The 57,671-nt window shown below is 34.9% G+C and carries 56 protein-coding genes (2 of these 56 running past the window's edge); 46 read left to right on the top strand and 10 right to left on the bottom strand.

The window, feature by feature from the left end; all coding sequences use genetic code 11:
- Positions 1-40, bottom strand: partial view of a chitinase gene (locus MHH42_RS18510; protein WP_340893781.1) — the beginning only. The gene continues 1,043 nt to the left of window position 1, outside the view; 40 of the gene's 1,083 nt are visible here — the first part of the coding sequence; its start codon is at positions 38-40; its stop codon lies beyond the left edge, outside the window.
- Between the two features lie 268 nt (positions 41-308).
- Here MHH42_RS18510 and gabP point away from each other — a divergent pair, with 268 nt between their 5' ends.
- The 8 genes from gabP (at position 309) to entD (ending at position 9,284) form a co-directional block, all read left to right on the top strand.
- Positions 309-1,703 (top strand): GABA permease, encoded by a 1,395-nt coding sequence (gene gabP, locus MHH42_RS18505; protein WP_000360092.1) that lies wholly within the window; start codon positions 309-311, stop codon positions 1,701-1,703.
- Positions 1,704-1,836: 133 nt separating this feature from the next.
- On the top strand, positions 1,837-2,175 hold the full coding sequence (locus MHH42_RS18500; protein WP_002039366.1) for a hypothetical protein: 339 nt from the start codon (positions 1,837-1,839) through the stop codon (positions 2,173-2,175).
- A 318-nt stretch (positions 2,176-2,493) separates the two neighbouring features.
- Positions 2,494-3,036 carry a DUF420 domain-containing protein gene (locus MHH42_RS18495; RefSeq protein ID WP_000228316.1) on the top strand — a complete coding sequence of 181 codons (543 nt, stop codon included), beginning with the start codon at positions 2,494-2,496 and terminating at the stop codon, positions 3,034-3,036.
- Between the two features lie 117 nt (positions 3,037-3,153).
- Positions 3,154-4,317: an iron-containing alcohol dehydrogenase gene (locus MHH42_RS18490; RefSeq protein WP_340893777.1), complete on the top strand. Its 1,164-nt coding sequence runs from the start codon at positions 3,154-3,156 to the stop codon at positions 4,315-4,317.
- 158 nt (positions 4,318-4,475) lie between these two features.
- The gene (locus tag MHH42_RS18485) at positions 4,476-5,228 is read left to right on the top strand and encodes a DeoR/GlpR family DNA-binding transcription regulator (RefSeq protein WP_000957289.1); all 753 of its coding nucleotides are present in this window, start codon (positions 4,476-4,478) and stop codon (positions 5,226-5,228) included.
- The gene (gene pfkB / locus MHH42_RS18480) at positions 5,225-6,136 is read left to right on the top strand and encodes a 1-phosphofructokinase (protein ID WP_000640843.1); all 912 of its coding nucleotides are present in this window, start codon (positions 5,225-5,227) and stop codon (positions 6,134-6,136) included. Before MHH42_RS18485 ends, pfkB begins: the two co-directional genes overlap by 4 nt.
- A gap of 13 nt (positions 6,137-6,149) precedes the next feature.
- Entirely contained in the window at positions 6,150-8,006 is a 1,857-nt protein-coding gene (locus MHH42_RS18475; RefSeq protein ID WP_016108945.1) for a PTS fructose transporter subunit IIABC, read from the top strand.
- Between the two features lie 348 nt (positions 8,007-8,354).
- Positions 8,355-9,284, top strand: coding sequence for a cell wall-binding protein EntD (gene entD / locus MHH42_RS18470; RefSeq protein WP_000734606.1), 930 nt, complete (start codon positions 8,355-8,357; stop codon positions 9,282-9,284).
- Positions 9,285-9,346: 62 nt separating this feature from the next.
- Here entD and MHH42_RS18465 read toward each other — a convergent pair whose 3' ends face one another.
- Positions 9,347-9,592: a hypothetical protein gene (locus MHH42_RS18465; protein WP_016108943.1), complete on the bottom strand. Its 246-nt coding sequence runs from the start codon at positions 9,590-9,592 to the stop codon at positions 9,347-9,349.
- Between the two features lie 182 nt (positions 9,593-9,774).
- On the opposite strand from MHH42_RS18465, the gene miaA reads away from it, so the two are divergent.
- Both miaA and hfq read left to right on the top strand, forming a co-directional pair.
- A complete protein-coding gene (gene miaA, locus MHH42_RS18460; RefSeq protein ID WP_000504364.1) occupies positions 9,775-10,728 on the top strand; it encodes a tRNA (adenosine(37)-N6)-dimethylallyltransferase MiaA in 954 nt (317 codons plus the stop codon).
- A 21-nt stretch (positions 10,729-10,749) separates the two neighbouring features.
- Positions 10,750-10,974 (top strand): RNA chaperone Hfq, encoded by a 225-nt coding sequence (gene hfq / locus MHH42_RS18455; RefSeq protein WP_000813896.1) that lies wholly within the window; start codon positions 10,750-10,752, stop codon positions 10,972-10,974.
- 73 nt (positions 10,975-11,047) lie between these two features.
- Here hfq and MHH42_RS18450 read toward each other — a convergent pair.
- A protein-coding gene (locus MHH42_RS18450; protein WP_340893773.1) for an IS3 family transposase occupies positions 11,048-12,402 on the bottom strand; the annotation gives its coding sequence in 2 pieces (ribosomal slippage) (positions 11,048-11,949 and positions 11,949-12,402; 1,356 coding nt in all).
- Positions 12,403-12,503: 101 nt separating this feature from the next.
- Complete coding sequence (locus MHH42_RS18445; protein WP_310796257.1) at positions 12,504-12,848, bottom strand: Gly-Xaa-Xaa repeat protein; 345 nt, start codon at positions 12,846-12,848, stop codon at positions 12,504-12,506.
- A 13-nt stretch (positions 12,849-12,861) separates the two neighbouring features.
- Between MHH42_RS18445 and MHH42_RS18440 the strand changes: the two genes are divergently transcribed.
- Positions 12,862-13,017 (top strand): hypothetical protein, encoded by a 156-nt coding sequence (locus tag MHH42_RS18440; protein ID WP_340893771.1) that lies wholly within the window; start codon positions 12,862-12,864, stop codon positions 13,015-13,017.
- On the opposite strand, the gene MHH42_RS18435 is transcribed toward MHH42_RS18440, so the two are convergent.
- The 3 genes from MHH42_RS18435 to MHH42_RS18425 form a co-directional block, all read right to left on the bottom strand.
- The gene (locus MHH42_RS18435; protein WP_340893769.1) at positions 12,971-13,447 is read right to left on the bottom strand and encodes a hypothetical protein; all 477 of its coding nucleotides are present in this window, start codon (positions 13,445-13,447) and stop codon (positions 12,971-12,973) included. The two genes, MHH42_RS18440 and MHH42_RS18435, sit on opposite strands and share 47 nt — an antisense overlap.
- Before the next feature lie 27 nt (positions 13,448-13,474).
- Complete coding sequence (locus MHH42_RS18430) at positions 13,475-15,841, bottom strand: collagen-like repeat preface domain-containing protein (protein ID WP_340893768.1); 2,367 nt, start codon at positions 15,839-15,841, stop codon at positions 13,475-13,477.
- 113 nt (positions 15,842-15,954) lie between these two features.
- On the bottom strand, positions 15,955-16,920 hold the full coding sequence (locus tag MHH42_RS18425; RefSeq protein WP_000450335.1) for a tyrosine-type recombinase/integrase: 966 nt from the start codon (positions 16,918-16,920) through the stop codon (positions 15,955-15,957).
- A 265-nt stretch (positions 16,921-17,185) separates the two neighbouring features.
- Between MHH42_RS18425 and spoVK the strand changes: the two genes are divergently transcribed.
- A complete protein-coding gene (gene spoVK, locus MHH42_RS18420; RefSeq protein ID WP_000438193.1) occupies positions 17,186-18,142 on the top strand; it encodes a stage V sporulation protein K in 957 nt (318 codons plus the stop codon).
- 32 nt (positions 18,143-18,174) lie between these two features.
- On the opposite strand, the gene MHH42_RS18415 is transcribed toward spoVK, so the two are convergent.
- Together MHH42_RS18415 and MHH42_RS18410 are read right to left on the bottom strand one after the other, a co-directional pair.
- The gene (locus MHH42_RS18415; protein WP_000181509.1) at positions 18,175-18,312 is read right to left on the bottom strand and encodes a hypothetical protein; all 138 of its coding nucleotides are present in this window, start codon (positions 18,310-18,312) and stop codon (positions 18,175-18,177) included.
- 100 nt (positions 18,313-18,412) lie between these two features.
- Positions 18,413-19,036, bottom strand: a complete 624-nt coding sequence (locus MHH42_RS18410; RefSeq protein ID WP_000312263.1) for a trimeric intracellular cation channel family protein — start codon at positions 19,034-19,036, stop codon at positions 18,413-18,415.
- Between the two features lie 92 nt (positions 19,037-19,128).
- Between MHH42_RS18410 and hflX the strand changes: the two genes are divergently transcribed.
- From hflX to glnA, 4 genes are all read left to right on the top strand, one after another.
- Positions 19,129-20,403, top strand: coding sequence for a GTPase HflX (gene hflX, locus MHH42_RS18405; protein ID WP_000391423.1), 1,275 nt, complete (start codon positions 19,129-19,131; stop codon positions 20,401-20,403).
- Complete coding sequence (locus MHH42_RS18400; protein ID WP_000460315.1) at positions 20,396-21,667, top strand: methionine gamma-lyase family protein; 1,272 nt, start codon at positions 20,396-20,398, stop codon at positions 21,665-21,667. The genes hflX and MHH42_RS18400 overlap by 8 nt, the downstream gene beginning before the upstream one ends.
- Before the next feature lie 175 nt (positions 21,668-21,842).
- Positions 21,843-22,232: a transcriptional repressor GlnR gene (glnR, locus tag MHH42_RS18395; protein WP_000656782.1), complete on the top strand. Its 390-nt coding sequence runs from the start codon at positions 21,843-21,845 to the stop codon at positions 22,230-22,232.
- Positions 22,233-22,280: 48 nt separating this feature from the next.
- The gene (glnA, locus tag MHH42_RS18390) at positions 22,281-23,615 is read left to right on the top strand and encodes a type I glutamate--ammonia ligase (RefSeq protein WP_000135333.1); all 1,335 of its coding nucleotides are present in this window, start codon (positions 22,281-22,283) and stop codon (positions 23,613-23,615) included.
- Between the two features lie 202 nt (positions 23,616-23,817).
- Here glnA and MHH42_RS18385 read toward each other — a convergent pair whose 3' ends face one another.
- Complete coding sequence (locus tag MHH42_RS18385; RefSeq protein WP_016108937.1) at positions 23,818-24,477, bottom strand: LexA family protein; 660 nt, start codon at positions 24,475-24,477, stop codon at positions 23,818-23,820.
- Between the two features lie 203 nt (positions 24,478-24,680).
- Here MHH42_RS18385 and MHH42_RS18380 point away from each other — a divergent pair, with 203 nt between their 5' ends.
- From MHH42_RS18380 to MHH42_RS18235, 30 genes are all read left to right on the top strand, one after another.
- Positions 24,681-24,944 (top strand): phage protein, encoded by a 264-nt coding sequence (locus tag MHH42_RS18380; RefSeq protein WP_016108936.1) that lies wholly within the window; start codon positions 24,681-24,683, stop codon positions 24,942-24,944.
- Between the two features lie 186 nt (positions 24,945-25,130).
- On the top strand, positions 25,131-25,889 hold the full coding sequence (locus tag MHH42_RS18375; RefSeq protein ID WP_340893765.1) for an ORF6C domain-containing protein: 759 nt from the start codon (positions 25,131-25,133) through the stop codon (positions 25,887-25,889).
- 11 nt (positions 25,890-25,900) lie between these two features.
- The gene (locus MHH42_RS18370) at positions 25,901-26,095 is read left to right on the top strand and encodes a hypothetical protein (RefSeq protein WP_001189063.1); all 195 of its coding nucleotides are present in this window, start codon (positions 25,901-25,903) and stop codon (positions 26,093-26,095) included.
- Between the two features lie 148 nt (positions 26,096-26,243).
- Positions 26,244-27,113, top strand: coding sequence for a DnaD domain protein (locus tag MHH42_RS18365; protein WP_016108934.1), 870 nt, complete (start codon positions 26,244-26,246; stop codon positions 27,111-27,113).
- 397 nt (positions 27,114-27,510) lie between these two features.
- Positions 27,511-27,897, top strand: coding sequence for a phage protein (locus MHH42_RS18360; protein ID WP_016108933.1), 387 nt, complete (start codon positions 27,511-27,513; stop codon positions 27,895-27,897).
- A 238-nt stretch (positions 27,898-28,135) separates the two neighbouring features.
- Positions 28,136-29,104 (top strand): lysozyme family protein, encoded by a 969-nt coding sequence (locus MHH42_RS18355; protein WP_340893764.1) that lies wholly within the window; start codon positions 28,136-28,138, stop codon positions 29,102-29,104.
- Positions 29,105-29,359: 255 nt separating this feature from the next.
- Positions 29,360-30,181, top strand: a complete 822-nt coding sequence (locus MHH42_RS18350) for a M23 family metallopeptidase (protein WP_340893762.1) — start codon at positions 29,360-29,362, stop codon at positions 30,179-30,181.
- A 128-nt stretch (positions 30,182-30,309) separates the two neighbouring features.
- A protein-coding gene (locus tag MHH42_RS18345; RefSeq protein WP_375166148.1) for an IS1182 family transposase occupies positions 30,310-31,772 on the top strand; the annotation gives its coding sequence in 2 pieces (ribosomal slippage) (positions 30,310-30,871 and positions 30,871-31,772; 1,464 coding nt in all).
- Between the two features lie 69 nt (positions 31,773-31,841).
- Positions 31,842-32,837, top strand: coding sequence for a GH25 family lysozyme (locus MHH42_RS18340; RefSeq protein WP_000716771.1), 996 nt, complete (start codon positions 31,842-31,844; stop codon positions 32,835-32,837).
- Positions 32,838-33,008: 171 nt separating this feature from the next.
- Positions 33,009-33,239, top strand: a complete 231-nt coding sequence (locus tag MHH42_RS18335) for a BhlA/UviB family holin-like peptide (protein ID WP_340894764.1) — start codon at positions 33,009-33,011, stop codon at positions 33,237-33,239.
- 341 nt (positions 33,240-33,580) lie between these two features.
- Positions 33,581-34,321 carry a YveK family protein gene (locus MHH42_RS18330; protein WP_001031073.1) on the top strand — a complete coding sequence of 247 codons (741 nt, stop codon included), beginning with the start codon at positions 33,581-33,583 and terminating at the stop codon, positions 34,319-34,321.
- Positions 34,270-34,932, top strand: coding sequence for a CpsD/CapB family tyrosine-protein kinase (locus MHH42_RS18325; protein ID WP_000323603.1), 663 nt, complete (start codon positions 34,270-34,272; stop codon positions 34,930-34,932). Before MHH42_RS18330 ends, MHH42_RS18325 begins: the two co-directional genes overlap by 52 nt.
- Before the next feature lie 295 nt (positions 34,933-35,227).
- On the top strand, positions 35,228-37,054 hold the full coding sequence (locus tag MHH42_RS18320; protein WP_000222377.1) for a polysaccharide biosynthesis protein: 1,827 nt from the start codon (positions 35,228-35,230) through the stop codon (positions 37,052-37,054).
- 33 nt (positions 37,055-37,087) lie between these two features.
- A complete protein-coding gene (locus MHH42_RS18315; protein ID WP_070173649.1) occupies positions 37,088-38,245 on the top strand; it encodes a glycosyltransferase family 4 protein in 1,158 nt (385 codons plus the stop codon).
- Positions 38,230-39,339 carry a glycosyltransferase family 1 protein gene (locus MHH42_RS18310; RefSeq protein ID WP_000537132.1) on the top strand — a complete coding sequence of 370 codons (1,110 nt, stop codon included), beginning with the start codon at positions 38,230-38,232 and terminating at the stop codon, positions 39,337-39,339. The genes MHH42_RS18315 and MHH42_RS18310 overlap by 16 nt, the downstream gene beginning before the upstream one ends.
- A gap of 5 nt (positions 39,340-39,344) precedes the next feature.
- On the top strand, positions 39,345-40,238 hold the full coding sequence (locus MHH42_RS18305; RefSeq protein WP_070173648.1) for a glycosyltransferase family 2 protein: 894 nt from the start codon (positions 39,345-39,347) through the stop codon (positions 40,236-40,238).
- Positions 40,239-40,273: 35 nt separating this feature from the next.
- Entirely contained in the window at positions 40,274-41,335 is a 1,062-nt protein-coding gene (locus MHH42_RS18300; protein WP_000154273.1) for an EpsG family protein, read from the top strand.
- Between the two features lie 35 nt (positions 41,336-41,370).
- Positions 41,371-42,543, top strand: a complete 1,173-nt coding sequence (locus MHH42_RS18295; RefSeq protein WP_000510527.1) for a glycosyltransferase family 1 protein — start codon at positions 41,371-41,373, stop codon at positions 42,541-42,543.
- A gap of 119 nt (positions 42,544-42,662) precedes the next feature.
- Complete coding sequence (locus MHH42_RS18290) at positions 42,663-43,871, top strand: glycosyltransferase (protein WP_000730211.1); 1,209 nt, start codon at positions 42,663-42,665, stop codon at positions 43,869-43,871.
- Between the two features lie 63 nt (positions 43,872-43,934).
- Positions 43,935-44,903 (top strand): polysaccharide pyruvyl transferase family protein, encoded by a 969-nt coding sequence (locus MHH42_RS18285; protein ID WP_340893758.1) that lies wholly within the window; start codon positions 43,935-43,937, stop codon positions 44,901-44,903.
- A 43-nt stretch (positions 44,904-44,946) separates the two neighbouring features.
- Positions 44,947-46,215 (top strand): peptidase, encoded by a 1,269-nt coding sequence (locus MHH42_RS18280; protein ID WP_070173647.1) that lies wholly within the window; start codon positions 44,947-44,949, stop codon positions 46,213-46,215.
- 18 nt (positions 46,216-46,233) lie between these two features.
- Complete coding sequence (locus tag MHH42_RS18275; protein WP_001222557.1) at positions 46,234-47,793, top strand: lipopolysaccharide biosynthesis protein; 1,560 nt, start codon at positions 46,234-46,236, stop codon at positions 47,791-47,793.
- Between the two features lie 338 nt (positions 47,794-48,131).
- A complete protein-coding gene (locus MHH42_RS18270; protein ID WP_097837403.1) occupies positions 48,132-50,366 on the top strand; it encodes a right-handed parallel beta-helix repeat-containing protein in 2,235 nt (744 codons plus the stop codon).
- Positions 50,367-50,977: 611 nt separating this feature from the next.
- Positions 50,978-51,583: a sugar transferase gene (locus MHH42_RS18265; protein WP_000825901.1), complete on the top strand. Its 606-nt coding sequence runs from the start codon at positions 50,978-50,980 to the stop codon at positions 51,581-51,583.
- Positions 51,570-52,547 (top strand): ATP-grasp domain-containing protein, encoded by a 978-nt coding sequence (locus MHH42_RS18260; RefSeq protein WP_340893754.1) that lies wholly within the window; start codon positions 51,570-51,572, stop codon positions 52,545-52,547. The genes MHH42_RS18265 and MHH42_RS18260 overlap by 14 nt, the downstream gene beginning before the upstream one ends.
- 1 nt (position 52,548) lies before the next feature.
- On the top strand, positions 52,549-53,244 hold the full coding sequence (locus MHH42_RS18255; protein WP_000236579.1) for an HAD family hydrolase: 696 nt from the start codon (positions 52,549-52,551) through the stop codon (positions 53,242-53,244).
- Positions 53,245-53,274: 30 nt separating this feature from the next.
- Positions 53,275-54,438: an aminotransferase class I/II-fold pyridoxal phosphate-dependent enzyme gene (locus tag MHH42_RS18250; RefSeq protein ID WP_070173645.1), complete on the top strand. Its 1,164-nt coding sequence runs from the start codon at positions 53,275-53,277 to the stop codon at positions 54,436-54,438.
- Between the two features lie 291 nt (positions 54,439-54,729).
- Positions 54,730-56,667, top strand: a complete 1,938-nt coding sequence (locus tag MHH42_RS18245; RefSeq protein ID WP_340893753.1) for a lasso peptide isopeptide bond-forming cyclase — start codon at positions 54,730-54,732, stop codon at positions 56,665-56,667.
- A gap of 15 nt (positions 56,668-56,682) precedes the next feature.
- Positions 56,683-56,808 (top strand): paeninodin family lasso peptide, encoded by a 126-nt coding sequence (locus MHH42_RS18240; protein WP_000712621.1) that lies wholly within the window; start codon positions 56,683-56,685, stop codon positions 56,806-56,808.
- 76 nt (positions 56,809-56,884) lie between these two features.
- Positions 56,885-57,671: the 5' portion of an aldolase gene (locus MHH42_RS18235; protein ID WP_070173643.1), read on the top strand. 185 nt of this gene lie beyond the right edge of the window; only the first 787 of its 972 coding nucleotides appear in the window; its start codon is at positions 56,885-56,887; the stop codon falls past the right edge of the window.

The following is a 57,671-nucleotide window of genomic DNA, read 5'->3' as shown; positions in this document are numbered from 1 at the left end:
TTACTAACATACAACAAATGAATTTGAACTTGTTTAACATATCAACACTCCTATACACAAAGTTGTCTAGATGTATAATCTTGTTTCTTTAATGATATCTGAAAATTTTATCTTTTGTTAGGTTTAATAATTTTCTCAACAATTGTGTATGGAAAATTATTAAACCTAATGTAATAATTTATGAAGGAGGTGGATTTATAATTTTAAATTCAGAATATTTTGATATATTAAGAAGTGTAAGACAAGGTTTTTTGCATAATACTCTTACATAAATTTCAAAATAAAGTTTGGAAGGGGATGTACAAGATTTGGATAAAAATCTTAAGAAAGACCTAAAAATACGCCACATTACGATGATCTCAATTGGTGGTGTAATAGGGGCTGGTTTGTTTGTTGGAAGTGGTGCAGTTGTACATTCGGCCGGGCCAGGTTCTATCGTTTCATATGCATTAGCGGGACTTCTAGTCATTTTCGTCATGAGAATGTTGGGGGAAATGGCAGCTATTAACCCGACAAGTGGTTCATTTGCAACATATGCACGAGAAGCTATTGGTCCATGGGCGGGGTATACAATTGGGTGGCTATATTGGTTTTTCTGGGTAATTGTTATTGCAATAGAAGCCACAGCAGGTGCTGGTATTATTCAATACTGGATTCCAGACATCCCACTCTGGTTATTAAGCCTAATATTAACGATTTTATTAACGTTGACGAATGTTTTTTCAGTGAAATCATTTGGAGAGTTTGAATATTGGTTTTCTTTTATTAAAGTAATAAGTATCGTCTTATTCCTTTGTCTTGGACTTGCTGTTATTTTAGGATTTGTACCAGGAACGGAAGCACCTGGCACTTCAAATTTAGTAGGACAAGGGGGATTTATGCCAAATGGGATAAGTTCGGTGCTGCTTGGAATTACCGTCGTTATATTTTCATTTATGGGGTCAGAGATTGTAGCAGTAGCGGCTGGTGAGTCTGCTGAGCCTGTAAAAGCAGTAAAAACAGCAACAAATAGTGTAATTTGGCGTATTCTCGTATTTTTCATTGGATCTATTGCTATAGTCGTTACACTCCTTCCGTGGAATTCAGCAAACATACTAAAAAGTCCATTTGTAGCGGTACTTGAACATATAGGAATACCAGCGGCAGCACAAATTATGAATTTTATCGTTTTAACAGCTGTACTCTCTTGTTTAAATTCGGGCTTATATACAAACTCAAGAATGCTTTTTTCGATGGCAGAAAGAGGAGATGCTCCAAAGGTGTTTTTAAAATTGAACAGTAGTGGTGTTCCAGTTCGAGCAGTTTTATTTGGAACTTTCTTCGCTTATATTGGAGTTGTTTTTAGTTACATATCTCCAGATAAAGTATTTTTATTTTTAGTGAATGCTTCTGGTGGGATCGCGTTACTCGTTTATCTCGTTATTGCAGTTTCGCATTTAAAGATGCGTAAAAAAATGGGAAAAGTAGAACAAAGAAATTTGAAAGTGAAAATGTGGCTTTTCCCATATGTAACGTATGTTACAATTGCTGCTATTATAGCAGTTTTAGTTGCAATGCTTGCAATTGAATCTTTGCGTCCACAAGCACTTTTAACGATGCTTGTTACTGTTCTTATAATACTTTCTTATTTTATTTTTAATAGAAATAAAAATAGCACAGTTTTGAAACCTAAAAGTAGAAATGAAGAATCCGTTCGATTCTAATTTATTGTTTTGGAATAGAGTTACACCCAATCATTGCTATAAAAGAATCATATATAAACATAGAAACGAGTAATTACTATTGTCATAGTGAATATAAACTTTTTTCTTGACTTTTTATACGAAGGCGAGCAAAATGGTAAAAAAGGAAGGGGGGATGATGATGGAAGAGTACGTATTAGAGCTGTATAACCTGTTATATACGACAGAATGGCAAGATATTGTTTCGTTTCTAGGAATAGTATTTTGCATGAAAATTGTAATTGTATATATGGAAGAGCAAGGTATGTTCTATTCCTTCTCATCCCCGTTCGATGTGCAGCGCGAGCCGTTGCTGAACTATGCCAAGGTGAATTACGAACAAATTCCTTTTGTTCTATTCTTTATGATTCGATTTATAACAGCAATTGTAAAGAAGAAAGAAAGTGATGATGAAGAGTGCCACGTAACTTGTAATATAGCTAACGTTTTTTAAGCTAAATACAAGGAGGAGATTTATATGTGGTTTCGATTTCTTATGATTGGTTTCTTTTCATTAACAGCAATTTCATTAATGGGATATCAAGTATCTGAAATTTTTCAAGCATATAGCAATACGTTTTTTAACAAAAACTAATTGCATTGCTATTTGAATAATAAAGCGATAAAATCCTTCTTAAGAAGTTTTATTAAGAAGGATTTTTTTCTTTGTCTTGTCTTACTGTGTCAAACTATTGTCACATTTACACTGTGAATAATATGTTAAAATAGTGAGGTTACGTATACATATTTGAAGGAAGAGGGAGTGACCATTTTGGTGGATCAATCAACAAATCAGAAAAGCTATGCTCCTATTGTGATAACGCTTTCTGTAATTGTAAATGCGATTATTTTATTTTTGTTCTTTGGACCTGTTGGCTATGAAGGAGAAGTACATTTTGATGTAACGATTTTACCAATGTTAAATGCAATTTTTAATAGCTTTACGTTCGTATTCTTATTAGCAGCTTTATACTCTATTATTAAAAAGAATGTGAAAATGCACCGTGGTTTCATTCTTGCGGCATTCACGACGACTTTGCTATTCTGTGTTTCGTATTTATCGTATCATTACTTGGCGCCAGCAACACATTTTGGCGGGGAAGGATTTATTAAATATGTGTACTTCATCATTTTAATTACACATATTATCCTTGCGGCAATTATTGTACCACTTGCATTGTTCGCACTTGTATTTGGTTTTACGAATCAATTAACACGTCACCGTAAAATTGTACGATGGACGATGCCAATTTGGCTATATGTAAGTCTATCTGGTGTTATTGTTTACTTAATGATCTCACCTTATTATCAATAAAAAATCTCAGCCCTAAAGGCTGGGATTTTTTTGTTAAGCAAATATTTTTGTGAAATGAAAAAAATATGGTATACAAAAGTATAGTTGCTTTTTAAATAGAAGGGATGGTAAAAAGATATGCAAAATTTTGTATTTCGTAATCCGACAAAACTTATTTTCGGTAAAGGACAATTAGAGCAGTTAAAAACTGAAATTCCACAGTTCGGTAAAAAAGTTCTTCTCGTATATGGAGGAGGCAGCATTAAAAGAAACGGTATATATGATAATGTAATTTCTATTTTAAAAGATATAAATGCGGAAGTATTTGAATTGACTGGTGTTGAACCGAATCCTCGTGTATCAACAGTAAAAAAAGGGATTCAAATTTGTAAAGAAAATGGTGTCGAATTTATTTTAGCAATTGGTGGAGGAAGTGTAATCGACTGTACGAAAGCGATTGCCGCTGGTAGTAAGTACGATGGAGATGTATGGGATATTGTAACGAAAAAAGCATTTGCTAGCGAGGCATTACCATTTGGTACTGTACTTACTCTTGCAGCAACAGGATCTGAAATGAATGCAGGCTCGGTAATTACAAACTGGGAAACGAATGAAAAATACGGCTGGGGTAGCCCGGTTACTTTCCCGCAGTTTTCAATCTTAGATCCAGTTCATACTGCGTCTGTACCGAAAGATCAAACAATTTACGGTATGGTAGATATTATGTCACACGTATTAGAGCAATATTTCCATCATGGAACAAATACAGAACTACAAGATCGTTATTGTGAATCTGTTTTAAGAACAGTAATTGAAACAGCTCCTAAGCTTTTAAGTGATCTAGAAAATTATGAGCATAGGGAAACAATTTTATATTGCGGTACTATGGCGTTAAACGGCATTTTAGCAATGGGAGTAAAAGGAGACTGGGCAACTCATAATATTGAGCATGCAGTTTCTGCTGTTCATGACATACCACACGGCGGCGGCCTTGCAATTCTATTCCCGAATTGGATGAAGCATGTTATAGATGAAAATGTAAGTCGTTTTAAACAGTTCGCTATTCGTGTATTTGATATAGAAACAGATGGCAAAACAGATAAAGAAGTGGCGTTAGAAGGAATTGAGGCACTGCGTCAATTTTGGACTTCAATTGAGGCGCCAGTAGCATTATCTGATTATACTATTGGAGAAAATGAAATTGATTTAATGGCGGATAAAGCGATGGCTTATGGTGAATTTGGTAACTTTAAAAAATTAAATAAAGATGATGTTTTAAACATATATAAAGCTTCTTTATAAGTGAATCGAGAAAAGAAACCCATTTGATATAACAATCAAATGGGTTTCTTTTTTGTTGTCTATAACTGTTTTTGATTGTTTTTGATTATTTATGAATGTATGTGGTTGATTTTTGTGATCGTTTTCATTATACTGTAATCAAAGAAGAGGTGAGTAAAATGTTAACTCCTGAACGTCATCAAATGATATTGCAACTTGTAAAAGAACAGAAAGTAGTTAAATTACAGCAATTAGTTGAAAGAACAGAAAGCTCTGAATCAACAATTCGTCGTGATTTAGCACAATTAGAAAAACAAAGGTTATTAAAAAGAGTTCATGGTGGTGCCTCTGTTTTAACAGCAAAGGGACAGGAGCCAACGATGATTGAAAAATCATCCAAAAACATTCAAATAAAACATCAAATTGCTAAGTATGCAGCTACTATTGTGGAACAAGGGGATTGTATTTATTTAGATGCAGGAAGTACAACATTTGAAATGATTCCATTTCTAATAAATAAAGATGTTACTGTCGTGACGAATGGACTTATGCATATTGAAGCTTTAGTTGAAAATAATATTCGTGCGTATTTACTAGGCGGAATGATGAAGAGTAGGACGAAGGCTTTAATTGGTGCGATGGCACAGGAAAGTATGCAGAAGTATCGCTTTGATAAATGTTTTTTAGGAGCGAATGGCGTACATGAACAGTTTGGTTTTACAACACCAGATCCAGAAGAAGCGCTTTTAAAACAAATGGCATTAACATTAGCGAACGAAGGGTATTTCTTAATTGATGAAAGTAAGTTTTCAGAAGTTGCGTTTGCGAAAATTGCCAATGTTGAAGATGCAAATATTATTACAAACCATTTAGAAATTGATTTAGAAAAATATAAAAGACAAACCAATGTAATTGAGGCTGATAAACAATGATCTATACAGTTACTTTAAACCCATCTATTGATTATGTAGTACAAGTTAATTCTTTTGATTTAGGCACAGTAAATCGAGCAGAGAAAGACATGAAGTTTCCTGGAGGAAAAGGGATTAATGTTTCTCGCGTTCTTCATCGTTTAGGTGTTGGAAATGTTGCACTTGGATTTACTGGTGGATTTACTGGTCAGTTTATGCAAGATGTATTACATGATGAAGGTGTAACAACAAATTTCGTCCAAGTAGATGAAGATACTAGAATTAATGTAAAGATAAAAGGGGAAGAAGAAACAGAATTAAATGGACAAGGTCCTATTGTGACAAAAGAGCAGTTCGGACAGTTAATGAACAAAATTGAAAGTATGCAACGTGGAGATTGTGTTGTACTTGCTGGAAGTGTACCGACTTCTATTCCAAATACTTTTTATGAATCAATTGCTGCGTTTGGAGCTGAAAAAGGTATTCGTGTAGTAGTGGATGCAAGTGGAAGTGCACTGCAACATGTAATTAAAAATAAGCCATTTTTAATAAAGCCAAATCATCATGAACTTGGTGAGTTATTTGGAGTGGAGCTTTTAACAGTAGAAGAGATTTTACCGTATGGAAGAAAATTAGTCGAACAAGGTGTAGAGAACGTTATTGTATCAATGGCCGGAGATGGAGCTTTATTATTTACGGCAGAAGGTATATATGAAGCAACTGTTCCAAAAGGTGTTGTTATTAATTCAGTTGGGGCAGGAGATTCTCTCGTTGCTGGATTTGTAGGTAAATACGAACAGACAAAAGATATTGAAAAGGCATTCCAATATGGTGTTGCAACAGGGAGTGCAACAGCATTTTCGGCAGATTTATGTAAAAAGGAAAAAGTAGAAGAATTATTGTCGCAAGTAATTGTAGTTAAGCGATAGGGGGAAGTAACATATGAAAATTACAGAACTATTAAAAAGGGATACAGTCATTATGAATTTGACAGCTTCAAATAAAGAAGCTGTCATAGATGAATTAGTTGAGAAATTAAGTGGGGCAAATCGTTTAAATAGTAAAACGGAATTTAAAGAAGCTATTTTAAAGCGGGAGTCCCAAAGTACGACTGGAATTGGGGAAGGCATTGCCATACCTCATGCGAAGACGAAGGCTGTTAAGCAACCGGCGATTTGTTTCGGTAGAAGTGTAAGCGGTATCAATTATGAATCGCTTGACGGACAGCCTGCACATTTATTCTTTATGATTGCTGCAAGTGAAGGAGCAAATAATACACATTTAGAAACGTTGTCCCGTCTTTCTACATTATTAATGGATGAAGGCTTTCGCAAGCAATTATTAGAAGCAAAGGATGAAGAGGAACTTCTTCGCTTATTTGATGAAAAAGAGAATGAAAAAGAAGAAGAAGTTGAAGTAGCGAAACCGGAAGGGGATGAACCATACGTATTAGCTGTTACAGCTTGTCCGACTGGAATCGCTCACACATATATGGCTGCTGATAGTTTGAAAGCGAAAGCGGCAGAGTTAGGGATTGCGATTAAAGTTGAAACGAACGGATCAACAGGTATAAAAAACGGTTTAACGAAAGAGGACATTGAACGTGCAACGGCCATTATCGTTGCGGCAGATAAACAAGTAGAAATAAATCGTTTTGCTGGAAAACATGTCATTCAAGTGCCGGTAGCTGATGGGATTAGAAAAACGGAAAAGCTTCTTAATCGAGCTGTCAAACAAGATGCACCAATCTTTAAAGGTGTAAAAGAGAATGGGAAGTCAGAGAGTATAGAGAATGAAAAAGGATTAGGAATTTATAAGCATTTAATGAGTGGTGTAAGTAATATGCTTCCGTTCGTTGTTGGCGGTGGAATTTTAATAGCGCTAGCGTTTTCGTTTGGTGGTATAAAGGCGGAAGGTCCATTAGCTGAATTGTTCATGTCTATTGGTGGAGGAAAAACAGGGGCGTTTTTATTCCTTGTACCAATTTTAGCTGGATTTATTGCGAGTTCTATTGCTGATCGTCCTGGTTTTATGCCTGGTGTTGTTGGAGGGTTTTTAGCGGCACATGCGAATGCTGGGTTTTTAGGAGGATTAATTGCTGGTTTCTTAGCTGGATATGTTGTTTTAGGATTGAAAAGATTATTTTCAGGATTACCAGCGCAGTTAGAAGGAATTAAACCTGTTTTGTTATATCCAGTCTTTGGATTGTTAATTACAGGAGTTGTAATGCAAAAAGTAGTAAATCCACCTGTAGTAGCATTGAATGAAATGTTAACAGGATGGTTAAATGGTTTGAACGGTACAAATGCTATATTACTAGGTCTTATTTTAGGTGGTATGATGGCAATCGATATGGGTGGTCCAATTAATAAAGCCGCATTTACATTTGGTATTGCTGCAATAGAAGCGCAGAACTTTGGAGTTCACTCTGCTGTTATGGCTGGTGGTATGGTACCGCCACTTGCAATTGCATTTGCAACTACATTCTTTAAAACGAAGTTTACAGAAGCGGAACGTAAATCTGGTTTAACAAATTATATTATGGGAGCATCGTTTATTACAGAAGGTGCAATTCCATTTGCAGCTGCAGATCCGATTCGAGTAATTGTAAGTTGTGTTGTTGGTTCAAGTATTGCAGGCGCGTTATCTATGTTATTCCAAATTACATTACCGGCACCACATGGTGGGTTATTTGTTATAGCATTAGTAAATAAACCGTTGCTATATATTTTCTCTATATTAGTAGGGACAGTTATTTCTGCTCTTATGATGGGAATTTGGAAAAAGAAGGTTAAATAATAAATGAAAAAGGAGTAGCTGCTATAAGCTACTCCTTTTTATTACAAAAAAAGAGATTAATAATTGGAGAATGATGTTTTATGGTAAAAGATGTAATGGAATATGATTTTTTTGTAACAAAACAGTAATACTGTAATTTTTTTTGGGAAAAAATTTTCATGCTTGTATGTGGAAAATATATGAAAAATATTGGGGTTTCTATTGAAAATGCATTTCATTAATATGGAAATTTATGTTACAACTCGTTAATCGTATATTACGAATGCTTTGTAATTGTGTGATTTCTAAAAAACTAAAAAATCTGTTGCTATAATGAAAATACGAAAACAAAGCAAATGGAGGCTATTCATGAAAAAATTATTAGGTATAGCAACAGCGGCAGTTTTTGGTCTTGGGATTTTTGCAGGTTCTGCGAAAGCAGAAACGATTGTAACAACAGACGTATTAAATGTGAGAGAAAACCCAAATGTAGAGTCAAAGCTTGTAGGTAAAATGTTAAGTGGAAATAAATTAGATGTTATAAATACAGAAAACGGATGGTCGAAAATTAAATTAGACGGTAAAGAAGCATTTGTAAGTGCTGAATTTACTAAAAGTACGTATTATGTAACTGCGAACGTATTAAATATTCGTGCTGGAGCGAATACTGACTCTGAAATTCTTGGTAAATTTAATAAAAATGATTTGATTGAAACGACAAATCAAGTTCAAAATGAATGGTTACAATTCGACTACAATGGAAAAGTTGCATATGTTCACGTACCATTTTTAACAGGAGAAGCACCTGTGATTGAAAAGAAAGAAGTTGTAACTCAAGAAGAACCGGCTAGAGTAAATCCGTCGGTTAAAAATAATACGGCAGTTAAGAGCAAAGAGTCTGTTAAAAATGTAGAATCAAGTAAGCCTGTAGCAAAGGAAAAGCCAGCTGCGAAACCAGTTAAGAAATCTGCTGAAACAAATGCACCTGCTGGCGGTCGTGAAATAACAGTAGAAGCGACGGCGTATACAGCAAATCCAAGTGAGAATGGTACGTATGGTGGTCGTGTGTTAACTGCAATGGGGCATGATTTAACAGCGAATCCAAATATGAAAGTAATTGCTGTTGATCCAAAGGTAATTCCACTTGGATCGAAAGTATGGGTAGAAGGATATGGAGAAGCGATTGCTGGAGATACTGGTGGTGCGATTAAAGGAAATCGCATTGATGTATTAGTGGGCTCAGATGGTAGTGCTAATAGCTGGGGCCGTAAGTCTGTAAAAGTGAAAGTTATACAATAGTGTATATGTATTAATTTAAAAAGCGATTGCTTACATATTTTCAAGCAACCGCTTTTTATGGATTATTGAAAGGGATAAATAGTTGTACCTGTAAGAATTTTATATGCACTGCAAAATTGAGTCTGCATATACTCTGTATTTTTATTTTCTAGATGTAATGTTGTTTCTTGGAGCGTAGAATGAAAAGAACGTAGCAAACAATTTAGAGCGAAGTATAATTCTTCTTGTGAACAGTTTTGTTCTTTTGTAGCAGTGGCTAAAATGAGGTCTTTTGTTAAAGATGAAAAATTGATGGTAGATTGTTTCATAGTCAACTCATCCTCTCAAAGCTATTTTTTATCATGTGTATGCAGAATTGGACAAACTATGTTCTTTTTTTATATGAAATTTCATGTACCAGAATGAAAGAACTTGCAATCGTACCGTTAAAATTGTTAAGATTGGATATAATCAATAGATGGAGTATATTACATAAAGAGAGTTGAATGATATGGGAGAAATGCAACGCGAAAAGGTTGCTGTCATCATTGGACCAACTGCTGTTGGAAAGACGAAGTTAAGTATTGACCTTGCCAAAGCGTTGAATGGTGAAATTATAAGTGGAGATTCCATGCAGATTTATCGCACGATGGACATTGGAACCGCAAAGGTGACAAAAGAAGAGATGGACGGAATTCCACATTATATGGTCGATATAAAAGATCCGGAAGATTCATTTTCTGTCGCAGAATTTCAAGAACGTGTTCGTAAACATATTCGAGAAATTACAGAGCGGGGTAAATTACCGATTATTGTTGGTGGAACCGGTCTTTATATACAATCTGTTTTATTCGATTATCAGTTTACAGATGATGCTGGTGATGCTATATACCGAGAGAAAATGGAAAAGCTAGCTCAAGAACGTGGTGTGGAATATGTACATGAAAAATTGCAAGAAGTAGATCCAGAAAGCGCGGAGCGTATTCATGCTAATAATGTGCGTCGTGTCATTCGGGCGTTAGAAATTTTCCACACGACGGGCGAAAAAATGAGTGAACAACTCGAAAAACAAGAAAACGAGTTATTATATGATGTTTCACTAATTGGCTTGACAATGGATCGAGAAATGCTATACGATCGCATTAACTTACGAGTGGATTTAATGATGGAACAAGGTTTATTAGAGGAAGTAAAAGGGCTGTATAATCGTGGGATGAGAGATTGTCAATCTATTCAAGCGATTGGGTATAAAGAGGTATATGATTATTTTGAGAATCGTGTCTCTTTAGAAGAAGCGGTATCACAATTAAAGACGAATTCACGTCGTTATGCAAAACGTCAATTAACGTGGTTCCGTAATAAAATGGATGTCACATGGTTTGATGTTACAGATGGTGAAAAAACGTCAGAAATTTTACGATACATAGAAGGAAAGTTACAACTAAAGTCGAATAATAGTAAGTAGAGAAAAAGAGGAGGATTCGACATGAAGCAATCAATCAATATTCAAGATCAGTTTTTAAATCAACTCCGTAAAGAAAATACGTTTGTTACGCTGTACTTATTAAATGGTTTCCAGCTTCGTGGATTAATTAAAGGATTTGATAATTTTACAGTCCTACTGGAAACAGAAGGTAAGCAACAGCTTATTTATAAACATGCAATTTCTACATTCGTACCACAAAAAAATGTTTCGATTGAATTAGAGTAGTAATGAATTATTGTACATAACAAAAAAAGAGCGAGTTTTGAAGTGACCCCTAAAAGTTGACACGGTTATTTCATTAGGCAGCTTGATCCAAATGAGTCCGGTATTGCACCGGGCTCATTTTTAATTTTACCTTTATCCGTTTCGTATTATAATAATCTACATATTTTTCTAATTCTATTTTAAAATGATCTACACTTTCAAACTCTTTTATGTAGAGGAATTCCGACTTCATGATCCCGAAGAAATTCTCCATTACTGCGTTGTCATAACAGTTTCCTTTTCGAGACATACTCTGCACAATACCTCTTGATTCAAGTGTCCGGGCATATTGTTTCATTTGATAATGCCACCCTTGATCTGAATGCATCAATAGTTGGTGATTTTCCGGTAAATGTTCTAATGCTGTCTCTAACATTTCTGAAACAAGTGAATACGTCGGTCTAAAGCCAATTGTATAGGTAATAATCTCACCATTATACAAGTCTAATACAGGTGATATATACAGTTTCTCTCCAAATAATTTAAACTCTGTGATGTCTGTTACCCATTTTTGATTCGGTGCATCTGCATGAAAATTGCGCGCTAAAATATTGGGTGCAGTTTTACCAACTTTCCCCTTATAAGACTTATATTTTTTCATATGCACAACACACTTTAATCCAAGCTCTTTCATAATGCGTTGAACCTTCTTGTGATTCACTTTTTGACCACGATTCGTTAACTCATCACGAATGCGACGGTAGCCATAACGGCCTTCATTTTCCTCATAAATCGCTTTAATTTCAGCTTTCAAATCGGCATCTAAATCCGGACGATTCATTTTCTTTACTAAATCATAATACGTGCTTTGTGGAATGTTAGCTAGCTCTACAAGTGCTTTCACCGAATATTTATGCCTTAATTCATAGACTACTTGTGCTTTGTCCTGTTTCGTGATTTTTCCTTGTTTTGAATTAAGGCATTCAACTTTTTTAAGTACTCATTTTCCATTTCAAGCTGTTGAATACGTGCTTCAAGTGCTTCGACTGAACCTTCAACTGGTGTTTGTTTTGATTGTTTATTTGAATCTTTTTCCATGGATGGACGCCCCTTTTTCTTTGATTGAAGGGCAGCGATTCCTTGTGTTTCGAATTGTTTTTTCCAAACAATAATCGTTGAAGGGGCAGGAATATTAAAAATAGCTGCCCCTTCAAATAAGGACGTACCGTTTTCAATCATAAAATTTAGTACGTCTAGTTTAAATTGTTGCGTGTAATTTGTATACCGTTTTAGAAAAGCTTCCACACCATTTTGTTTATATTGGTTTACCCAATTCAAAATTACGGTGTCTCTTATACCAACCGCTTTACTAATTTCTCGGTAACTTTCATTTCCGTTCAAATAACGTTGAACGATGTGTATTTTTTCATCAGCTGTAAATTTAACCATAGAAAAACTGCACCTCCAATTGTTAGACGGTGTCTAACAATTGGGGTGCAGTTCAGTTTCTCGCTCTTTTTTTATTTGTCATAAACAATACATAGTGAAATTTAAGCGATTCTAAATACAGTAAGGCGAATGTTAGTATTTCCTGTTGCAGGGATCGTAATCTCGTTAAGAGTAGATTGGACAGAGATGTTTGCACCAGCTGCTAACGTTTCAATTGTAGTAAATGAAAGTGAGTCACCTATTAAACTTGAAGAGAAGTTGTCAGTTGCGACTGCTCCATTAATTGAAATTCCTACTCCAAGTGGAGCACATCCTGGCGCAGTTGTAGCGATGGATACGCTAATTACATAAATGCCAGCGTTAATAACAGTAACTGTATTTGTGCCGTTAAAGATAATATTGTTTACGTTAATTGCAGTACTAAAAATAAAGTTATTAAATTGCAGTACTGTTTGTTGAATGTTATTTGTTACAACAATTGTTGCTACAGGGAAGCTAGGTCCAGTAGGTCCAGTAGGTCCAGTAGGCCCAGTAGGTCCGCCAGATGGTCCAGTTGGTCCAGTAACTCCTATACCGGTAGCGCCGGTAGCACCCGTTGGTCCTTGGATGCCTTGAACACCTTGAGGTCCGGTAGCGCCAGTGGCACCAGTAGCACCTGTGTTACCTTGAACGCCTTGAGGTCCGGTAGCGCCAGTAGCACCAGTAGCGCCTGTGTTACCTTGAGCCCCTTGAGGCCCGGTAGCGCCTGTGTTACCTTGAACACCTTGAGGTCCCGTGGCACCAGTAGCGCCCGTATTACCTTGAACGCCTTGAGGTCCGGTAGCGCCTGTGTTACCTTGAGCACCTTGAGGTCCAGTAGCGCCAGTAGCACCAGTAGCACCCGTGTTACCTTGAGCGCCTTGAGGTCCAGTGGCACCAGTAGCACCCGTGTTACCTTGAACACCTTGAGGCCCGGTAGCGCCTGTGTTACCTTGAACACCTTGAGGCCCGGTAGCGCCTGTGTTACCTTGAACACCTTGAGGTCCAGTAGGTCCAGTAGGTCCACCAGAAGGTCCAGTAGGTCCGGTAACTCCTATACCAGTAGCGCCAGTAGCACCTGTGTTACCTTGAACACCTTGAGGTCCAGTAGCGCCCGTGGCACCGGTAGCACCCGTGTTACCTTGAACACCTTGAGGTCCAGTAGCGCCCGTGGCACCGGTAGCACCCGTGTTACCTTGAACGCCTTGAGGTCCCGTGGCACCGGTAGCACCTGTGTTACCTTGAACACCTTGAGGTCCCGTGGCACCAGTAGCACCCGTATTACCTTGAATACCTTGAATACTTGAGGTCCGGTAGCGCCAGTGGCACCAGTAGCACCTGTGTTACCTTGAACGCCTTGAGGTCCGGTAGCGCCAGTGGCACCAGTAGCACCTGTGTTACCTTGAACGCCTTGAGGTCCGGTAGCGCCAGTAGCACCAGTAGCACCAGTAGCACCCGTGTTACCTTGAATACCTTGAGGTCCCGTGGCACCAGTAGCACCCGTATTACCTTGAATACCTTGAGGTCCCGTGGCACCAGTAGCACCTGTGTTACCTTGAATACCTTGAGGTCCCGTGGCACCAGTAGCACCCGTATTACCTTGAATACCTTGAGGTCCCGTGGCACCAGTAGCACCCGTATTACCTTGAATACCTTGAGGTCCCGTGGCACCAGTGGCACCAGTAGCACCTGTGTTACCTTGAACACCTTGAGGTCCGGTAGCGCCAGTGGCACCAGTAGCGCCAGTGGCACCGGTAGCACCTGTGTTACCTTGAACACCTTGAGGTCCAGTAGCGCCAGTAGCACCTGTGTTACCTTGAACACCTTGAGGTCCCGTGGCACCGGTAGCACCTGTGTTACCTTGAACACCTTGAGGTCCAGTAGCGCCCGTGGCACCGGTAGCACCCGTGTTACCTTGAGCCCCTTGAGGTCCCGTGGCACCGGTAGCACCCGTGTTACCTTGAACGCCTTGAGGTCCCGTGGCACCGGTAGCACCTGTGTTACCTTGAACGCCTTGAGGTCCAGTAGCACCCGTGTTACCTTGAATACCTTGAGGTCCCGTGGCACCAGTAGCACCCGTATTACCTTGAATACCTTGAGGTCCGGTAGCGCCCGTGGCACCAGTAGCACCTGTGTTACCTTGAACGCCTTGAGGTCCGGTAGCGCCAGTAGCACCAGTAGCACCCGTGTTACCTTGAATACCTTGAGGTCCCGTGGCACCAGTAGCACCCGTATTACCTTGAATACCTTGAGGTCCCGTGGCACCAGTGGCACCAGTGGCACCAGTGGCACCAGTAGCACCTGTGTTACCTTGAATACCTTGAGGTCCCGTGGCACCAGTAGCACCCGTATTACCTTGAATACCTTGAGGTCCCGTGGCACCAGTAGCACCTGTGTTACCTTGAACACCTTGAGGTCCGGTAGCGCCCGTGTTACCTTGAATACCTTGAGGTCCCGTGGCACCAGTAGCACCCGTATTACCTTGAATACCTTGAGGTCCCGTGGCACCTGTGTTACCTTGAACACCTTGAGGTCCGGTAGCGCCCGTGGCACCAGTAGCACCCGTGTTACCTTGAACGCCTTGAGGTCCAGTAGCACCGGTAGCGCCCGTGTTACCTCGAGGTCCAGTAGGTCCAGTAGCACCGGTAGCGCCCGTGTTACCTCGAGGTCCAGTAGGTCCAGTAGCGCCCGTGTTACCTCGAGGTCCAGTAGGCCCAGTAGCACCAGTAGCGCCCGTGTTACCTCGAGGTCCAGTAGGTCCAGTAGCACCGGTAGCGCCCGTGTTACCTCGAGGTCCAGTAGGTCCAGTAGCACCGGTAGCACCCGTGTTACCTCGAGGTCCAGTAGGTCCGGTAGCACCGGTAGCACCCGTGTTACCTCGAGGTCCAGTAGGTCCAGTAGCACCGGTAGCGCCCGTGTTACCTCGAGGTCCAGTAGGTCCAGTAGGCCCTCTGCCGAACGAAGCTGAATTAACTAGAGTAGTTTGTAACTCTGCAATTAATTTAAGGAGTTCTTGGAGTGTACAATGATCGATCCGGAATAACTTTGTAATGTAAAGTAAATAATTAATTAAAATTTGGAGTTCAACAAATACAGCACTTGCTACGAAGGTTGGATTTCTTAATATAGTTATTAAGTTTTTTATAATAGCTAATCCTTGCGCTTTCAGGGAGGAAGTAGCGTCTAGCGAACAGATGAACTTACTTAGTAGGTTTAATGTATCAATTAAATCTTCGATGTTTTTAGGAGATGGATTGGCGAAAAGTTTTGGAATTATTTTAATTAAATCGTTAATAATCGCTCGAAATGTTCTAATTTGTGCTTTAGAAATTGGGATGGATGGTGTGTTTGAGATTCGTCCGGCACTACTTGGAAAGCATGGTTTGGAGAATTTGTTTTGACTGTCGTCATAACGAGACATTAAATCGCTCCTTTCTAATGAGAATGTGAATGAAACTCATCATAGTAGATGCAAAAATTAGTTAAATGGTCATAATAAAATCGTTTGTTTAAAGAAAAAATAGAAAAAACGCCTTACAATAAGGCGTTTTTTCTATTTTCTGCGTATTTATAATATCGTTTTAGTGAAACTTTTGATTTGAATCCAGCTAGTTTTATAATTTCTGATTCCGGCGTTTCTTTTTTTATTAAGTTTAAAATATAGGTGTTACGAAAGTGTTGCCCTGAGATTCCTTTGCGTAAATTAGCTCTAGCTACTTCAAGGCGAATCATTTTTTGGATAGCGATTTCTGTTAATCCCTTCGGTGAATCATTTTCGTATACCCATCTGTATGTTCCGCGGTTAAAATCGAATGCGACAAACAGTGGGTCATTACTATGGTATTTTGGACGAACGGGTTCAGGGATGCTTTTGTAGTATGTGTATAATTGCTTTTTGTCTTCTTTTGTTAATGTAATCGTTCTTTCTACTCCTGCGGTTGCTGGGATAGATAATGTATTAGTTTCAAAGTGAACATGATACATAGTTAATGCTGTAAGCTCTTGTAGGGATAAACCATAGTCAATTAATAGGTTTAAAATAGTGATATTACGATCCATCAATAAAGGTCGTACAGGACGTTGTTTTTCTGATAGTCCTTCCAATGAAGTGACGATACGCTTTAATTTTTTTTCTTCATTAGATGAAATAAAATCTTCATTTCGTAGTGCGCGATCTGGTTGAATGGAAATTTCCATATTCTTTAATGGATTAGGGATGTTTAGGAAATGATTCATTCTATTTAGTACAATAAATACACGATGCATCGTCTTTTCTGAGTAGTTTCGATTCGTTTTTAAGTCAGAAAAGTAATCTTCGTAGTCTTTTGTACAAAGTGTAGCCCATATATTACTGGAAGGGAGCTTTTTGTTTTTTTCTAACCAATGTCCGAAATCTTCAATGTCATAAACATAACGTTTAATGGTTGAGGTTTTTCGGCCTTTATTCAATAAAAAAATAGAAAAGGCTTGTATTGTATCATGGAATTCCGTTGTCTCCATAGTCCCACCACCTTAATTATTTCTTATATTATAGCAAACTTTTCTGAAAATAGGCATTTGTAAGAAGGACGGGAATAATAATATGTGTTGAGTGGATAAAGTGAAACTTTAATCAGTGGGGGGGTGTTCATCCTCCGCTGATTATCAGCCCACACCAATCGGGCATTTACGGGCAGTTATCCCCCGCCTAACTTCCTCGCATTCGCTGAATTTTGAGGTGGGAGTCTTACTGCCTGCAAATTGCGGGATAAAATGAGGTGATTGTATGGAACAATCGATGCGAAAGAAAAATAATAATCAAATTAATATTGTGTTAAACCATCGAAAGAAAATTTCTTTACCAGCATCAGAAAATAAAACGGAAATTTCAAATGAAACTACAATTAAACATGAGATGCTGCAAAGAATTGAAGAAGAGATGGGGAAACTCGTTGGGATGGATGATATAAAAAAGATAATAAAAGAAATATATGCTTGGATTTATGTAAATAAAAAAAGACAAGAAATGGGATTGAAATCTGAGAAGCAAGTACTCCATATGTTGTTTAAAGGGAATCCGGGTACAGGAAAGACAACTGTTGCTAGAATGATAGGGAAATTGTTGTTTGAGATGAATATTCTATCAAAAGGGCATTTAGTTGAAGCGGAACGTGCTGATCTTGTAGGAGAATACATTGGCCATACGGCTCAAAAAACAAGAGATTTAATAAAAAAAGCAATGGGAGGTATTTTGTTTATTGATGAGGCGTATTCTTTAGCTCGAGGTGGAGAGAAGGATTTTGGAAAGGAAGCAATTGATACGCTCGTAAAGCATATGGAGGATAAACAACATGGTTTTGTATTGATTTTGGCTGGGTATTCAAGAGAGATGAATCACTTCCTTTCATTAAATCCAGGACTGCAATCTCGTTTTCCGTTTATTATTGAGTTTGCGGATTATTCGGTAAATCAGTTGTTGGAAATTGGGAAGAGAATGTATGAAGAGCGTGAATACCAGTTATCAAAGGAAGCGGAATGGAAATTTAGAGATCATTTACATGCTGTAAAGTATTCGTCGCAAATTACATCGTTTAGCAATGGCCGATACGTACGGAATATTGTTGAAAAATCGATTCGTACACAGGCTATGCGGTTGTTGCAAGAAGATACGTATGATAAGTATGATTTAATTGGAATATCAAGTGTTGATTTAATGTTGGAAGAGGAGACGCACAGTACATAAACTGTGCGTCTGTTTTTTGTGCATATGTTCGTTTATTCTTTTTTTTCTTTTTCTTGGTGAGATTTATGGAAGCGTTCCATTTTAGCGCTCTTTTCGTGTGCTGAATTAGAATCGTGCCCAAATTGGTTTACTGAGCTTTTTTGAGCTCCTTTATTAACGTGGTTTGTCATTTGTATTCACCTCACTTTAAAAATTAGTATAAACATTAAGTAAAGAAAAAATCGTTAGAAAAGAAAAACCTCTTTACGATATGTAAAGAGGTTAGAATTGCTATTTATGCATTGAACGTTCGTTTGTGTCGATACGTCGATGCGGTAAATGCCATTTGTAATGAATAGAAAGCATGCGGAAGCAAACAATTAAAATGAATAAGGTGTAAAGAGCCCAATCACTAACAATAATTTGAGCCCCAATTAAGAAGCCTGCTAGAATCGTCCAAAAAGCATATACTTCAGCTCGAAGGACGAGAGGTTTTCTACGGGCTAAAAGATCGCGAATAATCCCGCCGCCAATACCGGTTAAAACAGCTGCTACGATTGTAGCGCTAATGGGTAAATTTAGTTTTTGAGCATATAATGCCCCTTGTACGGCGAATGCTGATAAGCCGATAGCGTCAGTAATGTTTTCCCATTTTTTCCAATGTTTAATTAATTTATTTGGAAAAAGAAAAATAATTGTCATTGATAAAAGTGCGATTTGGAATAACATGTCTTGTTGCCAAAACGCGACAATCGGATAACCAATTAGTAAATTACGAAGGGCACCTCCCCCAAATGCGGTTGCCATTCCTAAAATATACACCCCGAAAATGTCATAATCCTCTTCCATTGCAACAATGGCTCCGCTTAGTGCGAATGCGATTGTGCCTATGATGCTAAAAATCTCCCATGCCATGAATTTTCTCCCCCGCTAACTAGATGAAATGTGCTTCCTCTGCTATTATATTAGAAGGTTTAAATTTCGAAAAGGATGAGTGAACATATTTGATGGAAGAAAAAGAAAAAGTCATATTAGTAGGCTGTCAATTACAGCAAGATGACGATGAACAGTTTATGCATTCCATGAAAGAACTTGCATCGTTAGCAAAGACTGCGCGAGCGAAAGTGTTAGTGTCAACAACGCAAAAACGACCGAAGTTTCATCCAGTGACTTATATAGGTAAAGGTAAATTAGAAGAGCTTACAATGTTAACAGAAGAATTAGAGCCGGATGTTATTATATTTAATAACGAGTTAACGCCGAGTCAAATTCGGAATTTATCCTCAGTATTAGATGCAAGAGTAATCGATCGAACGCAACTCATATTAGATATTTTTGCGCAACGTGCGAAGTCGAGAGAGGGTAAGCTTCAAGTGGAGTTAGCCCAGTTGCAATATACAATGCCGCGTCTAATGGGGCAAGGTTTGTCTTTATCACGTCTTGGTGGTGGTATTGGAACAAGAGGGCCGGGTGAGACGAAACTTGAGACGGATCGTCGTCATATTCGATCGCGTATTGATGAAATAAAGAAACAACTTGCGGTTGTTGTGGAACATCGAAAAAGATACCGTGAGAGAAGAAAAGACAATAAAGTATTTCAAGTTTCATTAATAGGATATACAAATGCAGGGAAATCGACGCTATTTAATAGATTAACGGAAGCGGATACGTTTGAAGAAAACTTATTGTTTGCAACGTTAGATCCGACAACAAGGAAGATGCCGTTACCTTCTGGTTATACAGTGTTGCTAACTGATACGGTTGGTTTTATACAAGATTTACCTACGTCGTTAATTGCAGCTTTTCGTTCAACACTAGAAGAAGCTGGTGAAGCAGATGTTATTTTACATGTTGTTGATTCTGCAGATCCAAACTATGTAGGGCATGAGAAAACGGTAAAGAAGTTATTGTCAGAACTTGAAATTAATCATATTCCGATTATTACGTTATACAATAAAAAAGATGCATTACATCAAAATTTTATTCCGTTTCCGAAAAGCGACTTCTTAATGACTAGTGCTTTTGAAGAAATCGATTTATTACATATAAAAGAAGCGATAGAAACGAAAATGAAGGAAGAAATGGATCCATATCAAGTGGAGATTCCTCCGAGTGAAGGTAAGTTGTTAACGTTATTAAAGACGGAAACTCTATTAACAAAGATGGAATTTCTGGAAGATAAATTTGTATATAGTTGTACAGGATATATATTTGCCTATTCGCCATATAATGGGCAGTTAAAGAGATTTTTAGTGGAAGAAGGAGAAAATGATAATGTTTGATCGTTTAAAAAATGGAGAAAAAATGGCTCCTATTGTAAAAGAAGTAGAAAGTCAAATTACAGAAGTGCATAAACGTGCAGATGAAGTGATTGAAAGTAATCAATTTCGTGTATTAGAAAGTTTTCGTAAACATAAAATTAGTGACTCGCATTTTATTCCAACGACTGGCTATGGATATGACGATATTGGTCGTGACACATTAGAAAAAGTGTATGCTGATGTATTTGGAGCGGAAGCGGGTCTTGTTCGTCCGCAAATTATTTCGGGGACTCATGCGATTTCAACAGCTTTATTTGGTATTTTACGTCCGGGAGATGAGCTACTATACATAACGGGGAAACCGTATGATACGTTAGAGGAAATCGTTGGTGTACGCGGAAAAGGTGTAGGGTCATTTAAAGAATATAATATCGGTTATAACGCAGTTTCGTTAACGGAAGAGGGGCTTGTGGACTTTGAAGCTGTTGCGGCTGCGATTCATAGTAATACGAAGATGATTGGTATTCAGCGCTCAAAGGGATATGCTACTCGTCCGTCGTTTACTATTTCTCAAATTAAAGAGATGATTTCGTTTGTTAAGGAAATTAAACCTGATGTAGTTGTATTTGTTGACAACTGTTATGGCGAGTTTATTGAAGAACAAGAGCCGTGCCATGTAGGTGCAGATTTAATGGCGGGCTCGCTTATTAAAAACCCAGGCGGTGGAATCGTTAAAACTGGTGGTTACATTGTTGGGAAAGAACAATATGTTGAAGCATGTGCATATCGTTTAACATCTCCAGGGATTGGTGCTGAAGCAGGGGCATCTTTATACAGTTTACAAGAAATGTACCAAGGGTTCTTCTTAGCGCCGCATGTAGCGGGACAAGCACTAAAAGGTGCAATCTTTACAGCGGCATTTTTAGAAAAGTTAGGAATGAACACGTCACCAGCGTGGAATGCGCCAAGAACGGACTTAATTCAATCTGTTCAATTCGATGATAAAGATCGTATGATTGCCTTTTGTCAAGCGATTCAATATGCATCTCCGATTAATTCTCATTTCACTCCGTACGCAAACTATATGCCGGGTTATGAAGATGATGTAATTATGGCTGCGGGAACGTTTATTCAAGGTGCAAGTATTGAATTGTCGGCTGATGGCCCAATTCGTCCACCTTACGTTGCTTATGTACAGGGTGGATTAACGTATTCTCATGTGAAGATTGCAATTTGTTCTGCGATTGATGCGTTAATTGAAAAAAAATTATTAACAATTTCTTAAAGGGAAGCTGTCGATTTCGGCAGCTTTTTTCGTGTAAAAGTAATGATTTGTGCCATTAGAAAAAAGAATGAAAAAAAACCTAAAAAAATCATGTAAGAAAAGCTAACATCTATTGACACTAAACATAACATAATATAAAATGAGAAGCAGTTAAGGCGAAGGAGGAACTGAAACAATGAAAGAAGATAGACGTTCTGCCCCGCTGTTTCCTATTGGTATTGTTATGGATTTAACACAATTGTCTGCACGTCAAATTCGCTACTATGAAGAGCATAATCTTGTTTCTCCAACCCGTACAAAGGGGAATCGTAGATTATTTTCATTTAACGATGTAGATAAGTTGTTAGAGATTAAAGATTTATTAGATCAAGGCTTAAATATGGCTGGTATTAAGCAAGTGTTACTAATGAAAGAAAATCAAACAGAAGCAGTGAAAATAAAAGAAGAAACGAAAGAAATTTCCAAAACGGAGCTTCGCAAAATACTTCGAGATGAACTACAACATACAGGTAGATTTAATCGAACTTCATTGCGACAAGGTGACATTTCAAGGTTTTTTCACTAAAGACAACTGATTCTGAAGGTGTTTAGAGGGACTAAGGAGGAATTTATAATGGCTAGGTACACAAAAGAAGATATTTTCCGTTTGGCGAAAGAAGAGAATGTAAAGTATATCCGTCTGCAATTTACGGACCTTTTAGGAGTAATTAAAAACGTAGAAATTCCAGTGAGCCAATTAACAAAAGCTCTTGATAACAAAATGATGTTTGATGGATCTTCTATTGAAGGTTTCGTACGTATTGAAGAATCTGATATGTATTTATATCCGGATTTAGATACTTGGGTAATTTTCCCTTGGACAGCTGAAAAAGGTAAAGTAGCGCGTTTAATCTGTGATATTTATACTGCAGATGGTGCTCCATTTGACGGAGATCCACGTAACAATTTAAAACGTGTATTAAAAGAAATGGAAGCTTTAGGATTCTCAGATTTCAATCTTGGACCAGAGCCAGAATTCTTCCTATTCAAAGTTGATGAAAAAGGAAATCCAACATTAGAATTAAACGATAACGGTGGATACTTCGACCTTGCGCCGATGGATCTAGGGGAAAACTGTCGTCGTGATATCGTTCTTGAGCTTGAAGAAATGGGCTTTGAAATTGAAGCGTCTCACCATGAAGTTGCACCAGGTCAACACGAAATTGACTTTAAATATGCAAATGCAATTCGCTCATGTGATGACATTCAAACATTCAAACTTGTTGTAAAAACAATTGCTCGTAAACATGGTTTACATGCAACATTTATGCCAAAACCATTATACGGTGTGAACGGTTCAGGTATGCACTGTAACTTATCATTATTTAAAAATGGTGAGAACGTATTCTTCGATCAAAACGGTGATTTACAATTAAGTGATGATGCTCGTCACTTTATCGCAGGTATTTTAAAACATGCACCAGCATTTACAGCGGTAGCAAACCCAACTGTAAACTCTTACAAACGTTTAGTACCTGGATATGAAGCTCCTTGTTACGTAGCATGGTCTGCACAAAACCGTAGCCCATTAGTACGTATCCCTGCATCTCGTGGTATTAGTACACGCGTAGAAGTACGTAGTGTTGACCCAGCTGCAAACCCATATTTAGTAATGGCTACATTATTAGCTGCAGGTCTTGACGGAATTAAAAATAAATTAACTCCACCAGCTGCAGTAGACCGTAACATCTATGTAATGACAAAAGAAGAGCGCGAAGAAGCAGGTATCGTTGACTTACCAGCAACATTAGCGCAAGCGTTAGTTACATTACAATCTAATGAAGTAGTATGCAGTGCACTAGGAGAACATTTACTTGAGCACTTCATCGAAGCAAAAGAGATTGAGTGGGATATCTTTAGAACTCAAGTTCACCAATGGGAACGCGATCAATATATGTCTCTATACTAAGAGAGAAAAAAGCCCTGATACTACGGTATCAGGGCTTTTTCTTTTTTATAAAGTTAACTTCAAGTGGCGCAAAATGAAAAGAAACCACAAAACAGCCACTAAAAATCTTCAGTATAAGAGTATCTTAATAATAGAGATGGTAATTCCAATAAACCTTTATTAGAATCGGTTCTTTTTTCAATAAATTGCTAGCGCTAAAAATTTAATAATTTTTTACTGCTTGTACAACGCGACCAATGATTTTTACATCTTCAGCTGAAAGGTCGTAAGTCTGTGGTTCATGGATAGGATCATTACTCAATGGTATTAAAGTAATGATGCTTCCAGATTTTGAGATTTTTTTCACAGTTGCATCATAACCATTGACTTTTACAACAGCAATTTGCCCATTCTCAACATAAGGAGTTTCTTCTACCAGAACATAAGAACCATCAGGGAATTCGAGATTCATGCTAGTGCCTTTTACAGTAAGATAAAAATACTTTTTACGCTTATTTAAAAATGTACTTAGCATTGGTAAATAACCCTCGATATTTTCTTCAGCGAATATAGGTGTACCGGCTGCGACAGAACCAATGATTGGGATATGGATAATGTTTGATTGGTCGTTTTGAATGGTTTCATAAATAGAAACTTCTTCTTTAACTGTATTATCCCCTTTAGTTGTGAGCACCTCTAAATCATCAGTAGTGATCCCTAATCCCTTACAAACTTTTATTACATTATCAACAGATGCTTTACCGATTCCTCTTGATAACATTGATTGCAGTGTTGTGGGAGGGAGCCCGATTTTTTCTGCGAAAGCTCTTTTGCTATATCCAGCTTCTTTTATTAAGTGTGTTACAATCTTTGCTTTTTCCATAAACTTCACCATCCTTCTTATAAAATGTATACGATATTGAGTATGTTTGTTACTATCATAACTTAGCTGAATTTATAAGTAAATAGTATTTCGTACGATATTGAGTATGTTTTTTCTGTTATCCCATTGACTTTGTACGGGAATGCGTATATATTAAATTGTGAATGAACGCAATTTCGTATAAAAATTAAGGAGGTGAGCTAATGTATCCGAATCTGCGTGCAGAGATGGCGAGAAAAGGGATTGTAATTAGCCAAATCTCTTCGCATCTGAATCTTCGCTACGCAACAGTGTGCGACAAAATTAATGGTAAATTTCGTTTTTATTATGATGAGGCTCTTGAAATTAAGGAAACCTTTTTTCCTGATCATAATTTAGAATATCTTTTTGAATTTGAAGAAAACAAACCGAATTGTAGTGTGAAAAGAAACCCTACTTTTTTGGAACATAAAATATTGAATTTCTAACTCGATAACGAAATTATTAAGCAAAGCTTTATTGTAGAGTTAAGGAAATATTTTATATTAAATCACATAATTTGAATGTTGAGGATTGGTTAATGTTCAAGAAAACTGGTAAATAACAACACTTGATGTAAGGGTATGTAAATGTAAGGAAGGTAATTGAAAATTAAAGATGAGGAGGAGATAAGAGTGGATCGTTTAACCGAAATATTAGTATATAGTGAATTGATATTTGAAGTTAATGGTGAGGTAGTAACGGATAGTTTGGTAATTGCGAAAATGTTCGGGAAAGATCATTACTATGTTTTGGAGGATATTCGTAAAAATAGTGTATATGCGGGTGAAGAATTTGCACAAGGAAATTTTCACGAGACCACTTATATCAATTCACAGGGTGAGCGCATGTCTAAATACAATTTAACTAAAGAAGCTTTCGTATTACTTGCTATGGGGTATAACTCTAGAGAAGCTGTGCAAACGAAAATTAAATTTATTGAAGAGTTCAAACGGATGAGGAGGTATATACAAAGTCAGAACAAAATACCAAAGGATGCTATGGGAGTCCTAAAGTTAACGTTTGCAGCTTTAGAAGGACATACGCAAGAAATACAAGAGATTAAGACTGAAGTGAAGGGGTTACGAGAAAACGCTCCGCTATACGCCATTGAATGTGACGAAATAACAAAGGCTGTAAAAAGGTTAGGTGTTTTGTTATTGGGGGGGAAAAATTCGAATTCTTATCAGGATAACAGTCTTAGAAAAAAGCTGTATAGCGATATTTATAGTCAATTACATCGAGAGTTTGGTGTGAATAGTTATAAAGCTATTAAACGTAATCATTTGGATAGAGCTATACAAATAATTAATGAAGAATATTCAATTCCAACAGTTTTAAATGAAGAAATTAAAGTTAAAAACTCACAAATAAATATGGCAGAATTTCAATAGGAGGAAGAAACATGCAACGGAAAATTTTAGTGATTACTGGCAATTTAGTAGGTCTACCAACTGTCAGTGAATTTAAAACAAAAGATGCTGCAAAACAGCAGATTAAAAAGCTTATCCAAAAAGGAATAAGTCCAAATGTTATTCGTATAACACAAGAAATTTCTATGAATATCGAAATTCAAGTTGATGTTGAATTTGAGGAATAAGAAAGATTTAGGAGAAAAAATATGGATAGCATGATGGATTTAAATGAGTACATAAGAAAAGAATCCGTTGCAGCGGATTCTATAAAAAAATATCTCTGAATAAGTATAACATTGAATATCGATTTTGAGAATTTATGAGGTGACTAGTATGGGGATTATTCGAGTGAAAAAAGATAGTAATTATTCCGTCATAAATAATACTGGTTTAAAAGATAAAAGGTTGTCATGGAAGGCAAAAGGAATTTTGGCTTATACACTTACACTACCAGATGATTGGACTTTTCATATTAGTGAATTAGCTCAACATGCAAAGGATGGAGAAGATTCACTACGTACAGGTTTTAAAGAACTAAAAGAATTAGGCTATGTAAAGCGTTATCCCGTTCGTGATGAAAATACAAAAAAAATTAAAAGATGGGATACGGAAATTTATGAAACACCACAAAAGAGAATTCCACAAGTGGAAAAGCAAGATGTAGGAAAGCCATATGAGGAAAATCCGACACTACTAAATATTAATAAACTAAATACTAAAATACAAAATACTAATCATGATGATAAGGATAAATTAGAATCTCATATATTATTCGGTAGAGAGTTTAAAAAAAATTATAATTTTTTAAAAGAGAGAGGCATTCCGTTAAGTGAAAATGCATTTACGGAGTTAGGCGATTTTTGTGATTTGTTTAGTAGTGAGTTAATTCAGTATGCAACTAATAAAGCTATTGATGAGAATGCACCAAGATGGAACTACGTTAAAGCTATATTGAGTAATTGGAAGGAGCAAAAAGTTAAAACATTTGCTGATGTGACCGCGCTAGATAGACGTTTCAAAATGAGTAAGAATAAGAAATTTAATGAATCAGGTAGAAATTATTCGACTAGAAAAGAGCTTGTCCCAGATTGGTTATATAAAGATGACGAACACACGAATCAAGAAGTGGAAAGAAAACCCGCGCAGTATACTGAGGAAGAGCGTGAGAGATTAAAAGAGGTATTAAATAAATATAAGTCTTAAGAAAAGATAAAATGGTCGACGACTTTGGTGTTTAAAAATGTATTATCTTAATGCTAAGATTAAATGATTATATTCTTCAAAGATGTTTGATGTATATTAAACATCTTTGAAGATATTCGTGAATGTTTGGAGCAAGTATTAACAATTTGTGATTTCTGTTTGATTATTAATGTCTTACAAGGATTGTTCGAAGGGTGTTTTTCATTATCTATTCAGGAGTTAATTACAGTATTGGAATTCTAAAGAGAAAATGAATTTATAAATAGTAGGAAATGGTTGTGTTTATTAAATGAAAGATGTTCTACAAATAACAAAGATTGAAAAAGCCAATAAGGATATAAGTTTTATTAAATTAGTAGTATTTAAATTTACAAAAAGGAAGTAGGTGAATCGTCAGATGTTTGAATGGCTCAAAGATTATAAGAAGTTAGAAGAAGAAATCGCTTATTTAGAATACAACTTAGACAAATCAAAAGCGGAATTAAAGCGCTGGACTAGTGGGGACTTGCAAAATGTACGATTAACCGCTGAGTCGGAAGGGGCTAAGGTAGAAGACCGGATTGAAGCAATTGAATATGAATTAGCTCATAAGATGAATGAAGAATATGATTTAAAGCTTTTGATGAATAAGTTTGCAGGACTGGATCATCAAATACTTAAAATGAAATATATTGATGGAATGACCTTAGAACAAATAGCATTTGAATTGCATTATAGTACAGGCTATATTCGACGCAAACACGCTGAAATAAGAAAAATTGTCAAGTTTTTAGATGGATTTTAATGTTACCTTTTTGTAGAGTACATGCGGTGTACAGAAAGTATTGAAAAAGTGATTTATAGTAGTAATATAAGATTTCGACGAAAGAGCAACTATTTTTATGGTTGCTCTTTTTGTTGTGAAAGAAGGTGAGCAATATGAAGTAATTTTATAGATTAATGGGTATTTGGCTGATAACCATATGTAGTGAAGTAGTAGTTTTTTAGACAAAAATAATAGGAAAATAAGGAGATGTTTAGTAATGAGTATATTAGCTGCTTCAGTTAAAACAAAGAATCTGCCACAACAAGTGTTACGTTGGCAATCAATGGTAGAAAGTGAATGTGCTGCACAAGGTGTTTCGGAATTAGTTCCTTACGTACTTGGAATTATTATGGTGGAAAGTGGAGGGAACTCTGAAACAACACCGGATATTATGCAGTCAAGTGAATCACAAGGATGGGCAATGAATACAATCAAGAATCCTAAAGATTCAGTGTATTACGGAGTAAAGCATTTAAAAGGAGCTTTTGATGATGCAAAGAAAAATGGTATTACAGATTTAAGTGCCATTGTTCAATCATATAATTTTGGACGAGCTTATCTTCGCTGGTTAGCTTCTAACAATAAACAACATTCATTACCGGTGGCAGATCTGTATTCTAAGACGGTTGTTGCGCCATCACTTGGAAATACAACTGGTGCTATGGTTAAATATAGTCATCCTATCGCTGTTGCGTACAATGGTGGTTATCGATATAAAAATGGCGGTAATTTTTTCTACGCTGAAATTGTTAAACAATATGTAGATTTTAATGCAGGCGGTGTTTCACAACCAGAAGGAATTGGGTTCGCGAAGTCAATATACTGGGAAGGCTATGGTATTAACTATCATGATAGACCACATGGCAACTATCAGGGAAACTTTACAACAGCAGCAGAAGTATTATACTGGGGTGCGTACTGGGGAGAAGATAATGATGTGTGGTTAGATTTAGGTAGAAGCCGTTGGGTAAAAGCGGAGCATTATTATTGGAGACCTTTCAAAGCAATATCAAAATATCCAGAAGGATATGGAGTAAACTTTTACGATGGAATTAACGGTTCATATAAAGGCCGTATCACTTCAAAAGAACCCCTTACAGTATTCTTCCGTAAAGAAGGCTGGATTGATATTGGTGGGAATAGTTGGGCACCTGAGGAACACTTTGATATTGTAGATATTCGATAAAAAAACAACTCTACTAAGAGTTGTTTTTTATACTTAAACTGTAATGTAGGAAAGAAGAATTAGTCATATAAAATAATAGTTTTTCAAGAGTCTTTGGTAATCTTAATAATATTTAACTTATGGTTAAAAGAATAATATTTTGATGGTAGATAACAATGGAGAAATTCTCTGTTTTGTTCGTTTTAAGGTTGGAAAACCTACAATATATCTAAAAATAATAAATATAGACAATATAAAATAGAAAGGAAGATTCATATGGCAACATTTATTTATCCAACAAATACAACGAGAGTAACAAGTGGTTTTAGAGGTGACAGACCAGATCATCATGGGGGAGATCTTGCTGAAGCAGGCTATCATCCGATTTATGCAGCGGCTAGTGGGAAAGTTAGTCGTTCGTATTTTTCATCTAGTTACGGTGAATGTATTATGATTGTTCATAATATTAATGGAGTTACATGGGAAACTGTATACGCTCACATGCGAAGTGGTTCTCGTACAGTTAAAGAAGGCGATTCTGTTACACAAGGACAAACAATTGGGGTTATGGGAGAAACGGGACAGGCTTATGGTCAGCACTTACATTTTGAAATGCATAAAGGCGGCTGGAATATTAATAAGAGTAATGCTGTGAATCCATTAGACTACTTGGGGAAAGGTGGCGCTGTTGGTACACCGCAACCAGAAGGAATTGGGTTCGCAAAGTCAATATACTGGGAAGGTTATGGTATTAACTATCATGATAGACCACATGGCAACTATCAGGGAAGCTTTACAACAGCAGCAGAAGTATTATACTGGGGTGCGTACTGGGGAGAAGATAATGATGTGTGGTTAGATTTAGGTAGAAGCCGTTGGGTAAAAGCGGAGCATTATTATTGGAGACCTTTCAAAGCAATATCAAAATATCCAGAAGGATATGGAGTAAACTTTTATGATGGAATTAACGGCTCATACAAAGGACGTATTACTTCAAAAGAACCTCTTACAGTATTCTTCCGTAAAGAAGGCTGGATTGATATCGGTGGGAATAGTTGGGCACCTGAGGAACACTTTGACATTGTAGATATTCGATAAAAAAACAACTCTATTAAGAGTTGTTTTTTTCAGGCTGTGGAGAAAGTCTTCTCCACAGCCTGTTTATGTGTCTGAACCTCTTTTTATGTGTCAACACTGATAAAAAAGAGGTAAAGGAGAGATTTTTTATGATGGGTGCTTTAAAAAATCATCGTGATGAGCGTGTATCCGTTTCTGTAGAAGAATTAGTTCCGCAAGACCATTTCCTTCGTGCGATTGAAGCGACAATCAGTTTTGATTTTATTGAGGAAAAGTTACGCCCTTATTACTGTGAAAACAATGGTCGTCCGTCAATTCACCCTATCGTTTTATTTAAGATGATGTTTATCGGATATTTTTATGGTATTCGTTCAGAGCGACAATTGGAAAAGGAGATCAAAACGAATATTGCCTACCGTTGGTTTCTAGGTTTTTCTCTATCAGATACAATTCCAGATCATTCTACAATCAGTTGGAATCGCCGTACTCGTTTCATTCATACAAATATTTTCGAAGAAATTTTTGATGAGATTGTGAGTCAAGCGACCGAGCACCGTATGGTGGGAGGACGTGCGTTGATGACAGATTCTACACACATTAAGGCGAATGCCAATAAAAATAAATTTGTACATAAATATAAAAAAGAAAAGGCAAAGTTCTATATAGATGAACTAGAAGCTGCGGTAATCGAAGATCGTGAGGTACATGGAAAAAAGAATTAAGACCTAGAAAGGAAAGTGATACCCCCACTAAAAAAACTCGTATCAGTACAACGGATCCAGATAGTGGATTTTTAATGAGGGATGGAAAACCGAACGGTTTTCATTTCTTAGATCATCGTACGACTGATGCGAAATATAATATTATTACAGATACCTATATAACGGCTGGAAATATGGCGGATTCCGAGCCGTATTTAGCACGTCTACAAGCTCAAACTAATAAATTCGGATTCAAAGTTGAAGCTGTAGCTCTTGATGCAGGCTATTTTACAGGTTATATCTGTAAGAAACTATCAGAACAGAATATATTTATGGTGATGGGGTATCGCCGATTTGGAAAGCGAAATAAAGACGTTCCGAAAAGCCAATTTAAATATGTAAAAGAAATGAATGTATTTGCTTGTCCGATGGGATGTATTTTAGAATATACGACAACGGATCGCGAAGGATATCGTCAATATAAATCAAATCCAGAAGACTGCGCTGTTTGTCCGCTACGTGAGGTATGCTTTTCAAAAAAACAAAAACAAAAAGTTATCACTCATCATATATGGGAAAAATATAAAGATATCGCTAGAAAAAACAAACTAACAGCTACAGGGAAAAGACTGTATAAAGTACGCTGTTCAACTATAGAGCGAAGCTTTGCGGATGCCAAAGAACTACATGGCTATCGATATGCTCGGTTTCGAGGGCTGAAGTCTGTCCAAATGCAAGCTTACCTCACCGCAGCTTGTCAAAACATGAAAAAAATAGCCCTTCACCTAACCAAAAAGGGTCTGGTGGAGGGTTGTTTTTCTAAAATTTATTATTTTATATTGTTTTCATTTACTAAAATTAAAAAGGATTGCAGAATGTTGGGAACCCTAAAGGGTTTCCCAACACTCTGAAAAAAACAACTCTATTAAGAGTTGTTTTTTTATTCATAAATTTTGATATAGGAAAGAAGAGGAATAGAAATGAAGAAAATTGCAGATTTATCTCATCACAATGGTTCAATAAATTGGGCGGCAGCTAGTAAAGAGCTTGAACTTGCTATTATACGTGTACAATATGGATCAAGGACAATTGATACACGTTATAAAGAGTATGTACAAGGTTGTAAAGACTATGGTGTCCCATTTGCACACTATGCTTATGGATGTTATGTAAGTGTTCAGGATGCTATTGTAGAAGCGAATGATTTTATGGCGCGCGCTGACAAAGAAGCGAAATTTTTAGTATTAGATGTGGAAGATGATACATTAGCAAGTTGTGGAGCAGTTAACTTAGCGAAAGCTTCACAGGCATTTATTGATACATGCCGTGCAGCTGGCTGGAAAATAGGTCTATATGTATCACATCACATGTATACAAGCTATGGACTAAATACTGTGAATGCGGATTTCCTTTGGATTCCACGTTATGGAAATAAACCAGCCTATAACTGTGATTTATGGCAGTATACGGAAAGTGGTAGTCTTGCGGGCGTATCTGGTAATGTAGATTTAAATTACTTAAACGGAGAAAAATCTCTTGAATGGTTTACAGGTAAAGGTGGCGTTGTTGGTACACCGCAACCAGAAGGGATTGGGTTCGCAAAGTCAATATACTGGGAAGGTTATGGTATTAACTATCATGATAGACCACATGGCAACTATCAGGGGAACTTTACAACAGCAGCAGAAGTATTGTACTGGAATGCGTACTGGGGAGAAGATAATGATGTGTGGTTAGATTTAGGTAGAAGCCGTTGGGTAAAAGCGGAGCATTATTATTGGAGACCTTTCAAAGCAATATCAAAATACCCAGAAGGATATGGAGTAAACTTTTATGATGGAATTAACGGCTCATACAAAGGACGTATTACTTCAAAAGAACCCCTTACAGTATTCTTCCGTAAAGAAGGCTGGATTGATATTGGTGGGAATCGTTGGACACCTGAGGAACACTTTGACATTGTAGATATTCGATAAAAATTCCAGTAGTAACTGTTTTTGTATTTTATAAAGTTATGACATAAAAGATAGCTTTAGCAAGAATTATAAGACAGAGATAGCTATAAGGACATATTGGTGTTAAAAGATGATAAAAGATTAGAGTCACTCGAATGAGTAATTATTTAGATTAGAAAAGGAGTGAGAATAATAGAAGAGCAGATCTTAAATTCAATGATTCAACAAGGAGCATTCGCAGCGTTATTTGTGTGGATGCTTATTACTACACAAAAAAAGAATGAACAGCGCGAAGAACAATATCAAAAAGTTATTGAAAAAAACCAACAAGTCATTGAAGAACAAGCAAAAGCGTTTAGTTCGTTGGCGAAGGATTTATCAGATATTAAACAAAAAATTTTGGGACATGGTGATATGAAATAAAGCATCATGTTAAACTATTTATTCCGCAAGTAAGTTCACCAATGAGAACGTAATCGAAATACATCTCTATACTAAGAAAAAAAGCCCTGATACTACGATATCAGGGCTTTTTCGTCATTTATCTACAATGAATTGCAGTGAATATTGTCGTAATTTATGAGGTGTAATTAAGAAGTCATTTAACAAGAATAATTTATGTTGACTCGTTCTGTATAAAGAACTAAAATGGCATTAATTAGAAATGTTTGTATATTTAAAAAATAAAACATATTACTTTTATTTCTGTTTTTTATGGGAATGTCAACTGGAATCTCATTGGTATTAAATGAGGGGGAGAAGTAATGAATAAGGAAATAAATTTAAAAAATCTATTTACTGTTATATGGAAAAGGGTATGGATACTACTGTTGTTTACGACTCTCACAACCGTAGGAGGAGCGATGTATAGTATGTATATGAAAACACCTTTGTATGCCTCCTCAGCAAGGGTTATTGTTCAAGCTAATGCTGAAACGATGAATACATTGAAAGCGATGGTAAATGAGCCTGTAATATTAGAAAAAGTAGCGGCTGAATTAAATATTAACAGATCTGCAGGTGCATTAAGTGGACAAATAAGTATAGAAAGTGTACAAGGCTCTCAGATTATGAGAATAAATGTAGTGGATATTGATCCTGTACTTGCACATAAAATTGCAAATACGACAGCGGCTGTTTATAAGAAAGAAGTAGCAAATATACTAAATTTTAATAATGTGAGTATATTACCAGAAGACCCAGTTCAAAAACATTCGATGCCTATAAATATAAATCACCTTAAGACGATACTAATTGCGTTCTCTGTAGGTATGGTGCTCAGTATCGGTTTTATTTTTTTATTGGATTCATTTGATGATAGAATCAAATCGGAACGACGAATTGAGCAATTGTTAGATGTCCCTGTTTTGGGCGGGATTTCTAAAATGAATAGGAAAAATACGGAAGACAAATTCAGTAAAAAAAATACAGTGGTACTGGGGGATGGAACGGAGTGGCCTACAAAAATAGACGAAAAACAAATAAAGTTAAAGGAGAAAGTATAATTGCTTATACAGCTCCAAGATCGAAAATTTCGGAGCAGTATCGTTCGCTTCGAACAAACCTTCAATTATCTTCGTCTATTCATAAAAGCAGAACTATAGTTATTACTTCTCCAAGGTATGGTGAAGGAAAATCAACGATTACAGTTAATTTAGCAGTCTCAATAGCACAAAAAGGTGAAAAAGTATTGATAGTAGATGCAAATTTACGAAAACCCACGATTCAGGAAATGTTTGGAGTAGAAAATACAGTTGGATTAACTGATATATTGAACGGAAAAACAAATTTAGAAGGCGCTGTAAAAAAAACAGAGATGGAACGTCTTGATATATTAACTAGCGGTCCAGTACCATTCAATCCATCTGAAGTACTTGGTTCAGGTGAGATGGATATGTTAATTCAAAAGGCAATGGAACGGTATGACATCATATTATTTGATTCTTCCCCTGTATTAGAAGTAACAGATACGAGTGTATTAGTTGATAAGTGTGAAGGAGTACTTTTGGTGATCCGATATAATCGTACTGTGAGCGAAGATGCGCTTGAAACGAAAAGAGCGCTAAGTTTTACGAAAAGCAGAATATTGGGTGCAATTTTGAATGGGAAAGTATAAAGGGGATTAGAATAATAAATTTAACCTTCTTACATAAAAATGTTCGTTATAAAGAAAGAATAATAGAATTGTGATGTGGTGATGTCTCCTGACCGCTATCAATGGAGGCACTCGATTATGCTGTGGGTTGTGAAAGCAACCTTAGATGCGAGTCATCAAAAGTGTAATGTGAGGGAGGGTTAGATGCCCATATTTTATTAAAGTTTCTAGCTATGTACTTTTAATAAAGAGTATATAGTTAGAAACTTTAACTTTGAAAGAGTTCAGTAAGGAATTGATTAAAGGAGGAAGTTATATGACGTATCGCCGGAGGATATCGTTATTGCTTTTAATGGATTCACTGATTGTATTAAGTGCAGTTTTTTTTAGTTATTTTTTTGTAAATGCTAGCTTTAGTGTTATCACTTTATCATCAGTTATTAGCTCTATCACTCTATTAGTTAGTCATCATTTATTTGCTTTTGTTTATAAATTGTATAAAAAAGCTTTGGAATATGCAAGTATAGGAGAGTTGCTAATTATATGCAAGGTCGTTACATTTTCAATACTTACTACAGCGGTTGTACAGCAAATCATTATGCAAAAAATGTATTTTCGATTGTTAGTTGTAACTTGGATGATTCATATTTTATTAATTGGTGGTTCCCGCTTTATTTGGAGAATGTACAGAGATATTTATTATGTAAAGAAGGGTGATAAAAAAAGAACGTTAATTGTTGGTGCTGGATCAGCTGGGACGATGGTTGCAAGGCAGTTGTTGAAGAATAATACTGCTGAATTAATGCCAGTCGCGTTTATTGATGATAATGTCAAAAAGCATAATCTTGATATTTGGGGGATTCCAGTAATAGGTGGTATGAATCAAATTGATTATGTTATTAAAAAACTGAATATTGAGATAGTTATCTTGGCAATTCCTTCGTTAAACAAGAGAGAGAGAAATGTTATTTTAAAAGATTGTTTAAAAACAAAAGTAAAAACTCAAATCCTTCCCATGTTAGAAGACTTAGTAACAGGTAAGGTTTCAGTAAATGAATTTAGAGATGTTCAAGTAGAAGATTTATTAGGGCGAGATCCTGTAGAGTTAGATGTGGAAATTATTTCAGATTATATAACGGATAAAGTCATTTTAGTTACTGGTGCAGGTGGATCAATTGGTTCGGAAATTTGTAGACAAGTTGCGAAATTTAAACCGAAAAAATTGATTTTATTAGGGCATGGAGAAAACAGTATTTATTCCATAGAAATGGAATTAAATGAAAAATATAACGATATGAGAGGCGTGTTTATTCCAGAAATCGCGGATATACAAGATGAAAAGAAGATGCATTTAATAATGAATAAACATCTTCCAAATGTTGTATATCATGCAGCCGCACATAAACATGTACCATTAATGGAGAACAATCCTGAAGAGGCTGTTAAAAATAATTTGATTGGAACTATGAATATAGCAGAGGCAGCGAGAACACATGGAGTAGGAACGTTTGTTATGATTTCTTCCGATAAAGCGGTGAACCCGACGAGTGTTATGGGTGCAACAAAGAAATTAGCTGAGATGGTCATTCAGCACAAAGATAAAATAAGTCATACAAAGTTTGTTACAGTACGTTTTGGAAATGTATTAGGTAGCCGCGGAAGCGTCATACCTTTATTTAAGAAACAAATTCAAAATGGTGGACCAATTACAGTTACTCATCCTGATATGGTTCGTTATTTTATGACAATTCCGGAGGCATCAAGACTCGTAGTGCAAGCTGGGGCGCTAGCTAAAGGAGGAGAAATTTTTGTGCTGGATATGGGAGAACCAGTAAAAATAGTTGATCTTGCTAAAAATCTCATTCGATTATCAGGAAACTCTTTGGATGAAATAGGAATAGAATTTACCGGTATACGCCCAGGAGAGAAGCTTTTTGAAGAATTACTAAAAGAAGATGAAATGAATGAGAAGCAAGTTCACCCGAGAATTTATGTAGGGCAAGAAATGAATGTTCGTATAGAAGAAATAGAAAAGTTAATTTTGGAATATACAGAGTTAGATGAGATGGAATTAAGAAAGCGATTGTTAAATTTAGTGAATCAGCGAAAAACTTTAAAACTATTAATACCAGTATCAGGTTAATAGCAAAAAATTATTATAAGACGGGTGCGTGGGATGGTGTCTAAAAAAATTCTGTTTTGTGCAACTGTGGATTATCATTTTAAAGCTTTTCATTTACCGTATTTGAAATGGTTTGCAGACCAAGGATGGGAAGTGCATGTTGCAGCGAATGGGAATATACATCTTCCGTACGTAACTCAAAAATATAATATTCCTCTTCAAAGATCACCGATTAGCGTACAAAACTTTCATGCATATAAAAAACTTACATCAATTATTCATCAAAATAAATATAATATCATTCATTGTCATACGCCTATGGGAGGAGCAATTGCTCGTCTAGCTGCTAGAAAAGTGCGGAGAGAAGGCACAAAGGTTATATATACAGCGCATGGATTTCATTTTTGTAAAGGATCATCATTCATAAATTGGCTCTTATACTATCCAATCGAAAGAATTTTAGCTACTACTACGGATTGTCTTCTAACAATTAATCAAGAAGATTACAGTTTAGCAGTAAAGCATCGATTTCAGGCGGGAAGTATTAAACTCGTTCATGGTGTAGGAGTAGATATAGAACGATATATTCCTGTTAATGAAAGTGAAAAGGAGCAATTAAGACATAAAAATGGTTATAATTCTGAAGATTTTTTAATGTTTTATGCAGCTGAATTTAATAAGAACAAAAACCAAAGCTTCTTAATTCAATCATTGGCACAATTAAAAAATGAAATTCCGCATGCGAAGCTAATACTTGCTGGTGAAGGGCCTTTAATGAAGGAGTGCAAAAATATAGTGGCTCAACTAGGTGTGAGTAGTATGGTACATTTTCTTGGTTATAGAAATGATATAGCCCCTTTGCTGCAGATGTGTGACCTAGCTGTTGCATCGAGTTACCGGGAAGGTTTACCAGTTAATATTATGGAAGCTATGGCTTGTGGACTTCCAGTTATCGCCACTGACAATCGGGGACATAGGGAGTTAATTATTCATAATAAAAATGGTTGGATTATAGATCGTGATGATATAAAGACGATGTCTGAAAGAATAAATTCTATTTCTAAAAGTATTAAATTACAAGCTCAGTTTGGACGGTGTGGGCGTACTATTATTACAAGTAAATATTCAGTTAACGAAGTGTTAAAAGAGAAAAAAGAAATTTATACAACATATATGGATGAAATGGAGGATTTAAATTGGGCACTCCATTGAGAGTACTACATGTAGTCGTAAATATGAATAGAGGCGGAGCCGAAACCTTAATTATGAATTTGTATCGTAATATAGACCGCTCAAAAGTACAATTTGATTTTTTAACTTGTAAAGAAGGAGTGTTTGATGAAGAAATAGTAAAGTTAGGCGGGGAAATTCATAGAATTCCATATGTTACAGATGTTGGTCATAGGGGCTATATAAAGGCGCTAGATAATTTCTTTAGTACCCATACGCAATATAAAATCGTTCATTCACATATAGATAAAATGAGCGGATTTGTACTTCGTTCAGCTAAAAAAGCAAGGGTGCCAGTTAGGATTGCGCATAGTCATAATACTAGTAGTGAGGGTGGTATTGCTGCAAAAATCTATAAATGGTATGCGGGAAAATCAATAGCCATATGTGCAACACATTTGTTAGCATGTTCAAATGCTGCTGCCAGATGGCTATTTGCGGATAAAGCCGATGTAGCTAGAATCTTAAAAAATGGAATTGATTGTGATAGATTTTTGTTCTGTCCAGACATACGAAAACAAGTAAGAGAAGAATTACAAATTGAGAAAGATACTCTTGTTGTAGGTCATGTTGGAAGATTTGCTCATCAAAAAAATCATGCTTACCTTATAGAATTATTCGCGCAGTTAACGCGATTTAAGCCGGATTCAATTCTTTTATTAGCTGGCGAAGGGCCGCTTCGCGTGGGAATTGAAAATAAAGTAAGGGAATTGAATATGGAGAAGCATATACGGTTTCTCGGGATAAGAGACGATATAGAAAGGATACTTCAAGCATTTGATGTATTTGTTTTTCCATCCATACATGAGGGATTGCCACTCACTCTCATAGAGGCGCAAGGAGTTGGTTTACCTTGTATTATATCTGATACTATTACGAAAGAAGTGGACTTGGGAATGAATTTAGTTGAACATGTTTCTCTAACAGATAAATTTGCTTGGATAGAAAAAATGAAAAATATAGAAACTAGTAATTTTTCGAGGAAAACACCAACTCAAGTAGTATTCGCAAAAGGATACGATATAAAACATACGGCTGAATTAACTCAAGACTATTATTCTGTACTTTCGAGGTGAGTAATTTGAAGAATTTAACGATTTTCACCCCTACTTATAATAGAGCATATTGTCTTGCAAATTGTTATGAGAGTTTAAAACATCAAACATGTAAGGATTTTGTATGGTTAATAATAGATGATGGATCTAGTGATAACACAAAAGAATTGGTGGATAGCTGGATTGCTGAAAAACATATCAAAATTAAGTATCATTGGCAACAAAATCAAGGGATGCATGGTGCTCATAATACAGCATATGAAATGATTGATACGGAGTTAAATGTTTGTATTGATTCTGATGATTATATGCCCGATGAAGCGGTAGAAAAAATCCTTTCTTTTTGGAGTAGCTATGGAAATGAAGAAATTAGCGGGATAATTGGATTGGATTTGTATACAAATGGACAAATAATTGGCTCAAAGTTACCAGAGAACCTTAAACACTCCACGCTTTTTGATCTTTACAATAAACATGGTGTCACAGGTGATAAAAAATTGGTCTATCGCACAGAATTGACTAAGAAATATCCATACCCAATTTTTAACAATGAAAAATATGTAGGGTTAGCATACAAATATTACATGTTAGATCAACAGTATGAGATGTTACTAATGAACGAAGCGCTTTGTTATGTGGAATACATGGCTGATGGATCATCAATGAATATGCTAAACCAATATCGTAGAAACCCAAAAGGTTTTGCTTTTTATCGCAAGGAACTTATGAAATTACCATTTACTAATCGACTATTTAAGTATAGGCAAGCTATACATTATGTATCTAGTAGTTTCATATCGAGAAATAGAAAGTTTATACAAGAATCGCCATGTAAAGGACTGACACTTTGTGCACTACCATTTGGGGCTATCCTTTATAGTTATATTACAATGAAAACAAAAATGAAAGTAAACATGTAGAGACTTATTTAGTAATTAAATGAGAGGACAGAATAATGACCATACTTTGGATGAATCTTGCTATAGTATTCATGCTCGCATTTTTTGCAAGGTATTTTGCTATACCAGTGACTAATAGTCTTACATTGATAAAGCCCAATAGGCTGTTGATTATAATGGCGGCTTTATCTCTTGTGTTGGTGGCGGGGCTTCGAAATAATATTGGGGATACTTATTTTTATATGCATGCATATAAAATAACGGAGTTTAATTGGGAATATGTTCAAACTAATAAAGACATGGGCTTTAATATTTTTCAAATGGTTTTGAAAAAATATACGGATAATCCTCAAGTAATGGTTTTTACTACAGCATTGATAACAAATGTACTCATTGTAGCAACACTATATAAATATTCAAGACTAATTGAATTGAGTTTATATGTTTATATTACGTCGGGTATGTATTTAACATCAATGAATGGGATTAGGCAATATTTAGCCGCTGCAATTATTTTTGCTGCTACAAAATATATTTTCGAAGGAAAATGGAAAAAATATACATTAATTGTATTATGTGCATCAACATTTCATGCAAGTGCATTAGTTTTAATGCCAATATACTTTTTTGTAAGAAAAAAAGCCTGGTCAGGAACGACATATTTGCTCCTTTTTTTAGCGGTATGTGTAGTAATAGGTTTTAATCAGTTTTCGGAAATTTTATTTTCGGCTATTGGAAATACTCAATATGGTCAATATAAGGAATTTCATGAAGGTGGTGCCAATATACTTAGGGTTGCTGTGAATATAGTGCCAATTATACTGGCTTACCTTGGGAAAGATAAAATGAGGGCGTTATTCCCTGAAAGTGATTATATTGTAAATATGTCTATATTAGGTCTTGTTTTTATGATTATTTCAACACAGAATTGGATATTTGCTAGATTCTCCATATATTTTGGATTGTATCAGTTAATATTAATTTCTTGGGTTGTGAAGTCATTTACAGATAAAGATCAAAAGTTGATGTATTATGCAGTTCTAGTGTGCTATTTTATTTATTTTGTATATGAACATGTAATTACTTTGGGAATTATCTATAAGAGTAATCTACTTTGATAATAAAGTGCAAAATGCTAGGAGAGGATTGTTGAATGGGGATAGATTCTAAGCCTGAACCTATAAATAAAAAGAAGGTTTTACACATTGTCAGCGCTCTGAATCGCGGGGGAGCTGAAACATTATTAATGAATATATATAGGAAAATAGATAGGGAGCAGCTTCAGTTTGATTTTGTATCCCATCGAAATGAGAAAAATGATTACGAAGATGAAATAATGGCCTTAGGTGGGAGAATATATAAGGTACCTAGTTTAGGACAAATAGGACCTTTTGCCTATGTTAAAGAACTTGTGAAAATTATGTCGGATAATCAATATGAAGTTGTACATGCACATACGGATTATCAAGGTGGTTTCGTTGCTGTAGCGGCAAAAATAGCTGGTATAAAAAAGAGGATTTGTCATTCCCATAGTAATAATTGGCCACAAGACTCTGGAATAAAAGCAAGAGTTATCCTAAAGGTTTTGCAATCTATTATTAAATATGCTGGAACTAATTATTGTGCGTGTAGCGTTGAAGCAGCACGTTTTTTATTTGGTGAAAGGATGCTTCAAAGTCAGAGGATAGAACTGATTAAAAACGGTATAGATATTAATCAATTTACTGATATAGATGCTGGAAGTAGTGTCAGCGTAAGAAGGGAACTTAATATACCGAATACAGCAAAATTAATAGGACATATAGGAAGTTTTTCAGAGTCAAAGAATCATGTTTTTATCCTAAAAGTTTTAAAGCAAATTTTAAAAAGAGATTCAAATTTTGTTGCTATTCTAGTAGGAGATGGTCCGTTAAGGATTTCTATTGAATTAAAAGCAAAGCAATTAGGGATTTTTGAAAACATTAGATTTTTGGGCGTTAGGAAGGATATTCCACGACTCATGAAGAGCTTTGATGTTTTTATTTTTCCTTCTTTGTTTGAGGGGTTTGGTATTGTAACTTTAGAAGCGCAATCTGCAGGTGTACCATGTGTTGTAGCAGATACACTACCTAATAATACTGATATGGGGTTAGGGATAATGTCATTTGTTGACTTAGATGAAGAAATTGAAATATGGTGTAAAGAAATTTATAAAGCCTTGTTAAAAGAAAGACCAGACAGGGAATTCATAATTAACAATATATCGAAATTAGGCTTTGATATTAACGATAACATTTACGAGTGGCTATCGTTATATGGAATTGTGTGCAAGGAAGAAGTAGGGTAATCTAATTTGTTTTCATTTTATATGTCTGATGTATAAGGAAAATTGGTAAGCGTAACAGCAAAATACTAATATAAAATGAAGAAGAGAAATCAATAATAGATTTTGTGAGGTATCCTATTATGAAAAAGAAAAGAATATTAATTACATCTTTTGATATGGAAATTGGTGGAGTAGAAAGAAGTTTGATTGGTTTATTAAATACAATTGATTACAGTAAGTATGATATAGATTTAATGTTATTTAAACATGAAGGAGGATTTTTCTCTTTACTACCCAAAGAGCCGAATTTATTAGAAGAATTGCAACAATATACTACTTTTAGAAAATCAATTAAACAGATATTACAAGAAGGGCATTTCTCAATTGGAATTACTAGGATGATAGGAAAAGTTATGGGTGTTATGCATGGAAGGTTTGTAAATAGTAAAGAACCTGGATACTTTGTCATTCAATATGGATGGAGAATATCTCTTCCATTTCTTCCAAAATTGAGAGAAGAGTACGATGTTGCGATAAGTTTTTTATGGCCGCATTATTTTATAGGGGATAAAGTTCGAGCGAAAAGAAAAATTGGGTGGATTCATACTGATTATTCGAACATACAACTTAACAAAGAAATGGAATGTAAAATGTGGAGGGAAATGGATGATATCGTGGCGGTTTCTGAAAGTTGTAGAGATACATTCCTGAATAGTCTACCTTATATTAATAAAGAGGTGCAAGTGATAGAAAATATAATAGATTCTGAATTTGTTTGTGAACAATCCAATGAAGGAGATATTACTCAGGAAATATCAATAAATAGCGCGCGAATCAAGTTAATTACTGTTGCTAGACTTTCGCATGCTAAAGGAATTGATGACGCTATATATGCGCTTAGACAGTTATTAGATCAAGGGTATGATATCGAGTGGTACATAGTTGGATATGGGCCGCAAGAAGCGGAACTTAAATTGTTGATAGATAAACTAGGACTTCAAGATAAATTTGTTTTACTAGGTAAGAAGATTAATCCGTACCCGTACATAAAAGCATGTGATATTTATGTACAACCTTCTAGATACGAAGGGAAGGCAGTAACAGTTCGGGAAGCGCAAATTCTTAAGAAACCAGTATTAATAACTAATTTTTCAACTGCCAAAAGTCAGTTGGAGAACGGCGTAGATGGATATATTTGTCCAATGGGTATAAAGGGAATTGTCGAAGGAATAAAAAAAATGATTGATGATGTTGAATTCAGAAATGAAATTGTTAATAATGTAAGCCAAAAAAATTATGGTAATGAAATAGAAGTGGAAAAGATATATAGGTTAATTGAATTAGAATAGATTAAGCTATAAAACTAAAAAATCTTTTACTATTAATAAAAGATACTTGGGGGAATTATTTTTATGGATAATGTTTTAGTATTAGATACATCAGTAGGTTCTCTTAACAAGGGTGACGATATAATAATGAAGTGTGTAAAGCATCATCTTTCTGATATAACTAAAAATGCATATGTTTTAACATTACCTACTCATGTTTCACCTTTTCATTGGTACCAAGTAGCGAGAAAATCAAATAGGGTAAAGATTTATAGTGATGCGAAATATAAGTTTGTAGGTGGTTCGAATTTGCTAGCAATGGATATGTTTACTCATTTTCCACAGTGGAATATAAATATATTTAATTATGGTCCTTTAAAGGGGAGTATTCTGGTTGGAGTGGGTGCAGGCAAAGGGAATAAAATAAATCCCTATACAAAAATGTTATATAGAAAAGTTTTATCGCATGAATATATACATAGCGTTAGAGATGAAAGAACAAAAAAATTTTTAGAAGAAATGGGGTTTAAAGCTCTAAATACTGGTTGTGCAACTTTGTGGTCTTTTACGCCTGATTTTTGTAGGGGAATTCCGAGTGGAAAATCGGAATCGGTTGTTTTTACATTAACTCATCATTCTAAAGATCGTGAAAAAGATCAATTACTGATAGATATACTTAACAAAAGTTATGAAAATGTCTACTTTTGGATACAAGATTCTGATGATTTTGAATATTTAAAATCTTTAGAGGGTATACAAGGTATAAAAATTATATCTCCTACTATAGAGGCATATGAAAAAATCCTAAATACAGCCGTTGATTATATTGGAACACGTTTACATGGCGGTATATTTGCTATGCGTCATAAAAAACGTGCAATAATTATCTCTATAGATGAAAGAGCTAAGGGGATGGGGGAAACGTATAATTTAAATCTGATTGATAGAGAAGATTTAAATAATCTCGAAAAAATGATAAATGCAGAGTTTATCACGGATGTTCAAGTGAATTTTGATGTAGTAAATCAATGGTTAAAACAGTTCTCTAATTAACAAATGTATTGTGATAAAAATGGCGATTTATTAGGAGGCTCAAATGAATAGTATAATTCTCGATAAAATTGTCGTAAGGAATAATAGAGTTGATTATTATTTTAGTATTAAGGGGGATTTACAAAAGTATTTTAAGACAAGTAATCATATGTTTCTTGAATATAACTATGATGTATCTGACATCCCTTTAAGTATTTTGGCTATTCCGTTTGTTGCGAATGTAGTTCCTCTTGTATGGATTACTAATTCAACAATAGTAATAAATGAATTAGATAAATCTTTTTATATTTGTTTAAATAATATAAAAAATGCATATCAAAACATGTTTCCTGGTGTGAAATTTAAAGGATTCATGGTTGTAGGAGAAATTATTGATAATGTTTACATTCCGGAACTTGAAGCGGCATCTTTATTTAGTGGTGGATTGGATGCACTTACTACATTTATAAGAATAAAAGATAAACACCCTTTGTTAGTTACTGAATATGGATGGCATGAAAATGAAATAGAGGGTAGTAAAGTATGGGAGGCAGATAAAGAAAATGCCGTAAATTTTGTAAAGGATAATGGACTAGAAAATATTTTTATACAATCTAACTATGGGACCTTTATAATTGCAGGGAACATTGACCATGATTTTAGAGAAAAGTTAAACGATACATGGTGGCATGGATTGCATCATGGTCTAGCAATAATATCTGCAGCTATTCCAATAGCTTTTAAACTTAAGATAAAATGTATATACATTGCAAGTTCTAATTCCCCATTATATCAAGTTACTTGTGCATCTGATCCAACTGTGGATAATGAAATAAAATATGCATCTGGAACAGTCTTTCATGATGGATACGAACTTACTAGGCAAGAAAAGATTAAAGTTGTTGTGGACCATTATTCAGCTAGTAAAGAACCTGTTAATATCAGGGTATGTTTTAAAAATGAAGAAAATTGTTGTAAATGTGAAAAATGTTTAAGAACAATTATGGGAATTATTGCTGAAGGGAGAGACCCTCGTGAATATGGTTTTAATATTCCAAGTAATCTTTATCAGTACGTTAAAACTTCTTTAAATAATGAGGTGAAGTTTTTTACTAATACATTCATTGAAATGTATTGGAATTTAATCCAAGTGCGAATGAAACAAAATTGTGATTGTATAACAGATAAAAATTTACTAAATTGGTTTCTAGATTATGATTTCAAGGCGCAACGAAGAAAAGCGTTATTAAAATACAGGATAACAAAGTTTTTCCCGATTTTAAAGAGGAAGATTAGTGCTAAATTTAGTAGAGTGGGTACGCAAAACAACTAAAATATAGAAGGTATTACGATGAGAATACAAAACTCCTTAAAAAATATTTTATTCGGTTTGTCTGGACAAATAATTAGTATTGGTATGGGATTTGTTGTTCGAACTGTTTTTATTTTTACACTCGGTATAGAATATTTAGGTGTGGATGGGCTTTTTACAAGTATACTATTGATGTTTTCCCTAGCTAATTTAGGATTTGATACAGCTATAATATATAGTTTATATAGGCCATTAGCTGAGAAGGATATTTATAAAATACAGGCATTAATGAATTTATATCAAAAAGCATACAGATTAATAGGAGTAGTAGTTTTATTAATTGGGTTATCTCTATTGCCATTTCTTGATCATTTAGTGAATGCAGATACTACGATTAAAGACATTAACATTATCTATCTTTTATTTTTAATAAGTTCAGTGTCATCATATTATTTTGTATATAAGCAATCTATTATTATTGCTGATCAAAGTAACTATATTATTTCTAAAATACACACTTTGTTCATAATTATATCTAATGCATTACAAATTGTTTTATTAATAATTATTAGTGATTACATTGTAGTACTGGTAGCTCAATTAACATTAAAAGTAATTGAGAATGTATATATTGCAAATAAGGCAAATAAATTATATCCATTTTTAAAAGAAAAAAATAATGCGAAATTATCTAAGACAGACAGACGTGAGTTTTTTGAGAATTTGTATTCCTTGTTGCTATATAAAATTAGTGGTGTAGTAATTAATGCAACAGATAATATAGTTATATCGAAATTTATTGGGGTTATTTGGGTTGGGGTTTATTCAAATTATTTGTTGATCTTAAATACATTAAATACCTTATTAGGCTATTTGTTTTATTCTATCACTGCTAGTGTTGGAAATTTGAATGTGAAAGAAAATGCAGACAAAAAATATTTTATTTTTCGTGTAATTAACTTTTTTAATTTTTGGATATATGGATTTTGTACAGTTTGCCTTTGGAATTTGATAAATCCTTTTATAACAATCTGGTTAGGTGAGGAATATGTGTTTAATAAGTATGTATTATTTTTCATATTACTTAATTTTTTCACTTCAGGAATGCAAAATACAACTACAATGTTTAGAGAAACCACAGGTTTATTTAAAAAAGGGAAGTACAGGCCTATTATAGCGGCAATTATAAATATTGTAGTTTCTATAATTCTTGCGAAACAAATAGGAATAGCAGGAGTGCTTTTAGGGACTGTTATTAGTAGATTATGTACTTACTTTTGGTATGACCCTTATATTATATTTAAAATGATTTTTAAAAAATCTGTAAAAGTATATTTTATTAGATATATTTTGTTTGTAGTGCTTGTATTATTTTCTATTATAGCAACGGATTTTATTGGTTATATTTTTCACATAAATATATTTATGGACATGGCAATACGTAGTATTTTGTGTCTGATTATTCCGAATCTGATCTTTTGGATGGTATTTAAAGAGGCGGAAGAGTATAGATATTTCCTTAATTTAACCCGGATATTAATAAAAAAAATAAAGCCGAAAATATTAACTCGGAAATTTCCGAATGATAATTATCCATAAATTATAATTTTATTTTTTCCATATCACAGTAAAAAATGCTTTATTTACGGAAGAGATTTTAGGTTGTTCTGAAAATAATAGTAGGTAATAATAGGGGCGTTAGGTATAAAGAGTATAGTGTCTTTTTAATAATATTGTAAGTTTAAATAGTTATAAATAAAAGAGTATTGAAATGAAAACAGCTAGTAAGAATAGACCTTTTTAGAAAGGAATTGTAAAAAGGCTTTCTAAATAATGGATCTCTAAAAACAATAAAAAGTGATATTACTTCTCTTATATCCAATCAATTTACCTTATGAAACATAAGATGTAGAAAAGCAAAAAAGAGGTGTGAATTGATGTGGAGAAGAAGGGATAATCTTGGGAATTTGAATGATTTAGATTTGGTGTCCAAGCCTCCTTTTCATAATGACATTTTAACTTATGATAGTACGCAATTAAAATGGATTCCAAAATCATTTGAAGCTACAAATTCTACAAGTATATATGTATTAGAATTAGATAGATGGGATGTTAAGAATGATGGGACTGATGCTATCAATACTTCCCAAGGTATTAATAATGCTCTAGTATGGGCGGCTCAACAAGGTTATACGGAAGTTGTGTTACCTAGAGGAATATATTTGATTGATAAACAAACACCCATCGAACCACCAAGTCATTTAACTTTGAATCTAAACGGTTCGACATTAAAAATGGAAACAAATAATTTGACTGGATATGCAATTATAAGTTTTCGTAGAAATCAAGTATATTCTAGGATAACAAATGGTATTATCCAAGGAGATAGATATACACATGATTACTCTAGTGGGGGAACACATGAGGCAGGGTACGGCATTGAATTGGGGAGTTTTACTCCACCTGCTGATGGGGGGAACAATACACGGTTTGTATCTTTAGATAATCTAGATATTTTAGATTGTACAGGAGATGCCATTACACTGAACAGTACTTTTGGGCAGATTTCACCTTTTCCTACAGCATTAGCAAGTTCATTTGAACAGGGAGCAATTAATACAACAGATGGTTCATTGGTAAGTAGTACAACAAAGATACGTTCCAATTTGCAAATTGATATGAACCAAGTGGCTATTGTAAAGTATGGTTACTTTGGATTATATGGAAATGGATTTGGAGCATTGGGTTCTGAAATAAAATGCGATTATTATGATGTCATTTTTTACACTTCAAACAATATATTTTTATCTTCAAAAACCAATGTACAATTCTTTGATGAAGTAGAAGTCCCTAATGGAGCAAGTTATGCTAAAGTTGTTTTGCATCAAGGGAATGTTCCTGCTCCTGCAAATTGTTTAATAAATGTTCGGGTACCTTCTTTTTCGCAATATACTTATATAGAAAAATGTAATTTACATGATTGCCGTAGACAAGGGATTAGTGTATGTGGGGCAAAGAATGTATATATTCGAGATAATGATATTCATCACATCGCAGGTACCAATCCACAAAGTGGACTAGATATTGAAGATGGATATGATTTAAATCAATATATATATATTGAAAGAAATAATTTTCATGATAATAAAAATTATAATATTATTGTTGTAAATGGGAAATTTATCTATATATCGAATAATTCTATTATGAATACCATTACAAATGCTTATGTTGGGTTGTCTATTAATGGTGGTGCAGATAGGGTAATCGTAACAGGGAATAATATCCGATTAACCAAGGTCTCTTTGTTAGGAGATGTTATTTTTTCCAATAATTATGTATACGGAGCGCAAGTAAATGTTCAAGGTGTATATGTAAATCGATCTATTAATATATCGGATAATGTTTTTTCTAATAGTAAAATGATTATTGATACTCCCTTTCCATATGCGGTTAAAGTTGATTCCTGTCGTTTTATAAACGATACAGATAAACTTAATTCCTTGTCATCATTGTATCAGTGGACATTAGAGCTGAAAAATGAACCGCAAACTATCTCAAATTGTATATTTGAAGGACAAGACGTTTTGTATTTAAATTATGTACCAGTAGGAACAGTTAAATCAGGATGGATATTTGAAAATATTATATTTAATAATGTTAAACCCCCAACCCTAGTTGCAGGGACGTATACAAATTGCTTTTTTAAGGATGTAACCTTTTTGGGGATAGCAAGTACAGGAAGTACTTTAGAATTAAAAGGTTGCAAGTTCTTTAGTATAGATAGAAATAACACGTTATTTACAGTGAATAACCTCAAAGCATTCAAGATGATGGATTGTCATATAGAAAAACCAAATGGTACGGTCTTGAATATTCAAAATGTATCTGATGAAATAGTGTTAAGGGGAAATACTATAAAAATTACAAATGATACTCTTCAGAGAGCTATTATTGTTTTGGATGCAGCGTTTACTGGTAAGCAAGTGATAATTCAAAATAATATTATAAATTCTACAAATTTGATGCAAGTTGGGATAGATAATAGAACAACGAGTAGTACACCTCAAGTAGTAATTCAAAATAACGTGTTAAATAATGCGAAAATTACAATTACGGGGAGGGAATTTTTACAAGGAAATATTGTTAATGGTGTAATCGATTCAAATTAATGCATGGTGATAATTAAATTTGAATAGTTTCAAAAAATTATGAGAAATGAAGTAGAGTGGCTCTTAATAAATATGTCTATAAAGTATTATATAATGGTACATGGAAGGGTTTTGTCCAATGTAATCATTCGAAATAGTCTAATTCCTAATAGATAATATGCTTATTGACTTTTAGTTACTACTATAGAAAAGAGAAAAGCTATTATGTTTTTTATAAACATAATAGCTTTTTGTTATTACGTTAACTGCATACTAAAAAATAGTGAGTAGGAGAATGTTTTAATAATAAATGTTTTTTTATACTATTAAGCGTTGTTTATAAAATTGTTTTTGTGAATATATTTTTTGAGATTTTTACAGTGTGTAATAGTCTCTTGGATAAGCATTTGGAAAATATATTTTGCACCTATGTGTATTGCTTTCTTCTACTTATTAAGTTTTAAAGTTGTGTACTAAAGAAAATGTTTGCAGGTGATAAGTAAAGAAAAATTGAATACAATTCTTTACTTACAACTTGAAAATACTTGATTTCAACCCGTAATGAATACTTTATATATTATTTCACTTTGGAAAAGCATTTGTAATAATTTAAGATGGGGGAATGATTGGTAATGAAGAGACTGTTGGATATCTTTATTTCTTTATTATTATTAATTTGCTTTTTTTTCATTATTCTTTTAGTAGCAATTATAGTTAAAACCCAGATAGGATCACCTATTTTATTTAGACAACAACGTCCAGGGTTACATGGAAAACCCTTTTATCTTTATAAATTTCGTACGATGACCAATGAGCGAGATAATAGCGGGGAGCTCTTACCAGATTACGCTAGATTAACTAAAGTTGGAAAATTCCTGAGGAAATATAGTTTGGACGAATTACCACAATTAATAAATGTGCTAAAAGGTCAATTAAGTTTGGTGGGCCCTCGACCATTATTAATGGAATATATGCCTTTATATTCGCAAGAGCAAGCTAAAAGGCATAATGTTAAACCCGGGATCACTGGATGGGCTCAAATTAATGGAAGAAATAGTATCTCATGGGATGAGAAATTTAAATTAGATGTATGGTATGTTGAGAATCAAAGTTTTCTTTTAGATTTGAAAATTTTATATCTAACTTTTAGTAAGGTTTTAAAATCGGAAGGGATAACAAATAATAAGCATGTGACTATGCCAGTTTTTAAGGGGGGAATCGAGCATGGGGGGGAATAAAATGAATATTTTGTTTACTAGCTCTGGTAGGAGGGTCACTTTAATTAAAAAATTTAAGGAGGTATTTGAACAAGTAGGAATCAAAGGGAAAATCTTTACTGCAGACTTAAAAGAAACTGCTCCTACCATTTACTTTAGCGATAAGCATTTTATTGTTCCGCGTGTAAATGAAGAAGGGTATATAAATGAATTGTTAAAAATATGTAGATCTAAAATGATAAATCTAATAATTCCGTTAATTGATACAGAATTAATCCTTATGGCTAATAATTCGGAGGTTTTTGAAGGTATTGGTGTAAAAGTACTAGTTTCTAGTATGGAATTAAATAAAATTGCTAATAACAAAAAATACACATATAACTTTTTTGTATCTAATAATATACCAACGCCTAGAGTGTATAGTGATGAAGAGATTGGAAGAAAGGAATATCAATTTCCACTATTGATTAAACCTTATGATGGCAGTTCTAGTAAAGGTGTAACAAAAATAATGAATGAAAAGGAATTGGAATTTTTTAAGGAGTATATACCTAACGCTATGATACAAGAGTACGTTTCAGGAGAGGAATACACTATAGATGTCATGGTAGATTTCTATGGGAATATAAAAACGATCGTTCCTAGATTGCGTATAGAGACACGAGCAGGTGAGGTAAGTAAAGGTATAACCAAGAAAGATTTTGACATTATCCAAGCAGCAGAAACTGTAATAAAAGCTCTTCCTAATCCTATTGGATGTATTACTTTACAATGTTTTAAAAAGAAGGATGGACAAATTACATTTATTGAAATAAATCCTCGTTTTGGTGGAGGAATTCCATTATCCATAGAAGCTGGAGCGAATTTTCCACTTTGGACAATTAAAATGTGTCAGGGAGATGTTTTTACAGATAGAGACTTTAATTGGAGAGAAAATTTAACAATGCTTAGATATGATGAAGCGGTTTTTATGGAGAGTATTTAATATGGTGATTCAAGCAATTGTTTTTGATATGGATGATACTTTATATAAAGAGAAAGATTATGTCGTAAGTGGCTTTAAAGCAGTGGATGATTGGATTAAAGATAACTATGGAAAAATTGGTTTTTATAATATCGCAATTCGATTATTCAATTCAGGTGAAAAAAAGTTTGTGTTTAATAAAACACTTAAAAAGTTAGACATTGATTATGATGAAAAATTGATTAGTAATTTGATAGAACAGTATAGGTTCCATAAACCAGATATTCAATTGTTGGATGAAGCGGATTGGGTACTAAATAATTTGGTTAATACCGTTAAAATAGGACTTATTTCAGATGGATATTTAGTTGCTCAAGAAAGAAAAATAAATGCATTAAAGTTAAAAGAGAGGGTTCATTCAATAATTCTCACTGATAAGCTAGGAAAAGAATGTTGGAAACCAAGCAAAATTCCTTATGAAAAAATAAGTAAGGAATTACAGGTGCCTCATGAGCAATGTGTCTATATAGGAGATAATTTAAGTAAGGATTTTATAACGGCCAAGAAATTGAAATGGTTAACGATCCATATTAGTAGAGAAGATGGAATTTACCATAATCTTATAGTTGAGCAAGCTTATAAAGCACATTATACAATTGATAATTTAAGGAGATTATCTGATATATCTGTATTAAAGCATATGTTTTTAGATACATAGTATTTAAATATGTATAAAGGATGTGTTTACATGCACACAGTTCAGCATAAAAAGCGAATTTACCTTTCCTCTCCGCACATGAGTGGGAATGAACAAAAATATATCCAAAATGCATTTGATACAAACTGGGTTGCTCCTCTTGGGCCAAATGTCGATGGGTTTGAACGAGAACTTGCATCTTTTGTAGGAGTTAGGGGAGGTACTGCAGTTAGTTCAGGTACTGCTGCTATTCATTTAGCTTTGCAGTTATTAGGTATTCAAAAGGGAGATACAGTATTTTGTTCCAGTTTTACTTTTGTAGCGAGTGCAAATCCGATTGTTTATTTGGGAGCGGAACCGGTATTTATTGACTCAGAACCGGAAACCTGGAATATGTCATCGAGTGCATTGGCACATGCATTATATGAAGCTAATAAAATGGGGAATTTGCCTAAGGCTATCATTCTTGTTCATTTATATGGTCAGAGTGCTAAACTAGATGAAATTCTCTCACTTTGTCATCAATATAATGTTCCTATAGTTGAGGATGCAGCAGAATCTCTTGGATCTACATATAAAGGAAAAGCAAGCGGTACATTCGGAAAATTTGGTGTTTATTCATTTAATGGAAATAAAATTATTACAACTTCAGGTGGTGGAATGCTAGTTTCTAATGATGTAGAAGCATTGGAAAGAGCGAGATTTTTAGCGACACAAGCAAAGGATCCAGCTCCACATTATGAGCATAGTGAGATAGGGTATAATTATCGACTAAGTAATATTTTAGCTGGTATTGGTAGAGGACAATTAGAAGTGTTAGAAGATAGGGTGAGAGCTAGAAGATTTGTATATAAACGGTATTACGAAGCGCTATCTCACATGCCAGGGTTTTATTTTATGCCTGAATTAGAACATACTCGCCCAAATCGTTGGCTTACTACATTGACAATTGATGAAAAGGAATCTGGGATTTCTATTGGGAAATTGTTGAGAATTTTAGCAGAAGAGAACATTGAAGCGCGTCCTATGTGGAAGCCACTTCATATGCAGTCGCTCTTTAAAGAGAAGAAGTATTATCCGCATAGCAAAAATGAAGATGTGTCGCAGTACCTATTTCAAAGTGGAATTTGTTTGCCTTCAGGATCTAATATGTTAGCAGAAGATCAACAAAGGGTAATTCAAAGCATTTTAAAAGTTGTAGAATGGAAGAATTAAAAGAAAAGTAAGTGAAAATGGAATTTGAATTAGATTTGTATACGTACCACTAATTGTTCTTTATAATGAATTCTTTCTAGTGTTCAGTTTCAATTTACATAAAAAAAGGGAGGAGTATAGATTTGAAAATGTCTATAATATATAAGTCTGAAAGTAAATTAAAGCATGTAATTGAGAAAGTAATAAAAATAAATAATTTCGTTCTTTAAAAAGAATGATAAAGGGGTATGTTTAACGAATTTAATATGTAAATAGTAATTGTAGTAACTTTTCATATATTAGGAGGAAGAAATGAGCGCTATAACTGGCATTATTCACTTTAATAATGAACCTATATCAATTGAACATGGCACACGATTAATGAGTGAATTACAAAAGTACCCTGCTGACGATATTCAAATATGGCACAAAGAAAATGCTTTTCTAGGATGTCATGCACAATGGATTACACCAGAGTCAGTTGGTGAACAATTACCCTTTTATAATTATGAAAAGCAATTGGCAATTACAGCAGATGCTATTATTGATAATCGTGATGAGTTATTTGAAAAATTACAAGTGGATTATTCGGATAGAAAAAACATGACAGATAGTGAGTTGATTTTACTCTCTTATCAGAAATGGGGGGAATCGGCTCCGAAATATTTGGTAGGCGATTTTGCTTTTATGATTTGGGATGAGAAAAAACAAATTCTTTTTGGTGCCAGAGATTTTTCAGGAAGTCGGACTCTTTATTTTTATCGTGGTGAGGAAAAATTTGCTTTTTGTACCATTATAAATCCGTTATTTACTCTACCGTATATTGAGAAAAAATTGAATGAGCAGTGGCTTGCTGAATTTTTAGCTATACCTGTAAATTTCGAATCGGTAGATCCACAGTTAACAGTTTACAAATATATAGAACAAGTGCCTCCATCACACACTATTTTGGTAAAGGAAGGCGAAGTGAAGTTTTCACGATACTATACACCAACTGTTGGGAAAATGCTTAATTTAAAATCAAATGAAGAGTATGAAGAGGCGTTTCGAGAGGTGTATAAAAGTGCAGTGAAGGCACGTTTGCGAACACACCACCAAGTCGGAGCCCATTTGAGTGGAGGGTTAGACTCAGGTTCTGTCGTTAGTTTTGCTGCAAGGGATTTACGGACTGAAAATAAAAAATTACATACGTATAGTTATGTTCCAGTAGAAGGATTTGAAGATTGGACACACAAAGGTAGGATAGCTGACGAAAGACCATTTATTCAATCGACTGTAGAGCATGTAGGGAATATACAGGATTATTATTTAGAATTGCCAGAGAGAAGCCCACTATCGGAAATTGATGATTGGCTGGAAACAATGGAGATGCCATATAAATTTTTTGAGAATACTTTTTGGTTGAGTGGAGTTTATGAAAAAGCATCTCAGCAGGGAATAGGAGTACTTCTTAGTGGTCAAAGAGGTAATTGGACAGTATCATGGGGACCTATTTTAGATTACCAGGCAATGTTATTGAAAAAGCTACATTGGATTCGTTTTTATCGTGAACTATATTTATATAGTAGAAATATAGGAGTAAAAAAATCACGTGTTTTTGAAGTGGTAAGACGAAAGGCATTTCCATTTTTGCATCAGTTACTTTTTTCAGGAAAACAAGATGCAAATTCCGTAATAATTAATCCGGAATTTGCAAGGGAAATGAATATTTTTGACAGACTTAGAGAACAAGAAATCGATATAACAGGCACCTCTATTTCTAATGCATATGACATGAAAAGAGAACAGTTTGAAAAACCATATTATTGGAGCATAAATGGCACGTATGAAACGAAATTATCATTACGTTATGCCTTATGGGATCGTGATCCCACAAATGACTTACGATTGATTCAATTTTGTTTATCAGTCCCAGAAGAACAGTATGTTCAAAATGGTTTAGATAGAGCCCTGATCCGGAGAGCCACAAAGAGCTTCCTTCCTGATAAAGTACGATTGAATCAACGGGTTCGCGGTATTCAAGGTGCAGATGGTGTTTACCGTATGGCTCCTTTTTGGAATGAATTTATTGAGGAAGTTGAAGAACTTAGTGTAGATCCAGTTATCTCTGAATTTCTAAATGTAGAGGTAATTAAGAAAGCTATCTCAAAAATTTGTAAAGAACCTCGACCAGAATATGCATTTGATTTAGATTTTAGAGTTTTAATGCGCAGCTTAATCTTTTATCGATTTATAAAAAAAGCAATATGAAAGGAGGTGATACGTATGAAAAAGGAATGGAAACAACCTGTATTAGAAGTACTTAATATTAATATGACTATGGCTGGGCCTGGGCATAAATATCCAGATGCTGTTCAACCTGACCCAGATGACCCAGTGAAGTACAGTTAAGTCACTGGAAAAATAAAGCTCTTATATAGCTTTATTATATAAGAGCTTTCAAAAAATTTACAATGTGGGGGATAGGATGTTTGATTCTGTGGGGAATGTGTTATATCAAGCCTTCGGGTTAAAAATAGTAAGTGAAATTCCATTACCCGAATTGTCTCAGCTGAATGAAAAAAAAGAGATGGCAGATGTTCAAGTTGAAATAACGGATTTGTCAGAACAGTGGTGTAAATATAGCGCGGAAAAGCAAAAAACAATTGTAGTGGAGGATGATGTAGTTATGTTTCATGTTCCTCAAACTGCAATATTTTCTGTACAAGCCGGCGAGAAAATCACCTTTTCACCTATGGCAGACGCAGAAGAAGATAAAATTCGCCTATATATTCTGGGCACTTGTATGGGGGCGCTTTTAATGCAACGTAAAACACTCCCATTGCATGGGAGTGTAATTGCCATAGATGGAAAAGCGTATGCATTAATTGGTGATTCAGGGGCTGGAAAATCAACGTTAGCCTCGGCTTTTTTGAATAAAGGATATCAGCTTTTAAGTGATGATGTAGTTGCCGTGTCTCTTTTGAATAAAAATACTGCAATAGTTCATCCTTCTTACGCACAACAAAAATTATGGCAAGAGAGCATAAATGAGTTAGGAATGGAAGTAGCGCAATTTAGCCCTTTATTTGAAAGAGAAACGAAGTATGCTGTTCCTGTGAATTCTCAATTCTTTCCAGATCCATTACCTCTTGCTGGTGTTATTGAATTAGTAAAAACACAGGGAGAAGATATTGAGATGACCCGTATAGAAGGGCTCGCACGCTTGTATAAATTATACCGTCACACTTTTAGGAGTTCTTTGATTTCTAAAT

This window comes from Bacillus sp. FSL L8-0099, assembly GCF_038006385.1.
GTDB lineage: Bacteria > Bacillota > Bacilli > Bacillales > Bacillaceae_G > Bacillus_A > Bacillus_A toyonensis.
The sequence above is the reverse complement of the archived record's forward strand: the minus strand, read 5'-3'. Positions and strand labels throughout refer to the sequence as shown.

Excerpts from the sequence above, each read along its gene's own strand:
- MHH42_RS18500 (WP_002039366.1), top strand. The coding sequence starts at position 1,837 with ATGGTAAAAAAGGAAGGGGGGATGATGATGGAAGAGTACGTATTAGAG.
- MHH42_RS18490 (WP_340893777.1), top strand. The coding sequence starts at position 3,154 with ATGCAAAATTTTGTATTTCGTAATCCGACAAAACTTATTTTCGGTAAA.
- MHH42_RS18485 (WP_000957289.1), top strand. The coding sequence starts at position 4,476 with ATGTTAACTCCTGAACGTCATCAAATGATATTGCAACTTGTAAAAGAA.
- pfkB (WP_000640843.1), top strand. The coding sequence starts at position 5,225 with ATGATCTATACAGTTACTTTAAACCCATCTATTGATTATGTAGTACAA.
- MHH42_RS18475 (WP_016108945.1), top strand. The coding sequence starts at position 6,150 with ATGAAAATTACAGAACTATTAAAAAGGGATACAGTCATTATGAATTTG.
- entD (WP_000734606.1), top strand. The coding sequence starts at position 8,355 with ATGAAAAAATTATTAGGTATAGCAACAGCGGCAGTTTTTGGTCTTGGG.
- MHH42_RS18465 (WP_016108943.1), bottom strand. The coding sequence starts at position 9,592 with ATGAAACAATCTACCATCAATTTTTCATCTTTAACAAAAGACCTCATT.
- miaA (WP_000504364.1), top strand. The coding sequence starts at position 9,775 with ATGGGAGAAATGCAACGCGAAAAGGTTGCTGTCATCATTGGACCAACT.
- hfq (WP_000813896.1), top strand. The coding sequence starts at position 10,750 with ATGAAGCAATCAATCAATATTCAAGATCAGTTTTTAAATCAACTCCGT.
- MHH42_RS18440 (WP_340893771.1), top strand. The coding sequence starts at position 12,862 with ATGTTATTTGTTACAACAATTGTTGCTACAGGGAAGCTAGGTCCAGTA.
- MHH42_RS18430 (WP_340893768.1), bottom strand. The coding sequence starts at position 15,841 with ATGTCTCGTTATGACGACAGTCAAAACAAATTCTCCAAACCATGCTTT.
- MHH42_RS18425 (WP_000450335.1), bottom strand. The coding sequence starts at position 16,920 with ATGGAGACAACGGAATTCCATGATACAATACAAGCCTTTTCTATTTTT.
- spoVK (WP_000438193.1), top strand. The coding sequence starts at position 17,186 with ATGGAACAATCGATGCGAAAGAAAAATAATAATCAAATTAATATTGTG.
- MHH42_RS18415 (WP_000181509.1), bottom strand. The coding sequence starts at position 18,312 with ATGACAAACCACGTTAATAAAGGAGCTCAAAAAAGCTCAGTAAACCAA.
- MHH42_RS18410 (WP_000312263.1), bottom strand. The coding sequence starts at position 19,036 with ATGGCATGGGAGATTTTTAGCATCATAGGCACAATCGCATTCGCACTA.
- hflX (WP_000391423.1), top strand. The coding sequence starts at position 19,129 with ATGGAAGAAAAAGAAAAAGTCATATTAGTAGGCTGTCAATTACAGCAA.
- MHH42_RS18400 (WP_000460315.1), top strand. The coding sequence starts at position 20,396 with ATGTTTGATCGTTTAAAAAATGGAGAAAAAATGGCTCCTATTGTAAAA.
- glnR (WP_000656782.1), top strand. The coding sequence starts at position 21,843 with ATGAAAGAAGATAGACGTTCTGCCCCGCTGTTTCCTATTGGTATTGTT.
- glnA (WP_000135333.1), top strand. The coding sequence starts at position 22,281 with ATGGCTAGGTACACAAAAGAAGATATTTTCCGTTTGGCGAAAGAAGAG.
- MHH42_RS18385 (WP_016108937.1), bottom strand. The coding sequence starts at position 24,477 with ATGGAAAAAGCAAAGATTGTAACACACTTAATAAAAGAAGCTGGATAT.
- MHH42_RS18380 (WP_016108936.1), top strand. The coding sequence starts at position 24,681 with ATGTATCCGAATCTGCGTGCAGAGATGGCGAGAAAAGGGATTGTAATT.
- MHH42_RS18370 (WP_001189063.1), top strand. The coding sequence starts at position 25,901 with ATGCAACGGAAAATTTTAGTGATTACTGGCAATTTAGTAGGTCTACCA.
- MHH42_RS18365 (WP_016108934.1), top strand. The coding sequence starts at position 26,244 with ATGGGGATTATTCGAGTGAAAAAAGATAGTAATTATTCCGTCATAAAT.
- MHH42_RS18360 (WP_016108933.1), top strand. The coding sequence starts at position 27,511 with ATGTTTGAATGGCTCAAAGATTATAAGAAGTTAGAAGAAGAAATCGCT.
- MHH42_RS18355 (WP_340893764.1), top strand. The coding sequence starts at position 28,136 with ATGAGTATATTAGCTGCTTCAGTTAAAACAAAGAATCTGCCACAACAA.
- MHH42_RS18350 (WP_340893762.1), top strand. The coding sequence starts at position 29,360 with ATGGCAACATTTATTTATCCAACAAATACAACGAGAGTAACAAGTGGT.
- MHH42_RS18340 (WP_000716771.1), top strand. The coding sequence starts at position 31,842 with ATGAAGAAAATTGCAGATTTATCTCATCACAATGGTTCAATAAATTGG.
- MHH42_RS18330 (WP_001031073.1), top strand. The coding sequence starts at position 33,581 with ATGAATAAGGAAATAAATTTAAAAAATCTATTTACTGTTATATGGAAA.
- MHH42_RS18320 (WP_000222377.1), top strand. The coding sequence starts at position 35,228 with ATGACGTATCGCCGGAGGATATCGTTATTGCTTTTAATGGATTCACTG.
- MHH42_RS18315 (WP_070173649.1), top strand. The coding sequence starts at position 37,088 with ATGGTGTCTAAAAAAATTCTGTTTTGTGCAACTGTGGATTATCATTTT.
- MHH42_RS18300 (WP_000154273.1), top strand. The coding sequence starts at position 40,274 with ATGACCATACTTTGGATGAATCTTGCTATAGTATTCATGCTCGCATTT.
- MHH42_RS18295 (WP_000510527.1), top strand. The coding sequence starts at position 41,371 with ATGGGGATAGATTCTAAGCCTGAACCTATAAATAAAAAGAAGGTTTTA.
- MHH42_RS18290 (WP_000730211.1), top strand. The coding sequence starts at position 42,663 with ATGAAAAAGAAAAGAATATTAATTACATCTTTTGATATGGAAATTGGT.
- MHH42_RS18285 (WP_340893758.1), top strand. The coding sequence starts at position 43,935 with ATGGATAATGTTTTAGTATTAGATACATCAGTAGGTTCTCTTAACAAG.
- MHH42_RS18280 (WP_070173647.1), top strand. The coding sequence starts at position 44,947 with ATGAATAGTATAATTCTCGATAAAATTGTCGTAAGGAATAATAGAGTT.
- MHH42_RS18275 (WP_001222557.1), top strand. The coding sequence starts at position 46,234 with ATGAGAATACAAAACTCCTTAAAAAATATTTTATTCGGTTTGTCTGGA.
- MHH42_RS18270 (WP_097837403.1), top strand. The coding sequence starts at position 48,132 with ATGTGGAGAAGAAGGGATAATCTTGGGAATTTGAATGATTTAGATTTG.
- MHH42_RS18265 (WP_000825901.1), top strand. The coding sequence starts at position 50,978 with ATGAAGAGACTGTTGGATATCTTTATTTCTTTATTATTATTAATTTGC.
- MHH42_RS18260 (WP_340893754.1), top strand. The coding sequence starts at position 51,570 with ATGGGGGGGAATAAAATGAATATTTTGTTTACTAGCTCTGGTAGGAGG.
- MHH42_RS18255 (WP_000236579.1), top strand. The coding sequence starts at position 52,549 with ATGGTGATTCAAGCAATTGTTTTTGATATGGATGATACTTTATATAAA.
- MHH42_RS18250 (WP_070173645.1), top strand. The coding sequence starts at position 53,275 with ATGCACACAGTTCAGCATAAAAAGCGAATTTACCTTTCCTCTCCGCAC.
- MHH42_RS18245 (WP_340893753.1), top strand. The coding sequence starts at position 54,730 with ATGAGCGCTATAACTGGCATTATTCACTTTAATAATGAACCTATATCA.
- MHH42_RS18240 (WP_000712621.1), top strand. The coding sequence starts at position 56,683 with ATGAAAAAGGAATGGAAACAACCTGTATTAGAAGTACTTAATATTAAT.